The following is a 57,671-nucleotide window of genomic DNA, read 5'->3' as shown; positions in this document are numbered from 1 at the left end:
CGGCTCGAAGCTGATCGCCGAGGAGGTCGGCGTCCCGGTCGCTCCGTGGAGCCGCGGGGGCGTGAACACGCTGGAGGAGGCGCTCTCGAGCGCCGAGGAGATCGGCTACCCGCTCATGCTCAAGGCCACCGCCGGTGGCGGCGGTCGCGGCATCCGGAAGGTCACCTCCGGTGCCGAGCTCGCCGAGGCGTACCAGCGCACCCGGGACGAGGCGGAGCGGGCCTTCGGCAGCGGCGTCGTGTTCCTCGAGAAGCTGGTCACCGACGCCCGCCACGTCGAGGTCCAGGTCATCGCCGACGGTCAGGGCACCGCCTGGGCGATCGGCGTACGCGACTGCTCCGTGCAGCGGCGCAACCAGAAGGTCATCGAGGAGTCGTCCTCCCCGCTGCTGACCGAGGACCAGTCCGCCGAGCTCAAGGCGTCCGCCGAGCGGCTCGCCACGGCGGTGGGCTACGCCGGAGCCGGCACCGTCGAGTTCCTCTACCACCCGGGCGAGAAGACGTTCGCCTTCCTCGAGGTCAACACCCGCCTCCAGGTCGAGCACCCCATCACCGAGGCCGTGACCGGCACCGACCTGGTCGCGCTGCAGATCCAGGTCGCCTCCGGCGTACCGCTCGCCGGCGACCGGCCGCTCGAGCGCGGCCACGCGGTCGAGGCCCGGCTCAACGCCGAGGACCCGGACCGCGACTTCGCGCCCGCTCCGGGGCGGATCAGCCGCCTCGAGTTCCCCGCCGGCCCCGGCATCCGCGTCGACACCGGCGTGGCCGAGGGCGACACCATCCCGGCCGACTTCGACTCGATGATCGCCAAGGTGATCGCCTGGGGCGCCGACCGTGAGCAGGCGCTGGCGCGACTGCGCCGGGCGATGGGGGAGACCACCGTCATCATCGACGGCGGCGCGACCAACAAGAGCTTCATCCTCGATCTCCTCGACCAGCCCGAGGTCACCACCGGCAGCCCGTCCTGGGCCGACACCGGATGGATCGACCGGGTGCGCGGTGAGGGACGGCTCCAAGCGGCCCGGCACGCCGGCGTCGCGCTCGTCGCTGCCGCGATCGAGGGGTACGACGAGGCCGAGCGCGGCGAGATCGCCCGCATGCTCCAGACCGCCCAGGGCGGCCGCCCCCAGATCCAGCACGACCCAGCCCGCACCATCGAGCTGAAGCTGCGCGGGGCGACGTACGCCCTGACCGTTCGGCAGTCCGGACCCGCCCGCTACCAGGTCACCATCACGGCCGGCGGCGAGCGACGCACCCTCACCGCCACCCTCGACCGGATCGACGAGGTGCACGGCCGGCTCACCGTGGACGGCCACCGCTACCGGCTGGTCACCGCCACCCACGGCCCCGTCCATCTGGTCGAGGTCGACGACGTGATGCACCGGGTCAGCCGCGACGAGGGCGGTATGGTCCGCGCCCCCGCGCCGGCGCTGGTCGTGTCCACCCCGCTCGCCGTCGGCGACGAGGTGGCAGCCGGGCACCCCGTGCTGGTGCTCGAGTCGATGAAGATGGAGACCGCGCTGACCGCGCCGTTCACCGGCCGGGTCAAGGAGCTCCTGGTCCGGGTCGGGAGCCAGGTCGAGACCGCGGCGCCGCTGCTGCGCCTGGAGCCGACCGGCGAGGCCGAGGGCGAGGCGACCACCGCCACCCTGGCCGACCTCGATCTGCCCGAGCCCACCACCGAGCCCGGCCGCAGCAACGGTGCCCTGGACGACCTGAGCAGTCTGCTGCTCGGCTACGACGTCGAGGATGATCAGCGTCCGGCGCTGCTCGCCGCCCATCTGGCCTCTCGCTCCACCCGCGCGCCCGCGGAGACCCTGCGCGTCGAGATGGACCTGCTGGCCCTGTTCGCCGACTTCGCCGAGCTCAGCCGCAACCGCCCGGCCGGTGACGAGCCGTCCACCGAGCTGCGTGTGCACAGCTCGCGGGAGTACTTCCACACCTACCTGCGCAGCCTCGACCCCGACCGGGGCGCGCTCCCGGACCACTTCCGCGACAAGCTGCTGCGGGTGCTCGCGCACCACGGCGTCACCGACCTCGAACGTACGCCGGAGCTCGAGCGCGCGGTGTTCCGCATCTTCCTCGCCCAGCAGCATCCCTCCGACGTCGACGTCGCGATCGGGGTGCTGCAGCGCTGGCTCGGCGACCCGCCCCCGGCGACGGAGGACGCCGCCGAGGTCCGCGCGCTGCTCGAGCGGATGGTGCGCGCCACGCAGCTCCGGTTCGCCGTGGTCGGCGACCTGGCCCGCTCCGTACGGTTCGGCTGGTTCGACCAGCCGCTGGTCGATGACGAGCGCCGCGCGGTGCTGGAGGGTGTGCCGGCCGAGGTCGCCGCCCTCACCGACCCGAACGCCCCCGACCGGGCCGCCCGCGTCGACGCACTGGCGGCCGTCCCCGAGCCGCTGGTCGGCTTCCTCCGTGACCGGCTGATCGAGGGACTCCCCGAGAGCGAGCCGCTGTTGGAGGTGCTGATCCGGCGCCACTACCGCGACTACCACCTGCACGACCTGACCGTCACCGGCACCGGCAACGGCGACGGACGCCCGCTCGTGCACGCCGAGTACGCCACGGACGACAAGGGCGCGACCCGCGTGGTGTCCACCATCGGCGACGTGACCGAGCTCGCCAGCCCCGACGGCGAGCTCGGTGCCGCCATCACCTCGGCGCTGAGTTCCGACCACGATGACGTCGTCGAGATCTACCTGCGCTGGACGGATGCGCCGACCGATCCGGACCTCGCCTCGGCCGAGCTCGCCAAGATGCTCGCCGGCCACGAGTTCGCCCGCCGCGCCCGTCGCGTCTCGGTCGCGGTGTGCCATGCCGCGCCGCAGCCGATCGACTACTTCACCTACCGCCACCACGCGGACGGCGCCCCGCAGACCCCGACCGCCGAGCTGGTCGAGGACAGCCTGGTCCGGGGCATGCACCCGATGGTCGGTCGCAGGCTCAACCTGTGGCGGCTCAGCGAGTTCGACGTCACCAGGCTCGCCGCGCCCGACGATGTGCTGCTCTACGAGTGCGTCGCCCGGGCCAACCCGGCCGACCGTCGGCTCGTGGCGGCCGCCCAGGCCCGCCAGCTCGCCGTGGTCCGCGACGACGAGGGCCGCGTGATCGCGCTGCCGCACGTCGAGCGTGCCGTGGAGAACTGCCTCGAGGCGATCCGCCGCGTACGCACCGCCCGAGGCCGCGAGGGCACCAAGCTCGACGTGAACCACGTGTGGGTGACGGTGTGGCCGGTCGTCGAGGCGGATCTCGACCAGATCACCGCGCTCCAGAGCAAGATCACCCCGCTCAGCGAGGGCGCCGGGATCGAGGAGGTGCTCGCGCAGGGCCGGGTGGCCGGTCGGGACGGCGGCGACCCGACCCCGCTGGCCATCCGCTTCCACGCCAAGCCGGGCGCGGGCGTCGTGGCCGACGTCATCGAACCGCCCACCGAGCCGCTCGCCCCGATGGACGAGTACGCCGCCAAGGTGCTGCGCGCCCGACGCCGCGGTCTCGTCTACCCCTACGAGCTCCAGCGCGCCCTGGCCGGGAGCGGCACGGTGGTCGAGCACGACCTCGACGCCGACGGCGTACTCGTACCCGTCGATCGTGCTCCCGGGCTCAACAGCGCCGGCATCATCGTCGCCGTCGTGACCACCCCGAGCCCGCTCTACCCCGAGGGCATCAGCAGAGTCGTGCTCTGCGGTGACCCGCTCAAGTCCCTCGGTGCGCTCTCGGAGCCCGAGTGTGCCCGGGTGATCGCGGCCATCGACCTCGCCGAGCGGATGAAGATCCCGGTCGAGTGGTTCGCGGTGTCGGCTGGTGCGCGGATCTCGATGGAGAGCGGCACCGAGAACATGGACTGGGTCGCGGCCGCGCTGCGCCGGATCGTCCAGTTCACCCAGGACGGCGGCGAGATCAACATCGTCGTCGCCGGGATCAACGTCGGTGCCCAGCCGTACTGGAACGCCGAAGCGACGATGCTGATGCACACCAAGGGCATCTTGGTGATGACCCCGGACAGCGCGATGGTGCTGACCGGCAAGCAGTCGCTCGACTTCTCCGGCGGTGTCTCCGCCGAGGACAACCACGGTATCGGCGGCTACGACCGGGTCATGGGCCCGAACGGGCAGGCGCAGTACTGGGTGCCCGACCTGGCCGGTGCCTTCCGGGTGCTCATGGCGCACTACGAGCACAGCTACGTGGTTCCCGGCGAGACCGGGCCGCGCCGCGCGCCGACCTCCGACCCGGTCGACCGCGACGTGTCGTCGTTCCCCCACGCGGGTGACTTCGCATGCGTCGGCGAGATCTTCTCGGCCGAGCACAACCCCGACCGCAAGCGACCCTTCGACATCCGCACGGTGATGCGGGCGTTGGCCGACGCCGACCACGAGATGCTCGAGCGGTGGGCCGGCATGGCCGATGCCGACACCGCCGTGGTCGTCGACACCCGGATCGGCGGCTACCCGGTCAGCCTGGTCGGCATCGAGTCCAAGCCGGTGCCGCGCGCCGGCTTCCCTCCCACCGACGGTCCGGACACCTACACCGCGGGCACCCTGTTCCCGCGGTCATCGAAGAAGGTCGCGCGTGCGATCAACGCGGCGTCGGGCAACCGGCCGCTGGTGGTGCTCGCCAACCTGTCCGGCTTCGACGGCTCCCCGGAGTCGATGCGCAACCTGCAGCTCGAGTACGGCGCCGAGATCGGCCGCGCGGTCGTCAACTTCCAGGGGCCGATCGTCTTCTGCGTCATCTCCCGCTACCACGGGGGTGCGTTCGTGGTGTTCTCCAAGCACCTGAACCCGTCGATGACCGTGCTTGCCATCGAGGGTTCGTACGCCTCGGTCCTCGGTGGTGCACCTGCGGCGGCCGTCGTGTTCGCTGCGGAGGTCTCCAAGCGGGCGGCGGCCGACCCTCGGGTCGCCGCGCTCGAGGAGCGCATCGACCACGCCGAGGACGGGGAGCGCGGCGAGCTCGTCGTCGAGCTGGCCGAGCTCCGCGCCCAGCTGCGGGCGGACAAGATCGCCGAGGTCGCGGCCGAGTTCGACGACGTGCACGACATCCACCGCGCCGTCGAGGTCGGCTCGGTCGACGAGGTCATCGCGGCCAGCGACCTGCGGCCCAAGGTGATCGACGTCATCGAGCGGGCGTGGGGCAACGGGTGACCGACCGAGGTCACCACCTGCTCTAGGTCGCCGGGCTGGAGCCCAGGGAGGCGGATGCCTCCCTGGGTCGGCCGGCTCCGGCCAGGATCTGGAGAACGACCAGCAGGGCGAGCACCAGAGCCAGGGACCACCAGAGTCGGTCCATCGTGACGTCGTTGCCCCAGAGGAGGACCACGCCACCCAGCGCCACCACGGCGACGCGCAGCCAGGTCACGTTGGCGGCGACCCAGCTGCCGGCTCCACCGACGGGGCCGTCCCCCAGACGAGCGCCGACGCTCTCGAGACCCCCGCCGATGGTCGTACGTGCGGTGGTGCCGTACCTGTTGGAGCCGGCGAACCAGCCGGCGAGCACGATCACCAGACCGAGCCACAGGACCACCTGCTGGCCGCGGTCGAGGTAGGTCAGCAGGGTGTCGAAGAAGACCCTGCTCGCCGGCCCGAAATCGGTGCCGGCGAGCGCGTTGACGAACATCTGCCGCCCGATGGACAGCGCCCATGCCAGCACCAGGGCGTTGGCGGCGATGACCGCTCCGATCCACACCGCCATCCGAGGCCGGCGGCGGGCCAGCACCAAGGCGGCCAGGAACAGGACCCCGACCACGGGAAGGAGCCACTGGGCGACCGGGTTCGAGAACGCGTAGATCGTGCGTACCTGCCGGAGCTGGGGTGCGTCCATCAGCACGATCTGACGGTCGGTCTCGGGGATGGGCACGTTCTCGACGATGGTCAGACCCCGGGCGACGAGTCGTTCCTTGACCCGTTCGATGACCTCGTCGATGTCGAGCACGACCTCGTCGCCCTGGAGCGACACGGCCCCGGTGTCGTCGCCGTTCAGGATGCGCTGGAGGGTCTGCTGGGCTCTGGTGTTGACCAGGACCCAGATGTCGGCGAACTCGTCGGAGGCGATGAACGCGCGTACCTCGCGCTCCACCAGACCGTTGATGGCCGCGGCAAGAGGCGCCACGAGCTGCTCCAGGCGCGGTCTGTCCTCGATCACGCCGGCGAACGCGGTGTTGAGGATCGCCTCGACGTCGACCTGCTGCTGGATCGCCGCGGTGACCCGGGTCGCGATCACGTCCTGCACCTCGGGAGACTCCACGAGGGGGCCGACGGTCTCGACGTACCGCTCGGCGTCGTTCAAGGTGCGCTGCCCCCAGTAGGCCACCGCCGCCGGCGTGGTCAACAACCCGGCCAGCACCAGGCAGATCACCGCCGCGATCGAGCGTCCTCGTGAGGGTCGGTCGGAGGTGGTGGCGACCGGGTCGTCGGTGGGTTCTCGGAGTTCGCGGGTGATGGGCGAGTCGTTCGACATGGTGGTGGTCCTCTCGGCAGGTCCCGTCTTCGAACGAGGCCGGTCCCCAGGCTGTCCGGCGGGTCCGTCCGAGACATCACCCGGAGCGGGCGAACCCAGGTCCCGTCAGCGGGTGATGTCGCGCCCGTGCGCCGTCAGCGCCCAGATGACGAAGATGTCGACAGCGATGATCAGCATCGACCAGAACGGCGAGTAGGGGATGAACGCGAAGTTGGCGCAGGCACTCAGCACGGCCAGGGTGACGCCGATGACGCGACCCCAGACCATGCCGTTGAGCACAGCGAAGCCCGCGAACACCACAAGCAGTCCCAGGATCAGGTGGATCCAGCCCCAGCTGGTGGCGTCGAGCTGGAGCAGGTAGTTGGGAGTCGTGACGTAGAACTCGTTCTCGAAGAGGGCGACGAGGCCGGAGAAGGCCTGGAAGCTGCCGGCCATGATCATCATCACGCCGGCGAACAAGATGAAGCCGGTCGCCCAAGTGCTGGGTGGCGGTTCCTGCGCCTTCCAGGTGGTCTCATCGTTCAATGGGGTCTGTTCGGTCATGACGGGACGCTCCTTGGATTGCCGCCGACCGCGAGGGACTCGATGTCGGGTCGTGAGGTGAACGGACGATCTCAATCTGGTCGTCCGGACCCGTGGGCGAATCACTCTCATTGTGTGAAACGTGAGGGCGTCAGGAATGACACGGTGGCCGTAGAGTGCGCCGGCTCTGCCCACAACTCATCCGTCAGGGATGAGACGTCGTGCTGCCCGGATCTCTAGCGTGCGAAGCGTGGAAGACGCTGGTGAAGCCGCGCGAACGGCCGCTGGGCTCGACGACGTTCTGCTGGACGTCAAGCTCTCGGTCCCCGAGCTGCCGCCCAGACTGGTGAGCAGGGCCCCTCTGATCGAGGCGGCCCGGAACAGCGGCGCGCCGTCGGTCGGGATCACCGCGCCCGCCGGCTACGGCAAGTCCACACTCTTGGCGCAGTGGGCAGAGGCCGAGGACCGCCCGGTCGGTTGGGTGTCGCTCGACCGCCTGGACGACGACTCCAGCGCACTCCTCGTGCTGCTCGCCTCGGCGTACGCGCGGGCCGTGCCGGATCAGCAGGGCGTGGTCGCCGACGTGAGCGGTCTGGGCGTCTCGCCGTTGGGGCGCGCCGCGCCGCACCTGGCCGCCGCCCTCAGCCGAAGCCCGGAACCCTTCGTGCTGATGGTGGATGACCTGCATGAGCTGCACTCCTCGGCCTGCCACGATGTGCTGAGCGTGGTCATCGCCGGTGTCCCGGCCGGCTCCCAGCTGGTGTCGGCGAGCCGCGTCGAGCAGCCCCACCTGGCTCGGCTGCGCGCCTCCGGCGCCGTCCTCGACGTGCTGGGACCCGACCTGGCGCTGGATGTGACGGGTGCCGAGCAGATCTTCACCGCGGCACAGGTGCCGCTCACCCGTGACCAGGCGATGGTGGTGACCGAACGGACGGAGGGTTGGGCGGCCGGCCTGCACCTGGCGGCGATGATCGCTCGGGACACGAGACAGGACGTGTCGAGCATCTCCGGCGACGACCGCTACGTGGCCGACTACCTCTACCGGGAGTCGCTGAGCCATCAGGACGAGGCGACGCAACGGTTCCTGCGGCGTACCGCAGTGCTCGACCGGCTCTGTGGCTCGCTGTGCGATGCGCTGTCGGGGGACACCGACGGTCAGGACCGGCTTCTCGCGCTCGAGGGATCCAACTCGTTCCTGCTCCCGCTCGACCGGCGGCGGGAGTGGTACCGCTATCACCCGCTGTATCGCGAGTTCCTGCTCGGAGAGCTGCGTCGGGTCGAGCCCGAGGTCGTCGCGAAGCTGCACCTGCGGGCCGCCGACTGGTTCGAGGCCAACGAGTCCTCGGCGATGGCCCTCGAGCACCTGCTGAACACGTCGGAGCGGGACCGCTGCGTCCAGATCGCGACGCAGCTGGTGCTGCCGACCTACAGCGCCGGGCAGATGTCGACCGTGAGGCGGTGGCTGTCCGTGCTCGGTGACTCGGCCATCGAGGAGCACCCGCCGTTGGCCGTACTGGCCGCCTGGATGGACGTCCTCGGAGGCGACCCCCTCGGGGCGCAGCGCTGGGCTGCGGTGGCAGAGGCTGCGGAGTACGACTGGGTGCCGATGGACGGCACCGCATCGTTCGAGTCGGCGCGCGCCATGCTGCGGGCCGCCATGTGCCCGGCGGGACCTGCGGCGATGATGCGTGATGCCGACCTCGCCATGGTCCACGAACCGCCGTGGAGCCCGTGGCGCGACACGGCCCTGGCCGACGCCGCCGAGGCGCAGCTGCTCCTGGGGAACGTCGAACGGGCCGCCGCCCTGTTCGCCGAGAGCTCCACCGCCGGAGCCGAGCTCGGCAACACCGACACCATCGTCAACGCTCAGGCCGAGCTCGCGCTGTTGGCGATGGAACGCGGACGATGGGACGAGGCGGCGGAGCGGGTCGCCGCCGCCCTCGCCGTCGTCGAGAAGCACCGGATGTACGACTACGCGATGAGCGTCCTCGCGTTCGCGGCCGCTGCCCGGCTCGGGTTGCACGACGGGAATCTCGGTGAGGTCGACCGGCAGCTGACTCGGGCCATGCGCGCGCGTCCGTCCTGCACGTACGTGCTGCCGCACCTGGCCGTGCGCAGTCGCCTCCAGCTGGCCAGGGTGTTCTGGGCACGCGGCGATCAGACGTCCGCCCGGCACCTGCTGCGCGAGATCGACGACGTGCTGCAGCGCCGACCGGAGCTCGGGGTGCTGGTCGACCAGGTCGCGAGGCTGCGCGCCAGGATCAACTCCTCAGAACGTGTCACCGCTGGCAGGCCGCCCCTGAGTCCGGCCGAGCTGCGCCTTCTGCCCTATCTCCAGACCCACCTCACCATCGCCGAGATCGGCGAGCGACTGTTCGTCTCCCGCAACACCGTCAGCTCGCAGGTCGCCTCGATCTACCGGAAGCTGGGCGTCACATCGCGAAGTGATGCGGTCCGGCAGGTCATCTCGATCGGGCTCCTCGGCTCCTAGCCATCCGCAGGCGGTCCTTGCGCGGCGAACCGGTTCGCCGCGGGTACGGCGCTGAACCCGTGCGCCATCACGCTGAGCAGGACGGTGAGCGAGATGACCGCGACCACGTCCTCACCCGCGACATGGAGATCCTCCAGCGCGATCAACGCGAAGATGACCGAGGCCAGGCCGCGCGGGCCGAACCAGCCGACGAACACCACGCTGTAGCGGTCGAGCCCCGCGCCGAGCAGTGCCAGGACGACCGGCAGCATGCGGACGACGGTGAGGCTGAGCACGGCGTAGCCCAGCATCGTCCAGCTCCACGCGTCCTGGATGACCGGAATCGCCAGTGCACCGAAGATCAGCCAGCTGATCATCGAGGCCATGTCGCTGGACTGGTCGACGAAGTAGACCTCCTTCTCCCCGCTTCGTCCGGCAACGGTGCCGAAGACCAGGCCACCCACGAAGGCGGCGACGAACCCGTTCCCATCCGTGACGAGTGCTACGGCGTACGCCAACAGGGCCAGTGCGAGCACGGCCGGGCCGCCGAGCTCCTCGGACAGCCAGCCGCGCTTGCGTGCGCGCCTGGTGACCACGCCGCCCACGCTGCCGACGACGATGCCCGCGATCAGGCCGACCAGCAGGGAGACGACCGCGCCGCCGGGGCTCTCGACACCGAGCACCCCCTCCTCGACCGCGACCCCGGCGATCGCCACCAGCACGATCGGAGTGGCGATCCCGTCGTTGAGCCCGCTCTCCACGTTCAGAACGCTTCGCACCTTCGCGGGCACATGAGGGTTCGACATGACGGGTGCACCGAGGGCAGCATCCGTCGGCGCGAGCGCGGCGCCGACCAGGAGCGCTGCCCACGGGTCGAAGCCGAGCACGATCATCGCGGCTCCGGTGCCGATGGCGATCGTCAGCGGCAGACCGACACCGAGCAGCCGGACGTAAGTGCTCAGATCGCGTCGGAACTGCGCGAGCCGGACCCGCGACGCATCCGCGAAGAGGACCCAGACGAGGGTGACCTCCGCGATGACCTTGACCAGCTCGGGTTCGGCCTCGAGCTCGAGAAGGCCGAGTACGTCCGCGAACACCCAGCCGCCTGCCACGAACACGATGGGGGCGGTGAGCCCCAGCTGTTGGAGGCGACCTGCGAGGACGCACCACGCGACGATCGTCGCGAGAACCGCGACGAGCGCCGAGGTTTCCATGGGGCGGACCTCCCGGTCGGCTCAGCGTGGGTGTATCACTCCCGTCTATCACGGACCCGAGGGGGATGTGCGCCGTTCGCCAGGAGTGATGAACTCAGGATCCCTTGTCGCGGAACACATCGGCGAGCGGATCCGCCTCGAAGTACGCGGTCTTGATCCGCATCCACTCGCCGTCGAGGACCATGTCCTTCAGGACCTCGTCGATCTGTTCCTTGCGCTGGTCGCCGGAGCGGATCACGAAGCCGATCGGGGCGTCCTTGACCGGGTAGACGATCGGCTCCTCCAGGGCTATGGGCGCGCTCTTGATGATCGACTGAGCGTAAGGAGCCCCATGGAACAACGCGTCCGCCTCGCCTCGCTCGATCAACCCGATGGCAGCGCCCACGTCAGGGGCCCTGACGATCTCGACGTCGTGGTACTTCTCTTCGAGGTAGGACCCTTGGACGGCGCCGTCGACGACCGCGATCTTCTTCCCGTTGACGTCACCGCGCTTCCGGATGGTCGATCCCTCGGGGGTGAGGAAGGCGACGTACGTCGAGAAGTACGGCGCGCTGAAGTCGAACTCCCGCTCGAGGTCCGAGGTGCTCGTGACCTGGGCCCCGATCATGTCGATCTTTCCCGCTCTCAGGGCCGGGAATAGCTCGTTGAAGTCCATCGCCACGAACTCGGGCTCGACGCCCATGCCTTCGGCGACGCTGCGGGCCATCTCGTAGTCGAAGCCCAAGGTCTCGCCGCCGCTCTGGTAGTAGACGGGTTCGGTGCTGTCGACACCGATCCGAAGGGTGTTGCTGCTGGTGACCGCGGCGCTCGCCTGTCCGCTGGCGGACGGCGTGCGGTCCGAGAAGTGTCCGCTGAAGGCGATCGCGCCTAGAAGAGCCACGGCACCGGCGACGACCAACTTGATCTGGTTCATGTGTGTGTGTGGTCCTGTTGCTGGCGATGGCTGGCATGCCAGCCCGAGCGGTAAGGCGTGAGTCAGCCAATCGGACCCGTACGTCAGGTGGAGCCCGGCCAGACCAACACGGCGCGAACGGAGGACGAACCCCGGGTGACGTGGCCGGCATCGGTGATGACGGTCACGACGCCACCTCCGCGACCAGGTGCACGATGACCAGGTCGTCGGCCTCCAACAGAGGCGCGATCACGCCGACCTCGTCGAGCAGCCGGCCGCTCATCACCGCGCCGCCGGCGTACCACGCGGGTCGCGGGCGGTCCACGGGCGACACCGCGAGAGGCACCGGCGTCACCCGGTACGCCTTCTCCGCGGCCAGGCCGGGGAACCGGACGCGGCCGGCCGGCTGGCCTAGGGTGAGGTCGAGCGCCGAGAGACGGAACAGCGCCTCCCGCCCGTCAGGGGCGACCACGCCGTCCAGCTGCAGGCCGTCGGGCACGGCGTCCGCCCGCACGACGCGGCCGGAGTGGAGCAGACCACGGAACCGCTTGTGCAGCGCGATCCAGGCCCGGAGCTCCTCGCGCTCCTCGTCCGTCATGGTGGTGAGGTCCCACTCGATGCCGAGGTGTCCCCACACGGCGGTGCCGGCACGGAAGCGCAGGGTGTGCTGGCGTCCGGTGGTGTGGTCGGTGCTCGATCCCACGTGGGTGCCCATCAGCTCGGGCGGGAGGATCAGCCCGGTCCACCGGACCAGACGGTGCCCTTCGTGTGCGTCGATGCAGTCGGAGACCCAGGCCCGGTCGGTCCGCTCGAGGACCCCCAGATCCAGGCGCCCGCCACCGCCGGAGCAGGCCTCGATCTCGAGCCCGGGGTGCCGCGCACGGAGCGCGTCCATCATGCGGTAGGTCGCAAGGGTCTGCAGGTGGACGCCGGGGCGGCGGTCCCGGCCACGACCCGCGCCGGTCAGGGCACGGTTGTGGTCCCACTTGATGTAGGCGATGCGGTAGCGGTCCACCAGCGCCGAGATCTGACCGAACACGTGCGCCCAGGCGTCCTCATCGGTGAGGTCGAGGACGTGCTGGTCGCGCGAGCTGATGCCGGGACCGGCGTGGGTGCCGAGGATCCACTCGGGATGCGCCCGGGCCACGTCGGAGTCGAGGCTGACCATCTCGGGCTCGAACCACAGCCCGAACTCCATGCCCAGGCTGTGCACGGTCTTCACCAGCTGGGTGAGCCCGTCGGGGAACACGTCCTCGTCCACGACCCAGTCACCCAGGGAGGTCGTGGCGTCGCGCCGCCCCTTGAACCAGCCGTCATCGAGGACGTACCGCTCGACGCCCAGGTCGGCCGCACGCTCGGCGAGCTCGACGAGCTTCGGCATGTCCATGTCGAAGTAGACCGCCTCCCAGGTGTTGAGGAGTACGGGTCTTGCGCGCCGTGGGTGCACGACCCGCGCCCTCAGGTGCTCGTGGAAGCGGCCGGAGAAGGCATCGAGCCCCTCGCCCCAAGAGGCGTAGAGCCAGGGCGAGGTATAGGTCTCGTCGTGGCCCAGCACCATCTCGCCGGGCATGAGCAGCTCGCCTCCGCGCAGCAGCTTCCAGCCCGTGAAGGAGTTCTCGGCACAGAGCACCTGGTTGCCGCTCCAGCCGAGGTGAACACCCCAGACCCGACCGGCACGGAAGCCGAACCCGGACCGGCCGGCACACAGCACGGTGGCCGAGTCGTGGCCGGGACGACCGCCCCAGGCCTCGCGGACGTGCTGTCCCTGGGTGAACGCGTGGCGCTGCGGGGTGCGCTCGTGGGCGTGCCGCCCCGCCATGTCGAGGAGCTCGTCGGCCTCGGCCGGCACCGGCAGAGCCGGCTCGAGCAGCGTCACCTCGTATGGCGTCGCCTCCAGGTTCCGCACGCAGGCACGGAGGCGCAGCAGACCGTTCCCGAACAGCTCGATCTCGGTGGTCACCTCCACCCCGGCCGACCTGTCCAGAGCGACGCTGGTGAGCCGGGTGCAGTCGGTCGACTCGGTGACCGTGTGGTCCACCGAGTCGTAGGTGAGCGCCCAGGCCTGACCGGCGCGGCTGCCCAGCAGACCAGGACGACCCACCCAGCCACTGGTCTGCTGCGGCAGCACCGATGCCCACGAGTGCTGGTAGATCGCCCCGTCGAGGCTCGGCATCTCCAGCGAGCGGAGAAGGTCGGGAAGGTGCTCGACCGCGGTCTCACCGAGTTCCGGTCCCCAGTGGAGCACGCAGGGGAGCTCGGTGGGGTCCAGCCGGACGACCAGGCTGGTGTCGCCACGTCGGAGATGCACGCCGCGGGCGCGCTCGTCGGTCATCGGGCGGTGCGGGTGAACACGGCCACCCCGGAGCCCGCCAGCTCGGCGACGCCGCGATCGGCACCCGAGGAGAACATCGGCTCGCCGAGGCCGCCCAGCTCGTCCAGCTCGCCGAGGTCGACCACGTCGTCGGTCCGGTTGACCAGGAACCAGTACTCCCTCTCGCCGTCTGCGCGGATGGCGAGCTCCACCCTGCCGCGAAGCCCCGCGGGCAGCTCGCTGTCCACCCCCGCGGCCTCGAGCAGTCGTGCCAGCAGCGGCTCGAGACCATCCGCACCCAACCGCGTGGAGACGTACGTCGCCGAGCCGCGACCCAGGGCTCGTCGGGTCACCGCCGGGCGACCCGCCTGCAGGCCGGTCTTGTACGACGCGAGGACCTGTGTGCCGGGAGCCGTCGCGGTGATCCGGTCGGTCCACCGTGTCCCGGTACTGCCGTCGTCGAGAACGACCTCGCTCCCGTCCAGGAGCGGCCCGAACTCCTCGATGCGGATGCCGAGCAGGTCCCGCAGCGCACCCGGGTAGCCGCCCGGCCACACGTGGTTGTTCTCGTCCACGACGCCGGAGAAGTACGTCGTGACCAGGTGGCCGCCGCCGTCGACGAACTTCCTCAGCAGGTCGGCCGTCGCGGCCGGCATCACGTGCAGCCCCGGCGCCACCACCACGTCGTACCCGTCGAGCGGCGCGCCGACGGGCAGGACGTCAGCCCGGACCCCGAGCGCGAGGAACGCGACGTACCAGTCGAGCGCCTCCGCCCGATGGCTCACCGAGGAGCTCGGGTTGGCCTCCAGATCGAGGGTCCACGACGACTCGATGTCGAAGAGGATCGCGGCGCGGGCCTGCCGGCGCCGAGACCCGACGACGGAGGCGAGCCGCTCGAGGTGTCCGCCCAGTCGGACCACCGTCCGATAGACCTCGCTGTCCTCGCCGGCATGGGGCAGCATGGCCGAGTGGTACTTCTCCGCGCCGGCCACGGACTGCCGCCACTGGAAGAAGCAGACGGCGTCCGCACCGTGCGCCACGTGGGTGAGCGAGTCCCGCACCAGCGCGCCGTCCGCCTTGGGCGGGTTGATCGCGCGCCAGTTGACTGCGCTGGTCGAGTGCTCCATCAGGAACCACGGCTCACCGCCGGCGATGCCGCCGGTCAGGTTGGCCGAGAACGACAGCTCGTCGCGGGCGCGGTCGTCGACGAGCACGTAGTGGTCGTTGGAGACGAAGTCGACCTCGGCCGCCCAGTCGGCGTAGTCGATGCCGTTGAAGTGGTCCATCACCATGAAGTTGGTGGTCACCGGCACGCCGGGGGTTAGCCGGTCGAGGACCTCCCGCTCGGCGCGCAGGTAGTCCTTGAGGGCGTCGGAGGAGAATCTCTTGAAGTCGAGCTGGTGCGTCGGGTTGGGGATGGTGGGCGTCAGCCGCGGCGGCAGCACCTGGCTCCAGTCGCTGTAGCGCTGCGACCAGAACGCGGTGCCCCAGGCGCGGTTGAGTCCGTCGAGGTCGCCGTACCTCTGCGACAGCCAGGTGCGGAACGCCGTCGCGGCGTCCTCGGAGTAGTCGTAGAGGTTGTGGCAACCGAGCTCGTTGGAGACGTGCCAGGCGGCGAGCGCCGGGTGCTGGGCGTACCGGCTCGCCATCTTCTCGACGACCGCCAGGGCGTGCTGCCGGAACACCGGTGACGTCGGTCGCCAGTGCTGCCGCGCGCCCGGCCACATGGTCTCGCCGGTGCGCGTGACCGGAAGGATCTCCGGGTGCCCGGTGCTCAACCAGGGCGGCGGCGAGGCGGTCGCGGTGGCGAGGTCGACGGCGATGCCGTGGGCGTGCAGGAGGTCCATCACCTCGTCGAGCCAGGCGAAGTCCCAGGTGTCCGCCGTCGGCTGCAGGCGGGCCCAGGAGAAGATCCCGAGGGAGACGATGTTCACCCCGGCCTGACGCATCAGCCGGACGTCCTCGTCCCACACCTCCCGTTCCCACTGGTCAGGGTTGTAGTCGGCCCCGAAGCCGAGCGGTCCGCGAGCGTTCTCGACCGCGAGCGACTCGGGCCAGCGCACCCACCGGTGGAGGCGCCGGCTCATGCGTTCGTCCTGCGAGGCGCGGCGGTGCTGGCCCGGACCACCAGCCGGGGCCGCACCAGGGCCTCCTGGTGCTCGTGCTCGCCGGACTGGATCTCCCGGATCAGGGCATCGACCGCGCCCCGGCCGACCTCGTCGAACGACTGGTGGACGGTGGTCAGCGGCGGCCAGAAGTACGCCGCCTCCTCCATGTCGTCGAAGCCGACGACGCTGACGTCGTCGGGGACCCGGCGACCGCGCTCGTGCAGGGCTCTCAGGAGTCCCAGGGCCATCTGGTCGTTCGCGGTGAACACCGCGGTCACCTCCTCCTTGTCGGCCAGCCGGAGGCCGGCCTCGTAGCCGGCTCCGGTCGACCAATCGCCCGGCAGCACCGGCGGCACCGTTCGGCCGTGGGCCTCGAGCGTCTCCTGCCACGACGTCCGGCGGCGCCGCGCGGAGTAGGACAGCTCGGGCCCGGCGACGTGCCAGACGGTCTCGTGACCGAGGTCGAGCAGGTGCTCGGTGGCCAACCGTGCTCCGAGGGCCTGGTCGTTGTCGACGATCGGGTAGTCGTACTCCGCGCTGGAGTCGACCACGACCACCGGCAGCCCGTCCGGTACGGCGACGCCGTCGAGCCGGTGCGTCTCGACCAGGATGATGATGCCGTCCACCGCCTGCTCGCCGAGCTGGTCGAACGCGGCTCGAACGGCGTCCTGGGTGGCGTCCAGCACCGGCAGCAGGTTGATGGCGTACCCGGTCTGGGTGGCGGCGGCCGCGATCGCGTCGAGCGTGTGGGTGGTGCCGACGCTGGAGAGCTCGAATGCGATCACGCCGATACTCTGGAACCGTCCGCTGCGCAGCGCCCGGGCCGCCCGGTTGGGCCGGTACCCGACCTCGCGCATCGCGGACAGCACCCGCTCCCGGGTGGCCGCGTCGACATAGCGGGCGCCGTTGGCGACCCGCGAGACCGTCTGTCCCGATACCCCAGCGATCCGGGCAACGTCGGCCTGAGAGGCCCCTCGCCGTGTCACTGGCCCCGAGGCCGTGCTGTCTGTCGCCATGGGCCGAATAATCCTTCCGCCAACCTGTTGACGTCAACATGTGTCGTACGTCACTGTACCTGTTGACGTTAACAGGCCGCCATCGGAAAGGCGGTGAAAGGAGGTGGACCGTGTCCCAGGGCGTGACTCAAGTGGAGAGCATCCGGGAGACCCGCGGTGGTGGGCGACCGCCCGCGCCCGGTCGCCGGTGGTCCCGCAGCGACACGAAGGGCTGGATCTTCGTCGGCCCGTTCCTGGCGGTCTTCGCGCTGACCTTCCTGGCGCCGATCGGCTATGCCGCCTACCTCAGCCTCTTCCGTGCGCAGGCGTTCTTCGGCACCACGCAGTTCGTCGGCCTGGACAACTACGTCGACGTGTTCACCGACGACAAGTTCTGGGACGGCTCGTTGCGGGTCCTGCTGTTCTTCGTCGTACAGGTGCCGATCATGCTCGGCCTCGCCCTGGTGGCCGCGCTGGCAATCGACAGCGCACGGCTCTGCGGCACGAGCTTCTTCCGGCTCTTCATCTTCCTGCCCTATGCCGTCCCCGGCGTCGTGGCCGTCCTGATGTGGGGCTTCATGTACGGCACCAACTTCGGGCTGGCCGCCGACTTCAACGAGCTGTTCGGCACCTCGATCGCGCCGCTCAGCAACAACTGGATGCTCGCCTCGATCGCCAATATTGTGACCTGGGAGTTCGTGGGCTACAACATGCTGATCTTCTACTCCGCCCTGCGCACAGTGCCCGGCGAGATCTACGAGGCCGCCGCGCTCGACGGCGCCGGGGCGCTGCGCACCGTGCTCTCGATCAAGATCCCGGCACTGCGCGGGGCCATCCTGATCGCCACGATCTTCTCGATCATCGGGACCTTCCAGCTCTTCAACGAGCCGAACATCCTGCGGACGCTGGAACCCAACATCATCACGACCTACTACACGCCGAACCTCTACGCCTACAACCTGTCCTTCGGCGGGCAGCAGTACAACTACTCGGCGACGGTCGCGATCGTGATGGGCCTGCTGACCGCGGTGATCGCGTACGCCGTCCAGCTCCGCGGCTCACGAGAGGCGATGAAATGACGGGCCGGGTGAGCACGTCGCCGCTGGCGCCGCGACGGTCGCCGCTGCTGACCGCGCTGATGGCGCTGTTCCTCGTCTACACGCTGGTGCCGCTGGCGTGGCTGATCCTGAGTGCCACCAAGACACAGGCGGATCTGTTCTCGAGCCCGGGGCTGTGGGTCGGCGACGAGTTCGCGTTCTTCAGCAACGTCCGCGAGACGCTGACCTACCGCGACGGCATCTTCCTGCGCTGGCTGGCCAACACCCTGCTCTACGTCGTGGTGGGTGCCGGCGGCGCGACCCTGCTGGCCACCGCGGCCGGCTACGGCCTGGCCAAGTACCGCTTCCCCGGACGGCGGGCGGTCTTCGCCGTCATCATCGGCGCGGTGGCCGTGCCCGGCACCGCGCTGGCCGTACCGACGTTCCTGATGTTCTCGAACATGGGGCTCACCAACACGGTCTGGGCGATCATCATCCCCTCGCTGATCAGCCCGTTCGGCCTGTACCTGATGTGGGTCTATGCCGCGGACGCCGTACCGGATGAGCTGCTCGAGGCGGCGCGCATCGACGGCGCCGGCGAGGTTCGGATCTTCTTCACGGTCGCTCTTCGCCTGCTCGCTCCCGGCATCGTCACGGTGCTGCTGTTCGCCGTCGTCTCGACGTGGAACAACTACTTCCTGCCACTGATCATGCTGAGCGAGCCGAAGCTCTACCCGCTCACCGTGGGCCTCACCCAGTGGAGCGCTCAGGCGACGGGCGCGAACGCGCAGCCCGTCTACAACCTGGTGGTCACCGGCTCCCTGCTGACCATCGCCCCGCTCGTCATCGCCTTCCTCCTTCTCCAGCGGTTCTGGCAGTCCGGCTTGAGCGCGGGAAGCGTCAAACAGTGAAATGAAAGGAACGCCATGTTGATCATCAATGGGCGCAGATCCCGCCGGATCGCCCTCGTCGCGGCAGCCCTCACCGCCGCCTCCGTGCTCGCCGGCTGCGGCTCGGACGACGGGGGCGGCAGCGGAGGCGGCGGCACGGCCGCAGACCTCGACGCCGCCCTCGAGGAAGGGGGCACCATCACCTACTGGACGTGGACCCCGTCCGCCGAGGCCCAGGTCGCGGCGTTCGAGGACCAGTACCCGAACGTCGACGTGAAGCTCGTCAACGCCGGCACCGGCAACGACCACTACACGAAGCTGCAGAACGCGATCAAGGCCGGCTCCGGCGGCCCCGACGTGGCGCAGGTCGAGTACAAGGCGCTGCCGCAGTTCGCGCTGCCCGGCGACCTGGTCGACCTGAACCAGTACGGCTTCGACGAGTTCGAGTCGGACTACACGCCCTCGACCTGGGCCTCGGTGCAGGCCGGCGACGGCCTCTACGGGCTGCCGCAGGACTCCGGCCCGATGGCGCTCTTCTACAACCAGCAGGTCTTCGACGAGCACAAGCTCGAGGTGCCGACCACCTGGGACGAGTACGTCGAGGCAGCCCGGACCATCAAGAAGGCCGACCCGTCACAGTGCATCACCAACGACAGCGGTGACGCCGGCTTCACCACCAGCATGATCTGGCAGGCCGGTGGCACGCCGTTCGAGGCCGACGGCGAGAACGTCACGATCGATCTGCAGGACGAGGGCACGCGGAAGTGGACGGGCGTGTGGAACCAGCTCGTCGAGGACGAGCTGGTCTGCACCATCCCCGGCTGGACCGAGGAGTGGTACAAGGCGCTGGGCGACGGGACCATCGCGTCCATCGGACTCGGTGCCTGGGCACCTGGCGTGTTCGAGCAGTCCGTGCCTGACGGTGCGGGCAAGTGGCGGGTCGCACCGATGCCGACGTACGACGGGCAGCCGGTGACCGCCGAGAACGGCGGCAGCACCCAGTCCGTGCTGGAGCAGAGCAAGAACCCCGCGCTGGCCGCGGCGTTCGTGCGCTGGCTCAACCACGACGAGGGCGTCGAGCCGTTCCTGGAGAGCGGTGGCTTCCCGGCGACGGTCGCCGACCTGCAGGACCCCGCGTTCGTCGACAAGAAGAGCGACTACTTCGGCGGCCAGCAGGTCAACCAGGTGCTCACCGAAGCGGCCACCCAGGTGGCCGAGGGCTGGCAGTACCTGCCCTACCAGCTGTACGCGGACACGATCTACGGCGACACCGTCGGCAAGTCCTACCAGACCCACACCGCCCTCGATGAGGGCTTGGGGGCCTGGCAGGAAGCGCTCGTGAAGTACGGCGACGAGCAGGGCTTCAGCGTCAACTGACCCACGACTGACGGACAGACGGCCGCCGCACCTCGCGGAGCGGCGGCCGTCGGTCCCTCGCGAGAGGTAGGCATGCCCGAGTTCACGATCGGCGAGTCCGACTTCCTCCTCGACGGTGAGCCGTTCCGGATCCTCTCCGGCGCGCTGCACTACTTCCGGGTCCACCCCGATCACTGGGCGGACCGGATCGAGAAGGCCAGGCTGATGGGCCTCAACACCATCGAGACGTACGTGCCGTGGAACGCCCACAGCCCCCGCTCGGGGGTCTTCGACACGGACGGCATCCTCGACCTGCCGCGGTTCCTGCGCCTGGTGGGGGAGGCCGGCCTGTACGCGATCGTGCGTCCGGGGCCGTTCATCTGCGCGGAGTGGGACAACGGCGGGTTGCCACCCTGGCTGTTCCGGGAGCCGGGCGTCGGGATCCGCCGCCACGAGTCGCGCTTCCTCGACGAGGTCGAGAAGTACCTCCACCAGGTCCTGGCGCTCGTGCACCCGCACCAGGTCGACCAGGGCGGGCCCGTGCTGCTGGTCCAGGTGGAGAACGAGTACGGCGCGTACGGCGACGACCGGAGCTACCTGCAGGCACTCGTGGAGATGACCCGTGGCGCCGGCATCACGGTGCCGCTCGTCACGGTGGACCAGCCCGTCGATGCCATGCTCGCCGCCGGCGGAGTCGACGGGGTGCTGCGTACCAGCTCCTTCGGCTCGGACAGCGCGAACCGCTTGCGCACCCTCCGCGACCACCAGCCGACCGGGCCGCTGATGTGCATGGAGTTCTGGGACGGCTGGTTCGACCACTGGGGAGGCCGGCACCACACCACCGCCGTCGATCAGGCCGCCGAGGAGCTCGATGCCCTTCTCGCCGCAGGAGCCTCGGTCAACGTCTACATGTTCCACGGCGGCACGAACTTCGGCCTGACCAGCGGGGCCAATGACAAGGGGATCTACCGGCCGACGGTGACCTCGTACGACTACGACGCTCCCTTGGACGAGGCCGGGAACCCGACCGCGAAGTACTTCGCGTTCCGTGACGTCATCGCCCGCTACGCCCCGGTGCCGACCGAGACCCCCGGCGCCGCCGGTCCCGCCCCCGAGCAGACGGTGGCGTTGGGTGAGCCGGTCTGGCTGCTCGACGACCCGGCGGCGTGGGGCTCCTGGAGCAGGTGGGAGTCGCTGCCGATGCTGGACGAGCTGGAGACGGAGACTCGTCTGGCCGTCTACCGGACCGAGCTGCCGGGCGACCGCCCGGGCGTCCTCACCCTCGGCGAGGTCCGTGACCGGGCCGCCGTCCTCCTCGACGGCGCTCCGGTCGGCATCCTCGAGCGGGAGCACCACGAGCGGGCGATCGCGCTACCGCGCGGTCGCGGCGTACTGGAGCTGGTCGTCGAGGACCAGGGCCGGGTCAACTACGGCGCCCGCATCGGTGAGCAGAAGGGCCTGGTCGGGCCGGCCCTGCTCGACGGGGTGCCGCTCGAAGGTTGGGAGGTCCTGGCCGTCGACCTCGACCGGGTGCCACGCCTGTGGGAGACCGACTCACCAGAAGACCGTGGCTCCGGCGTCGGGCCCACCGCATGGCGCGCACACTTCTCGGCCGAACCCGACGTCGACCTCTTCCTCGACACCGCCGCCTGGGGCAAGGGCATCGCCTGGGTCAACGGCTTCTGCCTGGGCCGCTACTGGCGGCGCGGGCCGCAACACACCCTCTTCGTGCCGGGCCCGGTGCTGCGGCCCGGCCGCAACGAGCTGGTCGTACTGGAGCTGGACGTGCTCACCGAGCCGACGGCCCGGTTCGTCGCCGGGCCGTCCCTGGGGCCACTCGAAGACTGAGGGCAGTCAGTGCTGCGGGATCACCTGCGGCATCTCCTCAGTGCGAACCGCCCACGGTTTGCAGGCGTGCCGCCGCATCGAGCAGTGTCTCGGCGGCGGCGCGGGCATGTTCGGCGGCGTCGGGCGTTCCTGCGATGGCAGCTGTGGTCTGGGCACCCTCGGCCAGGATCGCGAGCTGCGGTGCGAGGCCGGGCGGACCTCCCAGCTCCTCGACCAGGCGGGCGACGTACGCCTGGAACGCGGCCTTCTGCTCGCGTACGGCATCAGCCACGGCCTCCGAGCTGCCGCCCAGCTCTCCGTTGGTGTTGATGAAGGCACAGCCACGGAAGTCGGGCTGCCGGAACCAGGAGTCGAGGAAGTCGAAGATCGCGAGTATCCGCTCGCGCGCCGTCGTGGCGCGCTCGGTGGCTGACGCGAGGCCGGCATCCCAGACCTGGGTGCGATGTCGTAGGACGGCGACGATCAGATCGTCCTTGGAGGCGAACAGTGCGTAGATCCGTTTCAGCGATACGCCTGCCGCAGTCCGGACCGCGTCCATGCCGACCGCCTGCACGCCCCGTGCGTAGAACAGCTCGTCCGCCGCTCGGACGACCTGCTCCCGTGCGCTCGTATCGTCGATCATCTGCCCTCTTCCTCTGTCCGGATCCGCGGCACTTGCGCGGAGAACGATCATTCTCTATGCTAGCAAACAACGCGGAGAACGATCGTTCTCCGAGGGCGAATCCAAAGGAAGAGGATCATGGGCTACATCAACGTGGGCACCGAGAACAGCACCACCACCGAGATCTACTACGAGGATCACGGCACCGGGCAGCCGGTCGTCCTCATCCACGGCTATCCGCTGGACGGCAACAGCTGGGAGCTCCAGTCGCGCGAGCTGATCGCGGCCGGCTACCGCGTCATCACCTACGACCGGCGCGGGTTTGGACAGTCGAGCAAGGTCGGCACCGGCTATGACTACGACACCTTCGCGGCAGATCTGAACGCACTCCTCGAGACCCTGGACCTGCGTGACGTCATCCTGGTCGGCTTCTCCATGGGCACGGGTGAGCTGGCGCGCTACGTGAGCAACCACGGTCACGAGCGTGTCGCGAAGCTGGCGTTCCTCGCTTCCCTGGAGCCGTTCCTCCTGGCGGCCGACGACAACCCGACCGGAGTGCCTCAGTCCGTCTTCGACGACATCGCCAAGGCGGCCCGCGCCGACCGGTACGCCTGGTACACGCAGTTCTTCAGCGACTTCTACAACCTCGACGAGACGCTGGGCTCACGGATCAGCCAGGAGGCGGTCACGGCCAGCTGGAACACCGCCACCCGCAGCGCACCGGTGGCTGCCTACTCGGTGGTGCCGACCTGGATCGAGGACTTCCGTGAGGACGTCGTCGCCGTGCGCGCCTCCGGCAAGCCGGTCCTGATCCTGCACGGGACCAGCGACAACATCCTGCCCATCGACGCCACCGGGCGGCCCTTCCACGAGGCGCTCCCCGAGGCTGAGTACGTCGAGATCGAAGGCGCTCCCCACGGTCTGCTGTGGACCCACGCCGCCGAGGTCAACGAGGCACTTCTGGGTTTCGTGAAGGCATGAGACCTCTCTTTCCGCCTCCGTCCGGATTCCTTCGGGCGGAGGCGGAAAGAGTTTAGGTGCCTGCGGCGGTTCCTTGCGGGACCCGGCTGGTCGGTCTCGAGGCTGTCGCGACCGCGCGCCGCGCTTCGTTCCGGAACTTCGCGGGTGATGCGCCGACCACGCGGCGGAATGCGGTGCTGAAGGCGCTCTCGGACTGGTAGCCCGTGGCCCGTGCGAGCTCGGAGATGGACATCGTGTCGCGGGCGAGGGCGTCGCGCGCGAGGCTCATTCGCCACTGGATGAGGTACTCCAGGGGTGGGACCCCGACGTGGCTCTTGAAAGCCTGGGCGAACGCGGAGCGTGACATGTGGCTGATCTCGGCGAGCTCCTTCAGGGTCCATGAGTGGGCCATGTCCGCGTGCACGGCACGCAGGGCGGCACCGATGCCGTCCTCGTTCAGGGCGCCCAGCCAGCCGATGGGCCGGTCGGTCTGGCCGGCATGCGCACGGAGCATGTGCACGAGCAGGATCTGTGCGAGATGGTTCTGCACCAGCGGACCGCCGGCCGCGGCGATCCCGACCTCGTTCGCCAGCAGATCGATCAGCTGCGCGAGCCGCCTGCCATGTGGGTCCGTCTCGCGGACGATCACGAGCGGCGGCAGTAGATCGGTGAGCAGGGCCGCATTCCTGTCGTCGAAGGCGATGTGGCCGACGCAGAGGTAGAGGTCGTCCTCGGACTCCGGGCCGATCTGAACGATCCCGTCCTCGGCATCCGCCAGCACCAGCCCTGCAGGACGCGGGCTCGCATCGAGCGAGCTGGCCAGCACGTAGGGCGGCGGGTTGCCCAGCATGAAGGTGTCACCCTCCTGCAGGAGCACCGGATCGTGCCCGTCGAGGATCAACCAGCACGTGCCGCGCACGAGGCCGCCGATCCGTACGTGCAGGAACGTGTCGAAGCGCAACGCCCACTCGCCTGTGGCCCGGAGGCTGGGGCCGATCACCGTGCGGGGGCGCAGCAGACTGATCGCGTCTGCCACTGGATCCCGAAAGCCGACCACCTCAGCACCTCCTGGACGATACATAAAGAATTTCGGACTTCGCATTATGGATAGTAACCCCGCGCCGCGCCAGCATGGATGGCGAAGGAGATCCGCTCGGAAGTGATGGAGAGAGACTCACATGGGACAGTTCGACGACAAGACGGCCGTAGTCACCGGGGGCAGCACCGGGATCGGCCTGGCCACCGCGGTGCGGTTGGCCGAGGAGGGCGCGTACGTGTTCGTCACGGGGCGACGCGAGGCCGAGTTGGAGGCTGCCGTCAAGACCATCGGTACGGACCGGGCGACGGGAGTGGCCGGCGACATCTCCGACCTGGCGGACCTGGACCGGCTCTACGACGCGGTCCGCGCCCGGGGCAAGGGGGTGGACGTGCTCGTGGCGAACGCGGCGGTCGGTACGTTCGTGAGCTTGGAGCAGACCACCGAGGAGCACTTCGACCAGATCTTCGGGGTCAATGTCCGAGGGACACTGTTCACCGTGCAGAAGGCTCTCCCACTGCTCAACGACGGCGCCTCGGTCATCCTGACCGGCTCCACGGCCGCCGACCGCGGCGTGGAGGCGTTCGGAGCCTACTCTGCCTCGAAGGCGGCCGTCCGTTCCTTCGCGCGGACCTGGTCCACCGAGCTCAAGGGCCGTGGCATCCGGGTCAACGTCGTCTCGCCGGCATGGATCGAGACCCCCGGAGGCACAGCCGCCTTCGGTGACGAGGACACCGCCCGAGCCGTGAAGGAGAAGGTCGCCGCGACGGTGCCGAAGGGCCGCATGGGGCAGCCCGAGGAGGCTGCAGCGGTCGTGGCGTTCCTCGCCTCCGAGCAGAGCAGCTATGTCGTCGGTGCGAACATCTACGTCGACGGTGGGGAGAACCAGATCTGAGCCTCCGCCATGCTTCGCCCGGTCAGGCACCAGCCCGATGCCTGACAGAAGGTGGGGGCGGGGCACCTCGCTCACCCAGTGAAGTGGAACGGTGGCGCCTCAACGGATGTTGCGCCGCACTGCTTCGGCAATCGGGGTGTCCCCGGAGTTGAGCTCGAGGATCTGTCGGCTGATCCGCGGCTCGTGCACCAGGGTCGCAAGAGTGTCGGCGACATCGGCGCGAGATATCTGGCCGTGGAGCTCGGCAGGACCGAGCGACACCACGCCGGTTCCGGAGTCGTCGGTGAGCAAGGACGGACGCAGGATCATCCAGTCCAAGCCACTGCGGGCCACGGCGGCATCGGCCTGCTTCTTCACCGCGAAGTAGTACTCCTCCTCGTCGCTGAGGTTCCGCTCCCGCCATGATTCGGGGAGCACCGAGACCAGCGCCAGCCGTCGCACCCCGGTGTGGCGGATCGCCTCGATCGTCTTGCAGACCCCCTCGCCGTCGACGGCCCGGGTCACCTCGGCGGCGCCGCCGTTCGATCCCGCCGTGAACACTACGACCTCGATGTCCGCCAGTGCTGAGGCGAGCTCCGTCGAGTCCATCCTCGCGAGATCGCCCACGACCGCGTCGATCCCATCGGCAGCGAGGACATCCCGCTGCTCCTCGCGGCGCACGAGGCCACGTACTGCATCACCGCGGGATCGAAGGTTCCTCGCAAGCAGTCCGCCGATCCTGCCGGTGATCCCGATGATGAGCACCTTCACTACGATCGCGCTTCCCGTCTCCGCGTGGCGCGGGTGACCAGTCCGACCGTCAACGATGCGCCGGTGCTGTCCGTCAAACCTTGCGTCATCTGATGTCCTCTCGTTGGCCGCTGATTCGGGCGCGGGGTCGTTACGAAGATGGTGTGTCTGTGCCGGGTTCGAGCTCAGGCGATGCTGGTGACGGACTGTCGGACGGCTTCGAGGGCTGCGGCTCGCTCTGTGTCGGTCATGTGGGCGGGGCCGTAGGTGATGACGGGCTCGAGCGGCTTGTAGCCGACGAACTCCAACATGCCACGATGGATGTGGAACAGGAAGTCGGAGATCGAGCCGAGCGCGCCGCCGGGGCGGAACGACTCACTGGAGCCGCCGGTCGTCAACAGCAACATGGCCCGCTTGCCGGCGAGGGCCGCCTCGTCGAACATGCCGTGGTCTCCGCCGAAGAGGGCCCCCATGACGAAGACTCGGTCGACCCAGCCCTTGAGGATGGCGGGCAGCGAGAACCACCACATCGGGAAGGACAGCACCAGCAGGTCAGCGGCGAGGAGTCGGTCGAGATGGTTCTTGACGGCCGGGTCGAGCGTGTTCTCGGTGACCGCGCGCTGCTGCAGGGCCTGCGGCTTGAAGTGTCCCTCGACGGGCTCGAACTCGCCGCGGTCGAGGACGGGGGCCCAGTCGTCCGAGTAGAGGTCGATGACATCGACTCGGTAGCCCGCGTCGCGCAAGGCCTGGGACGCGGTTGTCATCTGGGCGGAGCTGAACGAGCGACTCTCCGGGTGCGCGTGGACGATCAGCGCGGTCGGAATGGGATCGGGGATCGACATGAATCGATCATATCGAGATATCGCGATTTGTAAATTAGAGATCCGCGATGGATCCGGCGAGCTGGGCGAGCCGCTCGTGGTCGCGTCGATAGTGGGTCCACTTGCCTACCCGGGTCGACCGGACCAGCCCGGCGCGTTCGAGCGTGCTCATGTAGTTCGAGACGGTCGACTGTGCGAGGCCCGACTTCGCGTGGATGTGGGTGACGCAGACGCCGACGGACTGGCGGTCCGCGATCGGGTCGTACTCGCTGAAGTGTTGTTCGGGATCTTTGAGCCATTCCAGGAACTGCAGTCGCACGGGATTGCTCAGTGCCTTGAAGACCTCGATCAGCTCGTCTGATGTCTGGCTCATCTCGGTTGCCATGTGTGCTCCTCCAACGTTTCGACACACCACGATATCTCGATACTCAGGCGGGGACTCCCGTATCTCTGCGGCCCTGGCGGCGCTTCCAGCAGCGCTCCGGACGTCGACTCATCCCCGTGGTCGACCTCAAAGGTGCCGAGGTGTGCCTGTAATCACGGCGCCCCGCCAGCGGCAACCGCCGCCGCGGATCGTGGCATTCATGGAGGCCCGAGTGCTCGAGCAGACGAGCTAGCCGATGCTGCGGAGCTGGCGGATGGTGATGCCGGTGAAGCTCGCCGGTCCGCCATCGGTGTAGAGCGAGATGCCGGTGTCGCCCTCGGTGAAGTGCACTTGCTGGGAGAGCACGGTATGGCCGGAGTTGACGAACACCTCGACGCTCTGGGTGTCGACGAAGATCCGCAGGTGCACGGAGCGTGCGGCGGCGTCGATGGGTGCGGCGGCACGTGTGTACGGAGCCAGGGAGTACCCGGCAAGGTCGGACGGGGCTCGGTCGACGTAGAGCTCGGCGCCGTACTTGCCGATGTTCGTGTGCCGCGAGCCGTCGGCCGAGCGTCCGACGGAGACGCCGACGTTGGTGGCGGCGTCCCAGGAGATGTCGAGCTCGAGCTCGTACGCCCGTCCGGTCCAGGGGAGGACGAGGCTGCCGTTGACCGTCTGGTCGGGCAGCGTGGTGGTCGCTGCCACGTAGTCAGAGAGCTTGCTGACGGGGCTGCTGAGCAGGGAGTACCAACCGCCGGGCTGGCGCTCGAGGCGTAGCTCTCGCACGATCGAGTTCTGTCCGTTGTAGCCGTCGGAGGCATCCGTCGGTACGTCGCGGGCGGCGTACTTCCAGTTGTTCATCCAGGCGATGGCGAGGCGTTTGGTCTCCGGCGCGTCCGTCGCGGGCCAGGTGACGGCGGCGTACCAGTCCCAGCCCCAGTCGAGCCACTGTGGAGTGAGGTCGTGGGCGATGAACTCCTCGCCGTTCCACGTGCCCATCCAATAGGCGTACGTCATCGGAAGCCCGATGCTGTAGGCGTCCATGCTGGCGCCGAGCACCCAGTGTCGGGTGCCGTCGTTCGCGGTCATCTCGAACAGGTCGGGGCACTCGATGCCGCCGAGCGCGTGGTTGGGGTAGTCGAAGTTGCGCTTGAGGTGCCAGTCGATCAGGTTCGTGGAGGTGTAGAAGGCCGCATACCGCGCTCGACCGATGACGCAGACCCATTCGCCGCGGGCCGCGTCCCAGTGGATCTTCGGGTCCCGGAACCATTCGGCGTTCTCGATCTCGGCGGGCGTTGTCGCGGTGCGGCCGTCGGTGTTGACGATCACCGGATCGGGCCGAGGGGTGAAGGTGTAGCCGCCGTCGGTCGACCAGTAGAGGTACTGCTCTTGGTACTTGCGGATGCCGTCGGTCGGCTGGGTCGCGAGCGCGATGACGGCTCCGGCGCCGTAGCCGGCGGTGTTCGCGGTGTCGACGACTGCTGATCCGGACCACACGGGGAAGTCGGGCCTCAGGGGCATCACGGTGCCGTGGTGGGTGAACGAGACGGCGTCGGTCGTCGTCGCGTGGTCCCAGCCACCGGGGCCGTTGTTCTGGTCGGAGTGCAGGTAGTAGAGCTGGTAGGCGCCGCGGGTGGTGACCGGTCGCTGCGGGTCGCAGAGCCAGCCCGAGGGCGGGGTCATGTGATAGACCGCCCGAAGCGATGTCTGGGCAGCCGGCCCCATGGCCGGGGTGGTGTGGGCAGCCACTGGAGTGGCGTGGACCGCGAAGAACGCGAGCGACCCGACTCCGGCGCCCTGCAGCATGGTCCGTCGTGAGATGGGGTGGGGCATGATGACTCCTTCGACTCAGGGGGTTCGACTCGGGTTCGGCTCAGACCGATGCGCCCGGCGCATCAGCGTGGATCGGCCTCGGGGCGAGGTGCGGCCCCGACTTCTCGTCTTCGACGTCGACGGCGGTGTACGCGATCGGCCCGCCGATCTCGGTGTCGATGGTCACGGTTATGGGTCCGGGACCGAGCGTGACGAGGTGCGAGATCGTTGCCTCGCCATCGTTCGCGAAGACCTCGAGGAGGGGTCCGTCGAGGCTGACGAGCAGCTGGGCCCGCGGCCCGCCCTCGAGATGGGTGATGCTGGTCGAGGGAAAGTCCGGATGCACCGCCTCGGCCGCGGGACCGCCACGGGTGACGCGGATGGTGCCCGCGGAGTGCTCCAGATCTACCCAGGCATCCGCGCCACCGCGCAGTCGCAGACCGACGGATCCTGTGGCGGACGCATCCCAGGTGAGCGCCAGCACGCTGTGGCCGCTGAGCGAGAGCTCGACAGGTTGGGCGGCGACCGACACCGTCGCCGGTGCGGCCCGAGCGAGCTGTTCGAGGAGGAAGGCGGGAGGCTGCTGGATGAGGCGCGGAGTCTTCTCGACGGTGCGCAGGGCGAGCTGTCGTGGCAACGACATGGCGCCCCTCCACGGCGACGAGGGAAATGCTCCCGCATAGCGCCAGTTGCTCATCCAGCCGAGCATGACCGCGGCTCCCTGCGGCGCGCTGTCGAAGGTGACTCCTGCGTAGAAGTCGCGGCCGTCGTCCAGGCGTACGAGCTCGGGAGAGTCTGCCGTGAACGTGGATCCGTCGAAGCGACCGACGACATAGCTCATCGAAGATCCCTCCGGATCCGGGTCGTCGCCGATCGGGTTGGTGCTGAGGATCAGCACCCAGCGAAGGTCATCGGGATCGCCGTCGAGCGGCAGGGGGACGAGATCCGGACACTCCCAGACGACCCCGGCCGGGCCCAGCGGCCCGAAGACGCTCGCGTGCTCCCACGAGCGCAGGTCGTCGGAGGTGTAGAGATGCACCTGCCGGTCCTCCGCCTCGACCGCGAGCAGGACCCACCGAAGCCGGCCCGCCTCGTCGGTGTAGCGAATGACCTTGGGATCTCGGAACGCGCTCGTTCCGCGGTCGAGCACCGGGTTGCCGGCGTCGAGCTCCCAGGTGAAGCCGCCGTCCCTGCTGATGGCTCGCGACTGCGCCTGATGACCGTCGGCGTACGCGCTCGTGTAGTACGCCGTCAGTGAGGTTCCATCCTCGGTGGGGGTGGAGACGATAGACCCGGAGAAGATCTGCTCGCCGTCACGGAACCGCAGCGCGACCGGGTGCTCGGTCCAATGCTGCAGGTCGGAGCTGGTCGCGTGGCCCCAGCTCATGTTTCCCCAGTCGGATCCCTCCGGGTTGAACTGGTAGAAGAGGTGCCAGCGGCCGCGGTCGTGGACCAGACCGTTGGGGTCGTTCATCCAGTTGCGCTGCGGTGCGAAGTGGAAGGTGGGCCTGGGCACGACAACGGGGTTGGACACTGCGCGTTCCTCAGATCGAATGTCGTGGGACGGATGGGCAGGCGACGCGGATCAGCTGCTCGTCGGTGGACGACTCGATGCCGAGAAGCGTTCGTACGCCGGCGGCACCGAGTTCGTAGTGCGGAAGCGCCACCGTCGACAACGGCGGACGCAGGTGCGCGGCGATCACGTCCTGGTTGTCGAACCCCATGACCGCGACGTCGGTCGGGATGCTCAGCCCGAGCTCGCGCAGCCCGTCATAGAGACCCATCGCCACGCGGTCGTTGTGGCAGAACACGGCCGTCGCCTCCGACTCCACGATTCGCGGCGCGGTGGCGTACCCGCCTTCCTGGGCAGGTTCGGCCGGGAACACGAGAGAGTCGTCGAAGCCGACACCTGCTGCCTCCAGGGCCGCCCGGTAGCCGGCCAGGCGACCGCTCTGGGCCGGCGAGGGTGTCGTCGTGTTGATGAACGCGATCCGCCGGTGACCGGCAGCCAGGAGCTCTTCGGTCGCCGTCCTGCCACCCTGCTCCTCGTCCGGCACGACGGCGGGAAGACCGCTGCCCTCGGCGAAGCAGTCCACGAGGACCGTATCGGTCTGATGCAGCATCTCGGGAACGACGATCTCGCGGTGGTACCAGCTCGAGTAGAGGATGCCCCGCACCTGGTGCTCGAGCATCATCGCGATGGCCTCGTTCTCTGCCGCCTCGTTGCCGTCGGTGTTGGCGACGAGAAGGACGTATCCGTGCGCCCAGGCCTCGTCCTGGGCACCGTGGATGATCTGGCCGGCGAACGGGGTGGTCGCGATCGCGTCGGCGACCAGGCCGATGAATCGCGACCCTCCTCGCGACAAGGTCTTGGCCAGGGCGTTCGGCCGGTAGCCCAGTGCCGCGACCGCGTCCTGCACCCTGCGTCTGGCCTCGTCTCCGATGCGCGCCCCGGGCTTGTTGTTGACGACGTGGGACACGGTCGCGACCGAGACGCCCGCGGCCTTGGCGACGTCTCGCATCGTCACGTTCGCCGCGCTTTTGTTGGGCTCAGCCGTGTTGGGTTCGGCCTTGTTGGGCTCCGTGCCGCTCATCCCTTGGTCGCCCCGCTCTCCAGACCCTGGATCATCGCCTTGTTGAGGACGAGGAAGACAAGGAGCAACGGCGTCACGGTGACGCAGACTGCCGCGAACGTCGCCGTCCAGTCGGTGTTGCCCATGGCCCCGATGTAGTTCTGCAGACCGAGCGGGATGGTCTTGAGCCCGTCGGAGAGCACGAAGGTGTTCGCGAAGATGAAGTCGTTCCAGATGAAGATGCTGTTCACGAGTACGACCGTAATGATCGTGTTCGCGGAGAGCGGGAAAGTGATCTGCGCGAAGATCCGGTACGGCCCGGCGCCGTCGAGCGACGCGGCCTCGTACAGCTCGCGGGGGATGTACTCGTAGAACGACGAGAACAGGTAGACGGCCATCGGGAGCGAGAACGCGGCCAACGGGATGATCATCGACAGGTGGGTGTCGAGGAGCCCGACCCGGGAGTAGTCGATGAAGAGGGGGACGAGCGCGATCTGCACCGGAACCACGATGCCGAGCAGGAACAGCGAGCGTACGACGCCGCTGAACCGGAACCCGAGCACCTGCAGCGCGTACGCCGCCATCATCCCCGCGACGACGATCAGCACACTTGCACCCGCCGTGACGATGAAGCTGTTCAGGATGTTCAGCCACAGGTTGCCGGTCGCGAAGGCTCGGGTGTAGTTGTCGAGCGTGTAGTCCGAGGGCAACGCGAACGGGCTGCCCCCGGCGAAGTCAGCGGCGGTGCGGAAGCTCGTCACGAAGAGCCACACCATCGGATAGACCTGCACGATGACGATGAGCACGATCGTGATCGTGAGCAGCGCGCGTTGGGCACGGAGCCGTGGCGGTCGCGCTGCCGCTCGGGGCTTCGGCGAGTGCGGCACGGCGGCCTTCGGTGGTCGGGTGAGCACAGGTGTGGTCACGAGTCGTCCCTTCGACGGAGCAGCAGGAAGATGAGGCCGACGGCGACCAGACACTCGACGACGATGAAGACAGAGATCGCGCTGGCGTAGCCGTAGTCGGTGTGCACGAACGCGGTCTTGTACATGTACGTGGTGAGCAGCTCGGAGGACTGGCCCGGGCCGCCGTTCGTCAGCAGGTAGGGGATGTCGAAACCGCGTAGCGCGAAGGTGGTCGCCATCACCGTGGTCGTGATCCACACGGGCCGGATGTAGGGGAACCGGATCTTCCAGAACGTCTGCCACCAGGATGCGCCGTCGAGTCGAGCCGCCTCCTCGAGCTCGCGAGGCACGGCGATGAGTGCCGCATAGACGATGAGCATGTAGAGACCGGTGAAGCGCCAGCCCTCCGGGACGGACACAGCCGTGAGTACCGTGTTCACGTTCGAGAGCCAGGCGGTCTGGGCGCCGTCGAGACCGACCCACGCCAGCAGCTGGTTGAGCGGGCCGACCGGGTCGAGGGAGTAGATCCGCTGGAAGAGGAACGCGATCGCGACCGTCGAGATGACCGCCGGGAGCAGATACAGCGTCTTCACGAGCTCCCGGGCCCGCGGCAGCGCCGTCAGGAGCGCCGCGACCGCGAGTGCGCCGCCGAGCTGCAGCACCAGGCAGATCACCAGATAGCCGAGCGCGTTGCCGAACGCCCTCCAGAAGACGTCGTCGCGGGCGAACATCTTGACGTAGTTGTCGAGACCGACGAACCTCATCTCCGTGATGCCGTCCCAGCTGAACAGGCTGAGGAACAGCGACTGCACGATCGGAAGCAGCACGGCGACGCCGTACAGCAGAAGGGGTGGCACCAGGAAGACGGCGACCGACAGCCTCGACCGGCGCGGCAGCATCGAGGTTCGTGCGAGGTCAGCCATTGCTGTTCTCCGCGAGGGTCGCGTCCATCGTCTCGATGAACTCGTCCGGCTTGATGTCTCCCTGGACGAGCAGCGTCAGCTCCTGCTGCAGGCGGGTGTTCGTGGCGGGGTCGAGCTGGGTGTCCCAGGGCATCGCGCTCTCCGCCCCGACCCCGTCGGCCTGCTTCACCGCCTTGGCGTAGAGGTCGGTCGCGTTGTCCGGGATCGAGGTCTCCACGTTGGTGGTGGGGGAGAGGGCACCGGTCGAGGCGTACGTCTCCGGGTAGCGCTCGAGCGCGTAGGCGAGGAAGTCGCGGACCAGCGGGTCGTAGGTCTGCGTGTTGACCGCCATGCCGATTCCTGAGGGGGTGACGTACGCGTTGTCGTCGGTGACGGCGTCCTCGACCGTCGGCAGCGTGAAGTAGTCGACAGACTTGCGTACGCCTGGGTCCAGCGCGTCCGTCGCGAGGTTCGCGAGCTCCCAGGTCCCGATGTTGTAGATCGCGGCCTTGCCCGAGGTGAACTGCGCCTGGGCATCGGCATAGCCGGTCGAGGAGAAGTCTTCCTGGAAGCACCCGGCCTGACCGAGCTCGTAGAGCCACTCGGCGGCCGCACGGCCGGCGGGGTCGGCGAACTTCGCCTTGCCGTTCTTGAGGTCCTGGACGTACTCCGGTCCGGCCATCCGGAACGGGTAGTAGGACATGTAGCGCTCCAGCGGCCACTGGTCCTGCCCGTCGAGAGCGATCGGGGTGATGCCCGCGGCGCGCAGGTCCTTGCAGACCTGAGGGAAGTCGTCGAGCGTCTTGGGGATCTCGACCTTGGCGCGTTCGAGGAGCGCGGAATTGTACCAGAAGAACTCGAGCTGGAACTCGAACGGCACCATGTAGAGGGAGCCGTCGTCGAACCGCTGATAGTTCAGTGCTGCCTCGCGATAGTCGTCATCGAGACCGAGGTCCTTCAGCAGCAGCTCGACGTCGAGCATGCGGCCCTGGTCGGCGAGCTTCTGGGCGAACGGCGTCGCATCGGTGTCGAACAGCTCGGGCAGCTTGTTCGCTGCGGCGAGCGTCTCGTACTTCTGGATGTAGGAGGGGCGGTCGGGGGTCGTGATCAGGTTGAGCGAGAACCCCGGGTGGTCCTTGGCGTACTCCTCGGCGATCTGTTCCATCGCGGTGATCACCCCGCCATCGGCCGGGCGCGAGAGGAGCCAGGAGATCTCGCGAGCCTCGACCTTGCCCTCGGGATCGACTTCCGTGGGGTCGGCGCTGCCAGCTGTGCCCGAGCAGCTGGTGAGGGTGAGCGCGGCGGCGGTCAGGGCGGCGAACAGCGCCGTCTTGGGGTTGCGGATGGGCATCGTGGTCTCCGTTGACTAGGTCGGAAGGGGTCGGATGGGTCGGGCGGATGAAGAGGGGATCAGGTGGCGGCCGCGACCAGATCGTGGTCCTGGGAACCGGGCTCGTCGCCCGGCTCGGCGCGAGTGAAGACGGAGAAGGCGTCGATCGTGACCGTGCCCTCGCCGACGAAGACGCCCAGACGGCCCGTCGGGCGGTCGTAGATCCGCGTGCTCAGTACGGTCGCGTTGTCGACGGTCGCCACGCAGATGTCACCGTCGACGATGACCTCGAGCTCGTGCACTCCGGGCTCGAGGTGGCAGGGACGCTCCAGCTCGATCGCGAACGGTACGTCGCCCGAGATCTGCCACTGCTCGGTGCCGGTGCTCCGGCGGGGCCAGCGGTCGAAGACGAGGCGGCCGCGCTTCGGTTCGAGACGAAGAACGTAGGCCTCGTCACCGTCGGCGCTCGCACGCAGCAGTACGCCGCACTCGGTCGTGCCGTCCGAGATGCCGAACCTGACGACCGACCGGAACGCACTCGGTGCATCGGCCGAGGTCAGCACTTCGGCACGGCTGCTCGGTGCGTCCAGGTGCGTTCCTGCGGCGATCCCGGCGCCGTCGGCGATCTCGGTGTCCAACGTGTCGCGCAACCCGTCGGTCGGATGGAACGCGAGGGTGCCGTCCGGCCGCTGGTCGGCCTCGAGCACCGCCATCGTCCCTGCCCACTGCCAGGCGCCGTCGTCGCGGGTGCCCTCTCGCGAGGCGATCCAGCCGAAGAAGAAGCGGCGGCCGTCGCGGCCGGCCGACTTGGCGGCGTAGAACGCGCGTCCGTCGAGCGTGTCGTGCTCCGGCACGATCCATGGGCCGTGCTGGCTGCGTGACATGCGGTAGCGCGTGGTGAAGGCGTCACTGAACTCGGAGTAGACGAGATACCACCACTCGCCCCACTGGAAGACCTCGGGACATTCCATCGCGACGTACCGCTGGGGGTCCCAGAACGGCTCCGCGGGCTCCCAGCGAACCAGATCGCTCGAGACGCACTGCGCGATCACGCCACGCCGCCGGACCGGTCCCTCCGCAAGGCGTGCAGTGATCAGCATCCGCCACAGCTGCGCCTCCTCGTCCCAGAAGACGAAGGGGTCGCGCCAGTCGCCGGTCTCGTAGCCGTCCGTGGCGCCGAACGTGTCTTGGGGATGCCGCTGCCAGGTGCGCATGCCGTCGTTGCTCGTTGCATGCATGACCAGCTGCAGCGGTCGGCCGTCCGTGCCCGTCTTGGCCGGGTTCTGGCCGGTGTAGAAGGCGTGATGAGTGCCATCGGCCTCCAGCACGATGGAGCCGGTGTAGACGTTGAAGTCGTCAGCCGAGATCCCACCCGATCCGATGGCCTGACCGAGCTCCTGGAAACCGGCGAGGTCCTCCGTCACCACCCGGTGCCACGGCATTCCCTCGGCCGGAGTCCGACGAGTCTCGCGCAGGTAGAAGAGGTGGAAGATTCCGTCCTCCTGCCACGGGATGACATCGCCCACCCATGCACCCTGCGGTCGGTAGAAGCCCTGCTGGCTCATGACACCTCATTCGTTGGTTAACCGGTTACGCAGGAACCATAGATGTGACACGGGTCACTGGTCAAGCGGTTAACCAGGTTGTCTCAACTCGAGGTGGTGGGACCGAGCTCGCCGACGCGATTCCTGTCCCGAATTCATGTCCCGACGGTCTCAGTGGCTCGTGTGACCAGGATTGAGGTCTCTCGCGGTCGGAAACGTATGGCGCGGGTCACGGTCTGAGTCGTGAGCGGTGGAGGTCGGCCTGACGCCTTCAGGTCAGTCGCGTGCGCCGCGTTCGGCCTTGGTGCATGCCATGTGGATGAGGTGCACACCGTGGGACGTCCTGAACGTCACCTGGATCTGCGGTTGCGACCTGGCGAGAGCGAATCAACCCAACGCGCGCCAGTCCACCAGTTCGTGCATGCCCGCACCCGCTGTCACGAGTGGCAGGACTGGCACGAAGCAGCGAGACGTCTGGCCCAGCAGGAAGCGAACAGCTGCTGCAACGTCTTCGGCTGGGATCATCCGATCGCGGGTGTGTTCCGGGGCCCAGCTGGTGCCGGGGGTGTCGACGAGTCCGGGTGTCAGCGCGGTGACATGGATGCCGTCGGGGCTGAGCTCCGCGTGGAGGGAGCGGGACAGAGCAACCAGGGCTGCCTTGGTGGCGGAGTAGACCGATGCGTACGGGGGCGTCTCGGTCGCCGTCATCGAGCTGACGTTGATGATCCAGCTCGCGCCGTTGCTCCTGGCGGCGTCGCTCAGTTGAGGTAGAGCTTCCTGGATCAGTCTCACGGCGCTGCGGAGGTTCAGGGTGAGCTCCAGGTCGAGTTCCTTGGAGGTCTTCTGCTGGATCGGGCCGATGAGGCCGGCGCCGGCGTTGTTGACGAGGAGGTCGAGTCGAGCGTGACGGCGTACGTGTTCGGCGACCACATCCCTGGCAAGGTCGTGCGCCAGGTTGGCGGCCACGACGTGGACCCGATCGGAGCCAAGCTTGGCAGCGGCGCTCAGCAGCTTCTCGCGGTCGCGGCCTACCAGGGTCACTGACCAGCCCTGGTCGACGAGCATGGCAGCGATGGCCAACCCGATGCCGGCTGAGCCCCCTGTCACCAGTGCTGCTGGGGTGCTCATGCGAGGGAGCGCCGCTCGTCCTCGACCCGAGCCACGATCTGTGCGTGCAGGCGCTTCTTGTCGATCTTGCCGACCGCGGTCTTCGGCATCTCCTCGATCCACTCAAGCCGCTCAGGCCACTTGAACTTGGCAACCCCGAGGCTGTCGAGGTGATGTCGGACGTCGGACATGGAGAGCGGCTCTCCGCGTCCGACGAGATAGGCACAGGACCGCTCCCCGAGCCTCTCGTCGGGCATGGCTACCACAGCAGCGCCGATGATGTCGGGGTGGCGCAGCAGCAGGACCTCGACCTCTTCAGCATTGATCTTCTCGCCGCCGCGATTGATGACGTCCTTGAGTCGCCCCTCGACCGAGAGAAATCGTTCGGTCCCGTAAGTCTGCACCGCGACCAGGTCTCCGGTCCGATAGAGCCCGGTCGAGGTGAACGCGCCGAGATTGTGCTCGGCGGCATCGAAGTATCCGCGCAGTGTGTAAGGCCCCGAGCAGCAGAGCTCTCCCACCTCTCCATCGGCAACCTCATCCTCGGATCCTGGGGCCAGGACCACGAACGTGTCTGCAGGAGAGAGTCCGGAGCCGACTGTCGTGAGGCGGGCCTCTCGGGGTGCGTCGAGCGGGGTGACCGCGAAGAACCCCTCGCCCATTCCGAACAGCTGACCGCTCCAGATGCCGAGTCCTTCGAGACGCTCGAAGATCGGAAGGGGCACCTTTGCACCTGAGAGCACCACCGTCCGAAGGGTCGGTGCGAGCCTGTCGAACTCGGGGGAGCGGATGGCGTTGTAGTGGCCGTGGCCGAGGAGCACGTCTGTGACCTGGGAAGCCGCGAGGAGTGGTAGAGCCTCGGAGAGGTCGGGGGTGGCGAGGATGAGCGCGCCCCCGACGCTGTGGGGGCCGTGCAGTCCGCAGACGATCCCGGCGTTGTGGATCAGCGGGATCAGGTGACCGTTGCGGGTGCTCTCGTCCCAGTCCCACGCAGCGGCGTAGGCGCGTGCGTTGTACCAGTACTCGGCGTGCAGGCGCGGGATGACCTTCGGGACCCCGGTGGTTCCTCCCGACAGTTGGAACACCGCGACTTCGTCAGGATCGATGCCCGCCTGAATGGAGTCGACGATCTTGCGGGCGGTGGCGGCATCCAGGTGCTGACCTAGATCCTCGATCCGAGTTCCAGCCCCGTCGGCGCCTGCCGCGATCGTGAGGAGATGACGTAGCCGGGCATGTTCGGCCTGCTGCTCCTCGGCGAAGGCGACGAGGTCGAAGCCGCGGGTTCCCGACTCGACCAGGTGCGCGACGGCCCCGGTGCGCTCGGCGATGGTTCCGATCTCGTGCGCGCGGTGCACGGCCAGCGTGCACACTGGGATCAGACCGGCCTTGAGGACCGCGTACCAGGCGACGACTGTCAACAGTCGGTTGGTGACCTGGAACAGGACGCGATCTCCGGGTTCGAGGCCGAGGTCGACGAGTCCGGCGGCCACGCGGTCGGACCGCTCGTCGAGCTCGGCATAGGAGAGCCGACCCTCCGAGGTGATCACCGCGTCGCGCTCGGCGTATCTCTCGGCGACCGCGCGAAACTCGGCCGCGATCGGGAGAGTCCCCCAGAGACCCTCGGCGCGGTACGTCGACACGAGCTCCTGCGGGAACGGGACGACTCGTCCCGCCCAGTCGATGCTGCCCATCCTGTGCCCCTCGGCATCTCGCCGCGACGGCCCGGTGACCGTCGACATCAGTCTGCACCGTAGACCGGAATCGACGGGCGCGTCAAGTTATTGACGTAGCTGTAAAACAAGCATATCGTGGAGACACTTGTCGTCGGCCGAAAGGCATCACCGTGGAACTGCGTTCCGTCGCCGTCCTGGGCGGAGGACCAGGCGGCCTGTACGTCGCTCGCCTCCTCAAGCTGCGCCATCCCCACTGCGCCGTGGACCTGTACGAGCAGAGCCCACCGCACCAGACCTTCGGCTTCGGTGTCGGTCTCGCGACCCGAACCCAGCGCAACCTCGAGGCCGCTGACCCGGAGAGTCTGGCCGCGATCGTCGAGCGGTCGTTTCAGCACGAGATGGCGATGGAGGTCCGCGGACAGCGTGCGCTGCTACCGGTCGACAACCTCATCGCCATCGGTCGCTCCACCCTGCTGGACGTCCTCCGTCAGCATGCCGAGGATGCCGGCGTTCGGTTGCATTACGGCGAGCGGGTCTCGGCAGCGGAGATCGACGCCGAGCTGATCATCGCGGCGGACGGGGTTAGCAGCGCGACCCGGGAAGGGGCCGAAGACGCATTCGGTGTCACCGTCGAGACTCATGATTCCCTCTATCTGTGGTGCGGAACCGACTTCGCTCTCCCGAGCGCCGTGTTCCTGCCCGTCGAGACCGAGCACGGCACCTTCGTGGCTCACGGATACCCCTACGCGCCGGACCGCAGCACCTTCCTCGTCGAGACGGACGAGGAGACCTGGCGCCGAGCCGGCTTCGACCTGACGACGGTTCGTACCCCGTTCGACCAGACCGACGAGGAGTCGCTGGCCTACCTCAGCGCCGCGTTCCAGGACGAGCTGCAGGGTCACCCCCTCATCGGAAACCGGACCCGCTGGCTTCAGTTCCGCACCGTCCAGTGCGCCCGATGGCACCACCACAACGTCGTACTGCTGGGAGATGCGGCACATACGGCGCACTACTCGATCGGCTCCGGGACGAAGCTCGCCATGGAAGACGGCATCGCACTCGACGCCGCCCTGGCGGCCGCGCCGGACCTGCCGTCGGCACTCGTCCGCTACGAGACCGAGCGCCGGCCCGCGGTCGAGCATCTCCAGGAGACCGCTCGGCGCAGCATGCGCTGGTGGGACACGTTCCCCGATCGGCTCGACGTCCCTGTCGACCAGCTGCTCATCGCCTATATGACGCGTGCCGGGAAGGTGAGCGTCGACCGCTTCGCCGCCCTCGCCGGCGATGTCGTACGTCGCGGGCTGAGCCACTACGCCGGGTGTGCGGTCTCCGACGTGCCCGACGACGACCGAACCCCGTGGATCCTGTCGCGGCCCCTGGTTCGAGACGACCGGACATGGTCATCACGGTCGATTTCCCTCGAGGAGCTGGGCAGCCATCACGAGCTCGTTGTCGATGTACGCGACCCTTGGGGTCCGGAAGGGGACGCCCTGGTGAAGCACCTGGCCACCGATATCGACCACTCCGCGCGCAGTGTCCTCCTTCGATCCGGGGACGACCTCGGATCGACGCTCACGATGTTCGATCTGGGCGAACGACTGCGCCGGGAGACCGGCGCGGTGGTTGCGGCGCGGATCGACGAGCGCTGGATCGAGCATGCCGTCGCCGGGCTGGCCAGTGGCCGCATCGACCTGGTGGTCCGCACAACATCGTGATGTGCCGCTCGTCTGCACGGGGCCCGATCTCCTTCGCGGAGATCGGGTCCCGTGTCGTCCGGATTGATCCTCACCGAAGACGGACGGCAGACAGATCGAAACCGCCGGCCCACGGAAAACTCCCGTGGGCCGGCGGCTGCGTTCGGCAATCAGAACCGCTGGCGGAGCCAGTCCTCGATACGCGTCGCCGCCAGCGACGTGCCGGTCGGCGCGCCGGGACGGATCGGCCCACCGAAGTGGGTGCCCTGCACAGCATCAACGGTCAGGTCGCTCGCAGCCAGCGCATTGCTCATTGCCGCGATGTCCGATGGGAAGGAGGCCTGATCGCCGGTGAACTCCAGAAGGAGGGTGGGGACGGTGACCCCCGGAGCACAGCGGACGAAGTCGGCGTGGGTGGTGTTGGCCGACCACGTCGAGAGCCAGGCATCAGCCGTGCTGAGCCGGCCGAAGCCGACGAGGCCGTAGTTGGTCAGGTCCGGGCGTCGCCCGAACAGGGAGCCGTACGGCCGTTCGTTGGGGTCGAGGGTGAGGTCCACGTTTCGCAGGTCTGCGTCTGTCCGGTAGACCGTGATCAAACGAGGGGCAAGCGCACGCCGCCGGTCAGCGGCAACGCCACCGTCCCTGAAAGCACTGTTTGCTGCTACGGAGGCGGCAACGTGGGCACGTGCAATCTCGTCGATCCGTTGCAGCCGCCGCTGCTGCGCCTTCCGGTAGCGCTGGACGAAGTCGGCGGCGTAGTTGGTCGGCTCCGGGGCCGCCCGGTACCCGTTACGGGGGTCGAACGGATCGAGCTCCGGGTCGACCGACAGCGGGTCGGACTCGTCGACGACGGAGGGGTCGATGACGCGCCGGAGCAGGGCCCCCTGGCCCGGATGCGGCGCCAGGAAGACCACGCCGTCCGGTAGCGGCATGTCGGCGCTGCGCAGTGCAACCGGGCGTCCCGATGGGGCCGTGGCGAGTCGCTGCGCCGGATCGAGACGGGCCTGTTGACAGTAGAAGGCAGCGAGTGTGCCTCCGCCCGAGTGGCCCAGAGACACCACGCCGAGGCCCCGCGACCGCAGGAACGAGTGCCCGGCTGCGAAGTCGAGGATCGCCTGCTCGTGGATGAGGGTGAGGTCGTTGTTGGGCGACCGCGAACCCTGGGTCCACACCGCGTATCCCGAGCGGAGGAGGTACGGCACGAGCGAGTGGTGGGTGACGTCCTGCCGCGGGTGCATGATCGTCACGACGGTCTGCGCGCCTGCAGGCACCCGCAGCAGGCCGGTGACCTTGGCGTCATCAGCCGTGACGAGCTCATGGACCGAGGTCGCCGCTCCGTCGGGCGCGTCGATCGTGTCGACGTAGCGGCCGGAGCCGAGCCGCGTGGCCGTGCCTGCGTGATCCGCTCGGGGGCCGGTCATCGACGCTCCATCCGGAGCGCGTCCTTGTCCCACTGGGTGATGCGGCAGCCCTCGAGGCCGGCGACGCAGCTGTACCAGACGGCGTGCCGTGCGCCGGTTGCCCGGCGATCGATCACGACGGGGTCCTCGGACGCGATGACGAAGTACGGACCGAGCTTGTCGACCTCCACCCCGGGCACCTTCTCGGCTACGGCGGCGATCGCGGTGTTCTCGGGAACATCGAGCACGAAGAGGCGGTGGGTCATCGCGCCACCGGCCCTTCCGGTCCGGCGACCTGGTCTGGGCGTACGTCCTCGACGAACGCCTTCTGATGCTCCTGCCATGCCTCGGCGCGCTCGACGATCAGCTCCGCTTTGCGTACGAGCAGGTCGTCCATGCCGGCGCCGGGACGCTGGGCGATGTCGACGAGGGCGTCGATGGTCAGGTTGGCGTCAAGGTCCTCCTGCGGGGTGACCGGGCGCAGTGCACGGGTGATCTCGACCATGTAGCCGTTGGGGTCATGGGTGTAGATCGACTCGATCGTCTCGTGCTGGATCTGCATCTCGACGGGCCACTGGCTCGCATCGAGCCGCTTGCGGTACTCCAGCAGGTGGTCCTCGCTGTCGACGTGGATCGCGAGGTGGCGCGAGCGGACGAACCACTCCGGCGTCCCTTCTCCGAACTGGGCGTACACGTCGCCTTTCGTCACCTCGGGCGCAGGCAGGCCGAAGTAGTAGAAGAAGGCGATTCGGTCATCGTTGCCGATGTCGAAGAAGAAGTGGATGAAGTCCGGGTGGTCATCAGGGCCCCAGCCGGCGGCACAGATCGAGTGCACGACCGGGAAACCCAAGGTGTCCCGGTAGAAGCGCACCGTGCCGACGGGGTCGAAGGTGGGGAAGGCGGCGTGGTCGACGCCACGGACCAGGTGCTGGTCGGAGAGCGAGCTCATCGGATTCCTTTCGCCGTTGGTCGTGGGTTCAGGTGGTGGGCTGCAAGTTGTCGGTGCGCAGCAGGGAACCGGCGCCGGGGATGTCCACCGACAGTCCGGCAGCCCGCAGGATGCTGAAGGCGCCAGCCGTCGCGGCGGACAGCACCGGCACGCCCAGCTCTTGCTCGGCCACCTCGACGAGGGGGAGCGACGGCATCTGGACACAGGCGGAGATGACGAGTGCGTCGACCTCAGTCAGATCGAGGCTCCGGGCCGCCTCCAAGACCCGATCACCGGGGATGCAGCCGACCTCGCGGTTGTCCTCGACCTCGAGCGCACGCCAATCGGACACTTCGAAGCCTTCGGCCTCGAGGTAGGCCACGACCTTCTCCGCCAGCGGCTTCATGTAAGGGGTGACCAGCGCGATGCGCCGCGCCGACAGCGCTTGGAGCCCTTCGACCAAGGCCCCTGCGCTCGAGCGCACGCGCGCATCGGCACCGCCGGTCGCGAGCTGCTCGGCCACGAGACCCTCGACCCGCTGGTGCTCTCCCGGCCCGACAGACATCAGGGCGACCAGGCAGGCATAGAGAATGACGTCGGGAGAAGCGTCACCCAGCTCGAGGATGCAACGCTCGCGCTGCGCGTTCATCGCGGCGAGCTGCTCGGGGGAGACCTTCGCCATCCGCATGCGGCTGGCGTGGAACGAGAAGCTCGCCAGCGGGTGGCGGTTCAGGATGGCCGGCATTTCCGTCTCGACCGTCACGTTGGAGCTCGGGACGACCAAGCCGATTCGTACGTGGTTCATGGGGGTCCTTTCGTCTCCGTCCATCTTTCAACGCATGTGACGAAAAGTCAACGCAAGCGTCAATTCGTCGTGATCTGGGCTCTTGACGCGCGAGTCAAACTATTGACGAAGATGTCGAGTCGATCTACGGTCTGCGTCGACACCAAGGAGTTCGACATGCAGACACCTACGACCGCGACTGGAGCCGGGCTCAACGTTCGGCGAACCCCCAGGGCCGTTCTCGCGCTGAGTTTCGCTGCGCTTGCCCTCGAGGGCTACGACCTGATCATGTACGGCACGGTGGTTCCGAGCCTGCTGAGCTATCAGGCCTGGGATCTCACCCCTGAACGAGCTGGCTTCCTCGGATCTCTCGCCGTCTTCGGCATGCTGGTGGGTGCTCTGGGATCGGGGGCCCTGACGGACAGGATCGGACGCCGCAGGACCATGGTCCTGAGCGTGACCGTGTTCTCTGTCGCGATGGGGTTGTGTGCCGTCGCCGGAAGCCCTGGCCAGTTCGGGTTCTTCCGGTTCGTCGTCGGCCTCGGAGCCGGCGGACTCATGCCAACTGTCGTCGCGCTCATCGTCGAGTACTCGCCGAGACACCGGCGAAGCTTCAATACGGCCGTCGCCTTCGCCGGCGTCGGTATCGGCGGCGTCTTCGCGGGCCTGCTCGCCATCGTCCTCGTCCCCGCCTACGGCTTCCGGGTGATGTTCGCCGTCGGGTTGGTGCCGCTGATCATCGTGCTGCCTCTCCTGCTTCGCCACCTTCCTGAATCGGTTGAGTACCTTCGGGCTCGGGGCCGCGCCGGTGAGGCTCGTGCGGTGATCGAGCGCCATGGCCTCGACGTCGACATCGAGGGCATCGACGCCTCGGCTGCCCCCGTGGCCGCTGGGGATGCGACCGGACGACGGGCGCAGGTGCGCACCATCTTCGGCAAGGAACTGCTGGCGACCACGCTGCTCTTCTGGGTGGCGACGTTCCTGTGTCTCCTGGTGCTGTTCGGCGCGAACGCGTGGCTGCCGGCGCTCATGGTGAAGGCGGGCTACGGCCTGGGTTCGGCGCTGTCCTTTCTCCTCGTGCTCAACCTCGGTGCCGTCTTCGGAACCCTGGCCGCCTCGCCCCTGGCCGATCGACTCGGCTCGAAGCCGGTTGTCGCCGCGGCGTTCCTCGCTGCCGCGGGGTCGCTCTCCCTGCTCGCACTGCATCCGCCGACCGCTGTCGTCTATCTCCTTGTCGCTGTGGCGGGAGTGGGCACCACCGGAACCCAGATCTTGATCAACACCTATGTCGGAAGCTCGTATCCGACCGACAGCCGGGCGACGGCGCTCGGCCTGTCCCTGGGGGCTGGCCGCCTGGGCGGGGTCCTGGGACCCATCTATGGCGGCTATCTGCTGGCGACCGGACTACCCGCCTCCGGCCAGTTCTACGCGTACGCGGCGCCTGCGCTCGTCGGCTGCCTGGTCATTCTCGCCATCCCCGGCGCCAAGCGCACCAGCCCGGCCTCGGGGACTGGTACCCATGCGTGAGGCTGTCATCGTCGGCACCGCGCGGACGCCGATCGGAAAGGCATACCGGGGCGCGCTGAGCGGAGTCTCTGCGCCGGGGATGGCGGCGCACGCCATCGCCGCCGCCCTTGGCCGCACGTCGGTCGAGGGCGGTGAGGTGGAGGACGTCGTCCTGGGTTGCGCCATGCAGGAAGGTACGTCCAGCTACAACGTCGCCCGGCAGGCCGCCCTTCGAGCGGGACTTCCGACCAGCGTTCCAGGGATGAGCCTGGACCGGCAGTGCGCCTCGGGCATGATGGCGATCGCGACCGCTGCGAAGCAGATCGTCGTCGACGGCATGCAGGTGACGGTCGGAGGCGGCGTCGAGTCGATCTCGTTGGTGCAGAACGAACACCGCAACACCTACCGCGCACGGGACGCCTGGCTCGCGGAGCGAGGGCATGCGATCTACGTGAGCATGCTGGAGACGGCCGAGACGGTCGCGGACCGCTACCGCATCACGCGGGAGAGGCAGGACCATTATGCCCTCGAGTCACAGCGGCGTACGGCCGCGGCGCAGGCTGCAGGTCTGTTCGACGACGAGATCGTCCCGTTCCGCATCGAGGCCGATGAGGGCAACCGCCCGTCGACGACGATCGAGGGCCTCCGCGGCCTGCCGACCGTACTCCCTGACCGTCCAGGGCATGCCGCGACGATCACCGCAGGGAATGCGTCGCAACTGTCGGACGGGGCTGCTGCGGTCGTCCTCATGGAGGGTGGCGAGGCCGCTCGGCGCGGCATCGAACCACTGGGGGTCTACCGTGGGATGGCAGTGGCCGGATGCGAGCCGGACGAGATGGGGATCGGTCCGATCTTCGCGATCCCGCGACTGCTGCGCCAACACGGCCTGAGCATCGATGACATCGACCTGTGGGAGCTCAACGAGGCCTTCGCCTCCCAGGCGGTCTACTGCCGGGACCGCCTCGGAATCGACCCTGACAGATACAACGTCAACGGGGGAGCCATCGCCATCGGGCACCCGTACGGCATGAGCGGTGCCCGCATGGTCGGCCATGCGCTCCTGGAGGGGCGACGCCGTGAAGCGCGGTACGTCGTCGTCAGCATGTGTGTCGGCGGCGGCATGGGTGCAGCCGGACTCTTCGAGCTGCGATGACGCGCCACTCTGCTTGACATGACCGTAAAATCGATAACATCCACGTCATGAGCACCAGCAAACCCCGCACGAAGACCAAGGCCGTCAAGGATGCCGATCCGGCACGACCCGGTGTCCGTCGCGGCTTGGTCGAGCAGGAGATCTACGATCACGCCACCCGCTTGTTCGCGGAACGTGGCTTCGCTGGGACCAGCTTCCAGGACATCGCCGACGCCGTCGGGCTGACTCGGCCGGCGCTCTACCATTACGTGAGCAGCAAGGACGAGCTCCTGGCGAAGCTGGTCGCTGAGATCACTCAGGACTCCGCGGCTGGCATCCAGGCGATAGCTGACCGCGACGACATCGATGCCGCCCGCAAGGTGCACGAGATCGTCGCCATGAGTGTGCGCCGCCAGGCGGAGAGCGCATCGCGGTTCCAGCTCCTGATCCGGTCCGAGGCCGACCTCCCTGAGGGCATCGCCACCACGCATACGGCCGGTCGTCGCGCCGTGCTGAAGGCGATGGCCGGGGTCATCGAGGACGGGGTTGCGCAGGGCGTGTTTCGGCCTGTCGACCCGCGGGTGGCCGCGCTCGGCCTGCTGGGTATGAACAACTGGGTCGCCTGGTGGTATCACCCCGACGAGCGCAACGACCTCGACTTGATCTGCGAGCAACTGGCCGACATGGCAGTGGCGTCGCTCGTCAACCCTGACGGCAGCGCCACCACTCGCGCGGAGCCGCGTGACGTCCTGCGACTGATCCGCCGCGATCTCGACCACCTCGAGGACCTGCTCGGCGGCTGAGCAGTCAGGTCTCACCACCTCTCGTCGGGCCCCCGCGACAACGCGGGGCCCGACGCGTTGTCGCGACCGACCAGAACGAGCGGCGACAAGCAGCTTCTGATTTACGCATGCGTCAACCTATTGACGTTACTGTCGAAGCGTTCTAGCGTCTGTGACTACGGACACAACGAAACGAGGATGCTCATGGCTTACGTCATCGGTGTCGACGTCGGCGGAACCTTCACGGACGCCGTGCTCGACGACGACACAGGGAACATCGTCGCGGCGAAGGCGCCGTCGACGCCGCCCGACTACTCCCAAGGCGTCATGGACGTGTTGGGGGTGCTGGCCGAGCAGCTCGGCATGCCGGTGGAGCAGATGCTGGCCGACACGCACCACATCGCCCACGGCACCACGTCGTCGCTGAACGCGCTGGTGACGGGCAACGTGCCTCCAGTCGGCTTCCTGACAACTGCAGGGCACCGCGACTCGATCTTCATCATGAACGTCGAGGGCCGCTACCTCGGCGGATCACCCGACCAGCTCCAGAACGTGTTGGGGCAGAGCAAGGACCACGGCCTTCTGCCCAAGCGGCACGCACTGGAGGTCATCGAGCGCATCGACCGCGACGGAGCGGTCATCGTTCCGTTGGACGAGGAGTCGGTGCGTACCTCCGTCCGCAAGCTCCTGGATGCCGACGTCAAGGCGATCGCCGTCTCCCTTCTGTGGTCCTTCAAGAATCCGGCCCACGAGCAGCGGATCCGCGAGATCGTCCACGAGATCGACCCGGACATGTTCGTCTCCCTCTCCTCTGAGGTGAGCCCCCGGATCCGGGAGTTCGCCCGCAGCTCCACCACAGTGATGAGCGCCCAGATCGGCCCGGGCCTGCGCGACTACCTCGGCTCGCTCGAGGGTCGGCTCCGCGAGCACGGCCTCGTCGGCCCGCTCCTCGTCATGCAGAGCAATGGTGGCGCCATCGCCGCCGCGGAAGCACCCGCGACGGCCATCAGCACGGTGGGCTCGGTGCTCACCGGTGGCGTGGTCGGTGCTGTCTCGCTCGGCGAGCAGCTGGGACACCGCAACATCATCTCCACCGACGTCGGTGGGACCACCTTCCTCGTTGGTCTGGTCGTCGACGGTGAACCGGTGCGGACCAGCAGCACGATCATCAACCACCATCCGATCAACGTGCCGACCCTCGAGGTCCACGCCATCGGGTCCGGTGGAGGCGCCATCGCCTGGCTCGACAAGGGCGGCAACCTGCAGGTCGGTCCGCGCAGCGCGCAGTCGGTGCCTGGACCCGCGTGCTACGACTCCGGTGGCACCGAGCCCACCAACACCGACGCCAACCTCGTGCTGGGGATCCTCCCGGAGGCCGGCCTGCTGGGCGGGCGAAAGGCGCTCAACGTCGAGGCAGCGCGTGAAGCCATCCGCGTGAAGATCGCCGAGCCACTGGGCCTCAGCATCGAGGACGCCGCTGCCGCGATCTATGCGATCCAGAACGCACAGACCGGCGACCTGCTGCGCAAGACAGTGGTCGAGACCGGCCATGATCCGCGCGACTTCGTTCTCTACGCCTTCGGTGGTGCAGGTCCCGCGTACTGCGGCTTCTACGCTGCCGAGGTCGGTGTCAAGGAGTGCATCGTGCCGCTCGGCCCCGTGGCCTCCGCGTTCTCCGCCTACGGCCTCGCCTCCTCCGACATCGTGCTTGCTTCCGAGCTCTCCGACCCGGGGCAGATGCCGCTCGACCCGGCCCGCGCGATGGAGAACTTCACCTCGCTGGAGCACCAGGTCAAGGCCGCACTGGAACGGCAAGGCCTCGACTTCGAGCGGATCGAGCTGGTCCGGTCCCTCGACCTGCGCTACACCGCGCAGCTCGCCGAGGTCGCCGTCGAGGTTCCGGCCGGCGCGCTGGACGCGGCGGCGATGACCCAGGTGATGGCCGACTTCGAGCAGCGCTACGCCGAACTCTTCGGCGAAGGCACCGGCTTCAGCGCTGCCGGCGTCCAAGCGATCACCTTCCGCGTCCGCGGCACCGGCGTCCTGCCGTTCTCACCTGCCCTGCCGAAGGTGGACTCCGCAGCCGAACCCGACCCGTCCGTCGCGCTCCACGCGACCCGCAAGGTCTGCCTCGACCCGCGCGTGGGGTACGTCGACACCCCGGTCTACGACTACCGCGAGCTGCGTGCGGGCCACCGGATCGTCGGGCCGGCGATCATCGAGGTCCCCACGACCACCGTCGTCGTACCGCCGGAGATGACCGGCACGGTCGACCACCTCGGCAACCTGACCATCATCACCAGGAACTAAGAGGAATTGACATGACGATGCAGATTCCCGGCTCGGAGCACTTCTCCAGCCGTCCCACGGACCTCGACGAGATCGCGGCAGGCCTGCCGGACTCCTTGAAGGTCCATTCCGTCAGCCAGGCTCAGATCGATGACCTGGACCCCCTGACGTACGAGGTCGTCCGGCACCGCCTTTGGTCAGTGACCGAGGAGATGGGCGAAGCGCTCAAGCGCATGTCCGGGTCGCCGATCGTCACCGATGCCAACGACTTCGACTTCGCCATCTGCGACGAGCTCGGCCAGGAGGTTCAGGTAGGGCTCTACAACACGATGCTCGCCGGTGCCGTCGACCTGGCGATCTACTGGACGCTGCGCAACCGATCGCACAACCCCGGCATCCGCGAGGGCGACATGTTCCTCTGCAACGACCCCTGGGTCGGCGGCGGACTCCACCAGAACGACGTGATCGTCTTCCAGCCCGTCTTCCACGACGGCAAGCTCTTCGCCTGGACCAGCGCCATCTGCCACGAACCCGACCTCGGTGGTGTCGGGCTCGGCTCCTTCAGCCCTGCGGCGCAGGACGTGTTCTCCGAGGCCCTGCCGACACCACCGATCAAGGTGGTCAAGGACTTCGACCTGCAGGACGACGTCGTCGACGTGTGGATCCGCCGTTCGAGGGTGCCGATGCTGGTCAACCTCGACCTGCGCGCCAAGGTCGGATCGAACACGGTCGGCCGCAAGCGGCTCGAGGAGGTCATCGCCCAGTACGGCGCGGACACCGTCAAGGCCGTCATGAAGCGGATGATGGCAGACGCCGAGGGCCGGATGCGCACCAAGCTCAGCGACCTGCCCGACGGCACCTGGGAGGCCACCGGCTACCAGGACCAGTCCCACGAGGGTGACCGCGGTGTGCACAAGATCACCGTGGCCATGACAAAGCGGGACGACCACCTGACCTTCGACTTCACCGGGACCGACCCGCAGGCAGGCATGATCAACTGCACCTACGCAGGCATGCGTGGCGGAGTGATGCTCGCCCTCCTCCCGATCCTCGCCAACGACATCCCTTGGTCTGCAGGCGGACTGATGCGCTGCTTCGACCTGGTGTCGGAGGAAGGAACGATCAACAACGCCACCTATCCCGCCGCCGTCAGCCGCGGCCCGATCGGACCAGCGTGGTTGACCGGCACCCTGGTTGCCCAGTGCCTGTCTCAGATGCTCGACCGCTCCGCCGACATCGGCAAGAGCGTCCAGGCCGCCTGCTGTGGCACGTGGGACACTGCCGTCGTCGCGGGTCTCGACGAACGCGGTGACGTACCGATGCCGTTCCTCAACGTGATGATGGAACCGATGGCCGGTGGATTCGGTGCCCGCCCCGAGATGGACGGCATGGACACCGGCGGGCTGTTCTGCATCCCGATGGGCCGCATCCCCGACGTCGAGATGACCGAGTTCCTCTACCCACTGCTCACCCTGTGGCGACGCGAGGAACCCGACTCCGGTGGCCCGGGGCGCCAGCGCGGGGGAGTGAGCGCCTCGCTGGCTGTCACCCTCCACGGGTCCTCACAGCCGGCGGGTCTCGTGCTCGCCTCGGCGGGCAAGGCGGTATCGCAGAACAACGGCCTCGCGGGCGGCTATCCGGGCAACACCGGTCTCGATGCCGTCGCCCGCCAGGTCGACATCGGACAGATTCTCGCCGAGGGCCGCATCCCCCAGTCCTTGGATGACTTCGGCGGCGATGTCGAGATCGGGAACTGCTATGCGCAGTCCTACCTCGCGCCGGGCGAGGTGCTCTACATGAACTGGCAGGGCGGCGGTGGATACGGCGATCCTCTGCTGCGCGACCCGCACGCTGTCCTCCACGACGTCGTCGAGGACAAGGTCAGCCCCGCCGCCGCCACCACCGTCTACGGCGTCGTTCTCGCCAATGGCGAGGTCGACCAAGCGGCAACCACGACCCGGCGAGCGGAGCTGCGTGACGAGCGACGGCAGCGATCGAGGACAGAGCCCCGCGACCGCGGGACGCTCGACACGACCCGAGCGCGTCGCATCGACGACAACCTCGTCATCGCCGGCGACACGGTCGGCTGTGCACACTGCGGTCTCGGCCTGGCCGACGTCACCCGCGACGTGTCGCTCGGCCTCGCGATCTACGACGGGCCATCGACCGACGCCGGGCCCCAGGTCACCTCCGACCCAGGGCACTACGTGGACGATCAGATCGTCTTCCGCCAGCTCTGCTGCCCCGGATGCTGGACCGCGATCACCTCGACGATCGTTCCGGCAGACCACATCGACCAGACCGACGATGTCTCCCGCCTTGGAGTCGGTCTCGTCGCAACACAGTAGGTTCACCGGCGTCGCGACCGTGCCCGTGTGCGGTCGCGACGCAGCTCGTGGGAAGACGACACCGACCGATACTTGTCCCATGCGTGCAAGGCTGGGGGTGTGGCCAACCGACTTGCCTCTGCGACCTCGCCGTACCTGCTCCAGCATGCTCAAAACCCGGTCGACTGGTGGGAGTGGGGGGCAGAGGCGTTGGAGGAGGCGCGGCGGCGGGACGTACCTGTCCTGCTCTCGGTTGGGTACGCCGCCTGCCACTGGTGCCACGTGATGGCGCACGAGTCGTTCGAGGACGCGACGACCGCGGCGTACATGAACAAGCACTTCGTCAACATCAAGGTCGACCGGGAGGAGCGGCCGGATGTGGACGCGGTCTACATGGCGGCGACGACGGCGATGACCGGGTCGGGCGGGTGGCCGATGACGGTGGTGCTCGACCACGACGGCAACCCGTTCTTCGCCGGCACCTACTTCCCGGACATGCCGAGGCACGGACAGCCGGCGTTCACGCAGGTGCTGCAGGCGCTCTCGGAGGCGTGGACGCAGCGGCGCTCGGAGATCGGGGCGGTGGCGGAGAACGTACGTCAGCACCTAGCCAACATCTCCGGGGCGGCCGGGTCCGCGGGCAGCTGGCAGGTGGACGTCGATGCCGCGGTCGAGACGCTGGCCGGGGAGTTCGACCCGATGGCGGGAGGGTTCGGGGGCGCTCCGAAGTTCCCGCCGTCGATGGTGCTGGAGTTCCTGCGGCGAGCGGCCGGGGCGCCCGGGGCGGACTCGCGGGTCTCGCACATGCTCTCGCGGACCGTGGCCGCGATGGCCGGCGGCGGGATCTACGACCAGATCGGGGGTGGGTTCGCCCGCTATGCCGTCGACCGCGGCTGGGTCGTTCCGCACTTCGAGAAGATGCTCTACGACAACGCCCAGCTGATCGGCCTCTACGCCCGCCTCGGCACCGAGCTCGGCGACCGGGTCGCGCGGGAGAGCGCCGACTGGATGATCCGCGAGCTCGGCACCGCCGAGGGCGGGTTCGCCTCCGCGCTCGACGCCGACAGCGAGGGGGTCGAGGGAAAGTTCTACGTCTGGAGCCCGGGCGAGCTCGTCGACGTCCTCGGTGCCGACGACGGAGCCTGGGCCGCCGAGGTCTTCGAGGTGACCGAGGCCGGCACCTTCGAGGAAGGAGCCTCGACCCTGCAGCTGCGGCACCGACCCGAGGACGCCGAGCGGCTCGAGTCGGTCAAGGCGCGGCTGCTGGCGGCGCGCGCGGAGCGGGTACGCCCGGCCCGCGACGACAAGGTCGTCGCGGCCTGGAACGGGCTGGCGATCAGCGGTCTGGTCGACGCTGGACTGCTGCTGGGGGAGCGGCGCTACGTCGACGCCGCGGTCTCGGCGGGCGAGTTGCTGTGGCGAACGCACCGTGTTGGTCTCGACACGCCTCCGCCTAGCGGCTCCGGCGGCTCGACCAGCGAAGCGTCGGTCCGCCTGCTCCGCGTCAGCCGCGACGGCGTGGCCGGCGCCCACGCGGGAGTGCTGGAGGACTACGGATGCGTCGCGTCGGGGTTCCTGGCGCTGACCCAGGCGACCGGCGACAGCACCTGGCTCGACCGGGCGACGGCACTGCTCCACACCGCACTGACCCACTTCCGCGCGGAGGACGGCGGCTTCTACGACACCGCCGACGACGCGGAGGCCCTGGTCACCCGGCCCCGGGACCCCTCCGACAACGCCAGCCCCAGCGGCGCCAGCTCGATGGTCCATGCGCTCGTCATCGCCCACGCGCTCACCGGAGAGGGCCGCTACCGCACGGCCGCCGAGGAGGCGCTCGCGGCCACGAGCAACCTGATGGCCAAGGCGCCCCGGTTCGCGGGCTGGTCGCTGGCGGCCGCGGCGACGATGGCTGACGGTCCGCTCGAGATCGCGGTCGTCGGACCGCCGGGTCCCGACCGCGACGCTCTCGAGGCCGCGGCCCGGCGCAAGCCGGGTGCGGTGGTGGTCGTCGCCGACGAGGCGCGCGACGACATCCCGCTGCTGAGCAGCCGCACTCCTGTGGGTGGGAGGGCGGCGGCGTACGTCTGTCGGGGGTTCGTCTGCGAGCGTCCGGTCACCACCGTGGAGGACCTGGCGAAGACCCATACCTGATCCCGGGCAACTATGTGGTGATCCCCTATGTCGGTGCGCGCGTAGAAGTGTAACTTCGGTCACATGACGGTCGATGTGGTCGCGTTCCTGGAGCTGCTGGCCGGGGATGCCGCGGAGGCCGACTTCGAGGGACCGTCGCAGGCCGCGCGAGCAGCGGGGGCGACCGCCGGGGAGCAGGAGCGGATCGACTACGCCAAGAGGCTCGCGCTGCAGGTCAGGGCGACTCTGGAGGCGCGCCGCCGGCGCGAGGGCGAGCTGGGGGCGCTGTTCGAGTCGGCCAACGACCTGGCGATGCTGACCAACCTGGAGGCGGTGCTGCAGGCGATCGTGACCCGGGCGAGGCAGTTGCTCAACAGCGACGTCGCCTATCTGACCCTCAACGACGAGCGTCGTGGTGAGTACATGCGCGTGACCGAGGGCATCCTGACCGCGGCCTTCCGCTCGACCCGGATACCCTACGGCATCGGGCTCGGCGGCCTCGTCGCCCAGACCATGAAGCCCTACTCGACAGCCGACTACATCCCCGACGAGCGGTTCCGGCACGCTCCCGACATCGATGGCGCGGTCAGCGGCGAGGGCATCCGCGCGATCATCGGCGTACCCCTCCTGCTCGGCACCCAGGTCATCGGCGTCCTCTTCGCCGCCAACCGCACCGTACGTCCCTTCGGCGACGAGGCGAGCGCGCTGCTCGTCTCCCTGGCGGCTCACGCCGCGATCGCCGTGGACAAGGCCCGGCTGCTGGAGGAGACCCGTGCCGCGGTCGCCGAGCTCGAGGTCACCACCCGCAAGCTGCAGGCACGCAACGAGGCGGTCGAGCGCGCCGCGGACGCCCATGACCGGCTCACCCGGATCGTCGTCGAGGGCGGCGGCGTGGACGACGTCGTACGCAGCGTCGCCGAGGTCCTCGGCGCCCGGGTGGTGGTGCTGGACCTGAGCGGCGAGACCATCGCCAGCAGCGCCCCGGACCAGCCCGTCTCCGACTACGAGGCCGCCGTGACCCGGCGCAGCCTCGACCTGAGCCGTACCGCCGGCAGCGGCGACATCTACGCCACCCCGGTGCTTGCCGGCGCCGAGCAGCTCGGCTCGATGCTCCTCGGCCCGCGTGAGGTCGACCGCGAGGACGGGGACCTGGACGACGGCGACCAGCGGATCCTGGAGCGGGCGGCGCTGGTCACCGCGCTGTTGCTGCTCTTCCGGCGCAGCGTCGCCGAGGCCGAGGGACGCGTACGCGGCGAGCTCCTCGACGAGCTCCTCTCCGGCACCACCCCGGACCCGGACACGCTGCGCGAGCGGGGCCGGCTGCTGCAAGCGGACCTGTCCCGGGACTATGCCGTCGTGGTGGCGAACGTCCCCGGCGACCGGGCCCGGGTCGGTCAGGCGGCGACGTTCGTCGCCGCCACCCACGACGGGTTCGCGGCGGTGCGGCAGGGGCAGGTCGTGCTGATCTTCCCCGACTGCGACGCCCGCGCCGCCGGCGAGCTGGTGGTCGAGGGACTGCGACTGTCCGCCGGCGCCCCGGTGACGGTCGGCGCTGCCGGCCCGGTGCCGGGGCCGCTGAGCAGTCCCGACGCGGTGGTGAAGGGCTACGACGAGGCTCGCCGCTGTCTGGCGGCCGCGATGACGCTGGGGCGTGAGGGCCAGGTGGTCACCGCCGAGGACCTCGGCTTCGTGGGGCTGCTGCTCGGCTCCGACGGCCACCCGGCGACGTACGTCACCTCGCGGCTGGGTCCGGTGATCGACTACGACGACGCGAAGGGGTCGAAGCTGGTGGAGACCCTGCGGGCCTACTTCGCCGCCGACCGCAACCTCACCCGCACCGCCGGCGCGCTGCATGTGCACGTCAACACGGTCACACAGCGTCTGGAGCGGGTCACCCGGCTGCTGGGCAAGGGCTGGCAGGAGCCGGAGCGCCAACTCGAGGTGCAGCTGGCGCTCCGGCTCCATCAGCTGGTCGCCTAGAGCGAGCTCAGGAACGACGACGGGTCAGCCAGAGGTGGCGGGCGGTGCCCCAGATCCCGCGACGGAAGAGCAGCACCACGGTGACGAACACGGCGCCGGTGACGATCCCGATCCCGTCGAATCCGGACGAGGCCAGGTAGTCGGCGAGCATCACGATCAGCCCGGCGCCGATGACGCCGCCCCACAGGGTGCCGATCCCGCCGAGCACGGTCATCAGCACGACCTCGCCGGAGGTAGCCCAGTGCAGCTCGGGCAGCGCCACGAAGCCGTGCGAGACGGCGAAGACGCCGCCGGCGAGCCCCGAGAGCCCGGCCGAGAGCACGAAGACGATCAGCTTGTAGCGCTCGACGTCGTAGCCGAGTGCCCTGGCCCGAGGTGCGTTGTCACGGATCGCGACCAGCACCCGCCCGAAGGGGGAGTGGACGATCCGCCAGGCGGCCCACATCCCGAGCAGGATGATCGGCAGCGCGGCGTAGTAGAAGAAGAACGAGTCGGTCTCGACGGCCTCGATCCCGAAGAACGATCGCGGCACGCCTTGGAGCCCGTTCTCGCCGCCGGTGAGCGATGAGGCCTGGTTGGCGATGAAGAAGAGCATCTGTGCGAAGGCGAGGGTGACCATCGCGAAGTAGATCCCCGACCGCTTCACCGACAGGTAGCCGATCGGCACCGCCAGCAGCATCGCGAAGAGCGCCCCACCCAGGACCGCCACGGGGAACGGCACGCCGAGGTGGATCGCGATCAGTCCCGTGGCATAGGCGGACCCGCCCCAGAACGCGGCGTGGCCGAACGAGAGCAGCCCGCAGTAGCCCAGCAGGAGGTCGAGGGCGACCGCGAAGAGAGCCCACGCGGCGATGTCCATCGCCACCGGCGGGTAGACGAACCACGGCAGCGCCAGCGCCACCACCAGCCCCACGGCCAGCAGGACCAGTCGCTGCCACGGGCGCGCGCCCGCTATCGCCGCATGCTGCTCGGTGACGCTCGCACCGGCCGTAGCGATGGATGCGGTGTCCTGAGCTTGTCGAAGGGTCATGCGGTTGCCTCCTCTCGGCCGAAGAGCCCGGCCGGCCGGGCCAGGACGACGACGGCCATCAGCACGAAGATGAGCACCTGCGCGAACGTCGGTGCGTACGCCTGCCCGAAGGCCTCCACGAGCCCGACCAGGAACCCGCCGACGACGGCGCCCACGATCGAGCCGAGCCCGCCGATCACCACGACAGCGAACAGGATGATGATGAAGTCGCTGCCCATCTCGGCGGTGATCGCCCGGAACGGTGCCGCCAGCACCCCGGCCAGTCCGGCGAGCGCGACCCCGAAGCCGAACACCGGCGTCACCCAGCGCCCGACGTTGATGCCGAGCGCACCGGCGAGC

At 68.7% G+C, this 57,671-nt stretch carries 43 protein-coding genes (2 of these 43 cut by a window edge); 16 read left to right on the top strand and 27 right to left on the bottom strand.

Annotation, left to right across the window (positions count from 1 at the left end; translation table 11 throughout):
• A protein-coding gene (locus tag ABTX24_RS06825) for an ATP-binding protein (protein WP_350838347.1) crosses the window boundary here: on the top strand, window positions 1-5,143 show its 3' portion. The gene continues 377 nt to the left of window position 1, outside the view; the window shows 5,143 of its 5,520 coding nt (coding positions 378-5,520); the start codon falls outside the window, past its left edge; its stop codon occupies window positions 5,141-5,143.
• A 22-nt stretch (window positions 5,144-5,165) separates the two neighbouring features.
• Here the strand turns inward: ABTX24_RS06825 and ABTX24_RS06820 are convergent, their stop codons facing one another.
• The gene (locus tag ABTX24_RS06820) at window positions 5,166-6,455 is read right to left on the bottom strand and encodes a hypothetical protein (RefSeq protein ID WP_350838345.1); all 1,290 of its coding nucleotides are present in this window, start codon (window positions 6,453-6,455) and stop codon (window positions 5,166-5,168) included.
• Window positions 6,456-6,560: 105 nt separating this feature from the next.
• On the bottom strand, window positions 6,561-6,998 hold the full coding sequence (locus ABTX24_RS06815; protein WP_201451106.1) for a DUF7144 family membrane protein: 438 nt from the start codon (window positions 6,996-6,998) through the stop codon (window positions 6,561-6,563).
• A gap of 229 nt (window positions 6,999-7,227) precedes the next feature.
• Here ABTX24_RS06815 and ABTX24_RS06810 point away from each other — a divergent pair, with 229 nt between their 5' ends.
• Window positions 7,228-9,468 carry a winged helix-turn-helix domain-containing protein gene (locus ABTX24_RS06810; protein ID WP_350838343.1) on the top strand — a complete coding sequence of 747 codons (2,241 nt, stop codon included), beginning with the start codon at window positions 7,228-7,230 and terminating at the stop codon, window positions 9,466-9,468.
• Here the strand turns inward: ABTX24_RS06810 and ABTX24_RS06805 are convergent.
• The 5 genes from ABTX24_RS06805 to ABTX24_RS06785 form a co-directional block, all read right to left on the bottom strand.
• Window positions 9,465-10,661: a cation:proton antiporter domain-containing protein gene (locus tag ABTX24_RS06805; protein WP_350838341.1), complete on the bottom strand. Its 1,197-nt coding sequence runs from the start codon at window positions 10,659-10,661 to the stop codon at window positions 9,465-9,467. The two genes, ABTX24_RS06810 and ABTX24_RS06805, sit on opposite strands and share 4 nt — an antisense overlap.
• A gap of 94 nt (window positions 10,662-10,755) precedes the next feature.
• On the bottom strand, window positions 10,756-11,574 hold the full coding sequence (locus ABTX24_RS06800; RefSeq protein ID WP_350838339.1) for a substrate-binding periplasmic protein: 819 nt from the start codon (window positions 11,572-11,574) through the stop codon (window positions 10,756-10,758).
• 163 nt (window positions 11,575-11,737) lie between these two features.
• Window positions 11,738-13,885, bottom strand: coding sequence for an alpha-galactosidase (locus tag ABTX24_RS06795; protein ID WP_350838337.1), 2,148 nt, complete (start codon window positions 13,883-13,885; stop codon window positions 11,738-11,740).
• Window positions 13,882-15,951, bottom strand: coding sequence for a beta-galactosidase (locus ABTX24_RS06790; RefSeq protein WP_350838335.1), 2,070 nt, complete (start codon window positions 15,949-15,951; stop codon window positions 13,882-13,884). Before ABTX24_RS06790 ends, ABTX24_RS06795 begins: the two co-directional genes overlap by 4 nt.
• Window positions 15,948-16,988, bottom strand: coding sequence for a LacI family DNA-binding transcriptional regulator (locus ABTX24_RS06785; RefSeq protein WP_350838333.1), 1,041 nt, complete (start codon window positions 16,986-16,988; stop codon window positions 15,948-15,950). The genes ABTX24_RS06790 and ABTX24_RS06785 overlap by 4 nt, the downstream gene beginning before the upstream one ends.
• 110 nt (window positions 16,989-17,098) lie before the next feature.
• On the opposite strand from ABTX24_RS06785, the gene ABTX24_RS06780 reads away from it, so the two are divergent.
• The 4 genes from ABTX24_RS06780 (at window position 17,099) to ABTX24_RS06765 (ending at window position 22,098) form a co-directional block, all read left to right on the top strand.
• Window positions 17,099-18,046 carry a carbohydrate ABC transporter permease gene (locus ABTX24_RS06780; RefSeq protein ID WP_350838331.1) on the top strand — a complete coding sequence of 316 codons (948 nt, stop codon included), beginning with the start codon at window positions 17,099-17,101 and terminating at the stop codon, window positions 18,044-18,046.
• An 8-nt stretch (window positions 18,047-18,054) separates the two neighbouring features.
• Window positions 18,055-18,915 carry a carbohydrate ABC transporter permease gene (locus tag ABTX24_RS06775; protein WP_350838329.1) on the top strand — a complete coding sequence of 287 codons (861 nt, stop codon included), beginning with the start codon at window positions 18,055-18,057 and terminating at the stop codon, window positions 18,913-18,915.
• A 15-nt stretch (window positions 18,916-18,930) separates the two neighbouring features.
• Window positions 18,931-20,271, top strand: coding sequence for an ABC transporter substrate-binding protein (locus ABTX24_RS06770; protein WP_350838327.1), 1,341 nt, complete (start codon window positions 18,931-18,933; stop codon window positions 20,269-20,271).
• A 72-nt stretch (window positions 20,272-20,343) separates the two neighbouring features.
• Window positions 20,344-22,098, top strand: a complete 1,755-nt coding sequence (locus tag ABTX24_RS06765; protein ID WP_350838325.1) for a glycoside hydrolase family 35 protein — start codon at window positions 20,344-20,346, stop codon at window positions 22,096-22,098.
• A 37-nt stretch (window positions 22,099-22,135) separates the two neighbouring features.
• Here ABTX24_RS06765 and ABTX24_RS06760 read toward each other — a convergent pair whose 3' ends face one another.
• Window positions 22,136-22,720, bottom strand: a complete 585-nt coding sequence (locus ABTX24_RS06760; RefSeq protein ID WP_350838323.1) for a TetR/AcrR family transcriptional regulator — start codon at window positions 22,718-22,720, stop codon at window positions 22,136-22,138.
• A gap of 117 nt (window positions 22,721-22,837) precedes the next feature.
• Between ABTX24_RS06760 and ABTX24_RS06755 the strand changes: the two genes are divergently transcribed.
• Window positions 22,838-23,680, top strand: a complete 843-nt coding sequence (locus ABTX24_RS06755; protein WP_160024936.1) for an alpha/beta fold hydrolase — start codon at window positions 22,838-22,840, stop codon at window positions 23,678-23,680.
• Between the two features lie 52 nt (window positions 23,681-23,732).
• On the opposite strand, the gene ABTX24_RS06750 is transcribed toward ABTX24_RS06755, so the two are convergent.
• On the bottom strand, window positions 23,733-24,716 hold the full coding sequence (locus ABTX24_RS06750) for an AraC family transcriptional regulator (RefSeq protein WP_350838321.1): 984 nt from the start codon (window positions 24,714-24,716) through the stop codon (window positions 23,733-23,735).
• Between the two features lie 121 nt (window positions 24,717-24,837).
• Between ABTX24_RS06750 and ABTX24_RS06745 the strand changes: the two genes are divergently transcribed.
• Complete coding sequence (locus ABTX24_RS06745) at window positions 24,838-25,590, top strand: SDR family NAD(P)-dependent oxidoreductase (protein WP_350714441.1); 753 nt, start codon at window positions 24,838-24,840, stop codon at window positions 25,588-25,590.
• Between the two features lie 99 nt (window positions 25,591-25,689).
• Here the strand turns inward: ABTX24_RS06745 and ABTX24_RS06740 are convergent, their stop codons facing one another.
• From ABTX24_RS06740 to ABTX24_RS06685, 12 genes are all read right to left on the bottom strand, one after another.
• Complete coding sequence (locus tag ABTX24_RS06740; protein WP_350838319.1) at window positions 25,690-26,334, bottom strand: NAD(P)H-binding protein; 645 nt, start codon at window positions 26,332-26,334, stop codon at window positions 25,690-25,692.
• A gap of 170 nt (window positions 26,335-26,504) precedes the next feature.
• Window positions 26,505-27,161, bottom strand: coding sequence for an NAD(P)H-dependent oxidoreductase (locus ABTX24_RS06735; RefSeq protein ID WP_160024932.1), 657 nt, complete (start codon window positions 27,159-27,161; stop codon window positions 26,505-26,507).
• 34 nt (window positions 27,162-27,195) lie between these two features.
• A complete protein-coding gene (locus ABTX24_RS06730) occupies window positions 27,196-27,525 on the bottom strand; it encodes an ArsR/SmtB family transcription factor (RefSeq protein ID WP_350838317.1) in 330 nt (109 codons plus the stop codon).
• A gap of 228 nt (window positions 27,526-27,753) precedes the next feature.
• The gene (locus tag ABTX24_RS06725) at window positions 27,754-29,337 is read right to left on the bottom strand and encodes a glycoside hydrolase family 32 protein (protein ID WP_350838315.1); all 1,584 of its coding nucleotides are present in this window, start codon (window positions 29,335-29,337) and stop codon (window positions 27,754-27,756) included.
• A gap of 40 nt (window positions 29,338-29,377) precedes the next feature.
• Window positions 29,378-30,850 carry a glycoside hydrolase family 32 protein gene (locus tag ABTX24_RS06720; RefSeq protein ID WP_350838313.1) on the bottom strand — a complete coding sequence of 491 codons (1,473 nt, stop codon included), beginning with the start codon at window positions 30,848-30,850 and terminating at the stop codon, window positions 29,378-29,380.
• A 10-nt stretch (window positions 30,851-30,860) separates the two neighbouring features.
• Window positions 30,861-31,838 carry a LacI family DNA-binding transcriptional regulator gene (locus ABTX24_RS06715; protein ID WP_350838390.1) on the bottom strand — a complete coding sequence of 326 codons (978 nt, stop codon included), beginning with the start codon at window positions 31,836-31,838 and terminating at the stop codon, window positions 30,861-30,863.
• A gap of 68 nt (window positions 31,839-31,906) precedes the next feature.
• Entirely contained in the window at window positions 31,907-32,815 is a 909-nt protein-coding gene (locus tag ABTX24_RS06710; RefSeq protein ID WP_201451103.1) for a carbohydrate ABC transporter permease, read from the bottom strand.
• Window positions 32,812-33,717: a carbohydrate ABC transporter permease gene (locus ABTX24_RS06705; protein ID WP_350714448.1), complete on the bottom strand. Its 906-nt coding sequence runs from the start codon at window positions 33,715-33,717 to the stop codon at window positions 32,812-32,814. Before ABTX24_RS06705 ends, ABTX24_RS06710 begins: the two co-directional genes overlap by 4 nt.
• On the bottom strand, window positions 33,710-35,047 hold the full coding sequence (locus ABTX24_RS06700) for an ABC transporter substrate-binding protein (protein ID WP_350838311.1): 1,338 nt from the start codon (window positions 35,045-35,047) through the stop codon (window positions 33,710-33,712). The genes ABTX24_RS06705 and ABTX24_RS06700 overlap by 8 nt, the downstream gene beginning before the upstream one ends.
• A 59-nt stretch (window positions 35,048-35,106) precedes the next feature.
• Window positions 35,107-36,591, bottom strand: a complete 1,485-nt coding sequence (locus ABTX24_RS06695) for a glycoside hydrolase family protein (RefSeq protein WP_350838309.1) — start codon at window positions 36,589-36,591, stop codon at window positions 35,107-35,109.
• Between the two features lie 366 nt (window positions 36,592-36,957).
• The gene (locus ABTX24_RS06690; RefSeq protein ID WP_350838307.1) at window positions 36,958-37,698 is read right to left on the bottom strand and encodes an SDR family NAD(P)-dependent oxidoreductase; all 741 of its coding nucleotides are present in this window, start codon (window positions 37,696-37,698) and stop codon (window positions 36,958-36,960) included.
• Window positions 37,695-39,368, bottom strand: coding sequence for a (2,3-dihydroxybenzoyl)adenylate synthase (locus ABTX24_RS06685; RefSeq protein WP_350838305.1), 1,674 nt, complete (start codon window positions 39,366-39,368; stop codon window positions 37,695-37,697). Before ABTX24_RS06685 ends, ABTX24_RS06690 begins: the two co-directional genes overlap by 4 nt.
• Before the next feature lie 152 nt (window positions 39,369-39,520).
• Here ABTX24_RS06685 and ABTX24_RS06680 point away from each other — a divergent pair, with 152 nt between their 5' ends.
• A complete protein-coding gene (locus tag ABTX24_RS06680; protein WP_350838303.1) occupies window positions 39,521-41,065 on the top strand; it encodes an FAD-dependent monooxygenase in 1,545 nt (514 codons plus the stop codon).
• A 149-nt stretch (window positions 41,066-41,214) separates the two neighbouring features.
• On the opposite strand, the gene ABTX24_RS06675 is transcribed toward ABTX24_RS06680, so the two are convergent.
• The 4 genes from ABTX24_RS06675 to ABTX24_RS06660 are packed head-to-tail and all read right to left on the bottom strand — an operon-like array spanning window position 41,215 to window position 44,177.
• Window positions 41,215-42,465, bottom strand: a complete 1,251-nt coding sequence (locus ABTX24_RS06675) for an alpha/beta hydrolase (RefSeq protein WP_350838301.1) — start codon at window positions 42,463-42,465, stop codon at window positions 41,215-41,217.
• Window positions 42,462-42,710: a hypothetical protein gene (locus ABTX24_RS06670; RefSeq protein WP_160024922.1), complete on the bottom strand. Its 249-nt coding sequence runs from the start codon at window positions 42,708-42,710 to the stop codon at window positions 42,462-42,464. The genes ABTX24_RS06675 and ABTX24_RS06670 overlap by 4 nt, the downstream gene beginning before the upstream one ends.
• Entirely contained in the window at window positions 42,707-43,393 is a 687-nt protein-coding gene (locus ABTX24_RS06665; RefSeq protein ID WP_160024921.1) for a VOC family protein, read from the bottom strand. Before ABTX24_RS06665 ends, ABTX24_RS06670 begins: the two co-directional genes overlap by 4 nt.
• Window positions 43,394-43,421: 28 nt before the next feature.
• Window positions 43,422-44,177, bottom strand: coding sequence for a maleate cis-trans isomerase family protein (locus tag ABTX24_RS06660; RefSeq protein WP_160029092.1), 756 nt, complete (start codon window positions 44,175-44,177; stop codon window positions 43,422-43,424).
• 156 nt (window positions 44,178-44,333) lie between these two features.
• On the opposite strand from ABTX24_RS06660, the gene ABTX24_RS06655 reads away from it, so the two are divergent.
• From ABTX24_RS06655 to ABTX24_RS06625, 7 genes are all read left to right on the top strand, one after another.
• A complete protein-coding gene (locus ABTX24_RS06655) occupies window positions 44,334-45,683 on the top strand; it encodes an MFS transporter (RefSeq protein WP_160024920.1) in 1,350 nt (449 codons plus the stop codon).
• Window positions 45,676-46,815, top strand: coding sequence for an acetyl-CoA C-acyltransferase (locus tag ABTX24_RS06650; RefSeq protein ID WP_350838298.1), 1,140 nt, complete (start codon window positions 45,676-45,678; stop codon window positions 46,813-46,815). The genes ABTX24_RS06655 and ABTX24_RS06650 overlap by 8 nt, the downstream gene beginning before the upstream one ends.
• Window positions 46,816-46,862: 47 nt before the next feature.
• Window positions 46,863-47,597 (top strand): TetR/AcrR family transcriptional regulator, encoded by a 735-nt coding sequence (locus ABTX24_RS06645; protein ID WP_350838296.1) that lies wholly within the window; start codon window positions 46,863-46,865, stop codon window positions 47,595-47,597.
• A gap of 183 nt (window positions 47,598-47,780) precedes the next feature.
• Entirely contained in the window at window positions 47,781-49,886 is a 2,106-nt protein-coding gene (locus ABTX24_RS06640; RefSeq protein ID WP_350838294.1) for a hydantoinase/oxoprolinase family protein, read from the top strand.
• An 11-nt stretch (window positions 49,887-49,897) separates the two neighbouring features.
• A complete protein-coding gene (locus ABTX24_RS06635) occupies window positions 49,898-52,213 on the top strand; it encodes a hydantoinase B/oxoprolinase family protein (RefSeq protein ID WP_350838292.1) in 2,316 nt (771 codons plus the stop codon).
• A 99-nt stretch (window positions 52,214-52,312) separates the two neighbouring features.
• Window positions 52,313-54,343: a thioredoxin domain-containing protein gene (locus tag ABTX24_RS06630; protein WP_350838290.1), complete on the top strand. Its 2,031-nt coding sequence runs from the start codon at window positions 52,313-52,315 to the stop codon at window positions 54,341-54,343.
• 63 nt (window positions 54,344-54,406) lie between these two features.
• A complete protein-coding gene (locus tag ABTX24_RS06625; protein ID WP_350838288.1) occupies window positions 54,407-56,302 on the top strand; it encodes a helix-turn-helix domain-containing protein in 1,896 nt (631 codons plus the stop codon).
• 7 nt (window positions 56,303-56,309) lie between these two features.
• Here the strand turns inward: ABTX24_RS06625 and ABTX24_RS06620 are convergent, their stop codons facing one another.
• On the bottom strand, window positions 56,310-57,332 hold the full coding sequence (locus ABTX24_RS06620) for a branched-chain amino acid ABC transporter permease (protein ID WP_350838286.1): 1,023 nt from the start codon (window positions 57,330-57,332) through the stop codon (window positions 56,310-56,312).
• On the bottom strand, window positions 57,329-57,671 hold the 3' portion of the coding sequence (locus ABTX24_RS06615) for a branched-chain amino acid ABC transporter permease (RefSeq protein ID WP_160024912.1). 530 nt of this gene lie beyond the right edge of the window; 343 of the gene's 873 nt are visible here — the last part of the coding sequence; its start codon lies beyond the right edge, outside the window; the stop codon is at window positions 57,329-57,331. Before ABTX24_RS06615 ends, ABTX24_RS06620 begins: the two co-directional genes overlap by 4 nt.

The organism is Nocardioides sp. NPDC127514 (assembly GCF_040302125.1).
Lineage (GTDB): Bacteria > Actinomycetota > Actinomycetes > Propionibacteriales > Nocardioidaceae > Nocardioides.
This window is presented reverse-complemented; position numbering and strand designations above follow the sequence as displayed.

Coding starts and splice junctions, on each gene's coding strand:
- ABTX24_RS06685 (WP_350838305.1), bottom strand. CDS start 39,368: ATGGGCAGCATCGACTGGGCGGGACGAGTCGTCCCGTTCCCGCAGGAG.
- ABTX24_RS06795 (WP_350838337.1), bottom strand. CDS start 13,885: ATGACCGACGAGCGCGCCCGCGGCGTGCATCTCCGACGTGGCGACACC.
- ABTX24_RS06785 (WP_350838333.1), bottom strand. CDS start 16,988: ATGGCGACAGACAGCACGGCCTCGGGGCCAGTGACACGGCGAGGGGCC.
- ABTX24_RS06620 (WP_350838286.1), bottom strand. CDS start 57,332: ATGACCCTTCGACAAGCTCAGGACACCGCATCCATCGCTACGGCCGGT.
- ABTX24_RS06655 (WP_160024920.1), top strand. CDS start 44,334: ATGCAGACACCTACGACCGCGACTGGAGCCGGGCTCAACGTTCGGCGA.
- ABTX24_RS06715 (WP_350838390.1), bottom strand. CDS start 31,838: ATGCGAGACGTCGCCAAGGCCGCGGGCGTCTCGGTCGCGACCGTGTCC.
- ABTX24_RS06735 (WP_160024932.1), bottom strand. CDS start 27,161: ATGTCGATCCCCGATCCCATTCCGACCGCGCTGATCGTCCACGCGCAC.
- ABTX24_RS06665 (WP_160024921.1), bottom strand. CDS start 43,393: ATGAGCTCGCTCTCCGACCAGCACCTGGTCCGTGGCGTCGACCACGCC.
- ABTX24_RS06705 (WP_350714448.1), bottom strand. CDS start 33,717: ATGGCTGACCTCGCACGAACCTCGATGCTGCCGCGCCGGTCGAGGCTG.
- ABTX24_RS06660 (WP_160029092.1), bottom strand. CDS start 44,177: ATGAACCACGTACGAATCGGCTTGGTCGTCCCGAGCTCCAACGTGACG.
- ABTX24_RS06820 (WP_350838345.1), bottom strand. CDS start 6,455: ATGTCGAACGACTCGCCCATCACCCGCGAACTCCGAGAACCCACCGAC.
- ABTX24_RS06730 (WP_350838317.1), bottom strand. CDS start 27,525: ATGGCAACCGAGATGAGCCAGACATCAGACGAGCTGATCGAGGTCTTC.
- ABTX24_RS06645 (WP_350838296.1), top strand. CDS start 46,863: ATGAGCACCAGCAAACCCCGCACGAAGACCAAGGCCGTCAAGGATGCC.
- ABTX24_RS06635 (WP_350838292.1), top strand. CDS start 49,898: ATGACGATGCAGATTCCCGGCTCGGAGCACTTCTCCAGCCGTCCCACG.
- ABTX24_RS06640 (WP_350838294.1), top strand. CDS start 47,781: ATGGCTTACGTCATCGGTGTCGACGTCGGCGGAACCTTCACGGACGCC.
- ABTX24_RS06675 (WP_350838301.1), bottom strand. CDS start 42,465: ATGACCGGCCCCCGAGCGGATCACGCAGGCACGGCCACGCGGCTCGGC.
- ABTX24_RS06625 (WP_350838288.1), top strand. CDS start 54,407: ATGACGGTCGATGTGGTCGCGTTCCTGGAGCTGCTGGCCGGGGATGCC.
- ABTX24_RS06670 (WP_160024922.1), bottom strand. CDS start 42,710: ATGACCCACCGCCTCTTCGTGCTCGATGTTCCCGAGAACACCGCGATC.
- ABTX24_RS06765 (WP_350838325.1), top strand. CDS start 20,344: ATGCCCGAGTTCACGATCGGCGAGTCCGACTTCCTCCTCGACGGTGAG.
- ABTX24_RS06690 (WP_350838307.1), bottom strand. CDS start 37,698: ATGAGCACCCCAGCAGCACTGGTGACAGGGGGCTCAGCCGGCATCGGG.
- ABTX24_RS06745 (WP_350714441.1), top strand. CDS start 24,838: ATGGGACAGTTCGACGACAAGACGGCCGTAGTCACCGGGGGCAGCACC.
- ABTX24_RS06800 (WP_350838339.1), bottom strand. CDS start 11,574: ATGAACCAGATCAAGTTGGTCGTCGCCGGTGCCGTGGCTCTTCTAGGC.
- ABTX24_RS06770 (WP_350838327.1), top strand. CDS start 18,931: ATGTTGATCATCAATGGGCGCAGATCCCGCCGGATCGCCCTCGTCGCG.
- ABTX24_RS06755 (WP_160024936.1), top strand. CDS start 22,838: ATGGGCTACATCAACGTGGGCACCGAGAACAGCACCACCACCGAGATC.
- ABTX24_RS06815 (WP_201451106.1), bottom strand. CDS start 6,998: ATGACCGAACAGACCCCATTGAACGATGAGACCACCTGGAAGGCGCAG.
- ABTX24_RS06650 (WP_350838298.1), top strand. CDS start 45,676: ATGCGTGAGGCTGTCATCGTCGGCACCGCGCGGACGCCGATCGGAAAG.
- ABTX24_RS06760 (WP_350838323.1), bottom strand. CDS start 22,720: ATGATCGACGATACGAGCGCACGGGAGCAGGTCGTCCGAGCGGCGGAC.
- ABTX24_RS06695 (WP_350838309.1), bottom strand. CDS start 36,591: ATGAGCCAGCAGGGCTTCTACCGACCGCAGGGTGCATGGGTGGGCGAT.
- ABTX24_RS06725 (WP_350838315.1), bottom strand. CDS start 29,337: ATGCCCCACCCCATCTCACGACGGACCATGCTGCAGGGCGCCGGAGTC.
- ABTX24_RS06700 (WP_350838311.1), bottom strand. CDS start 35,047: ATGCCCATCCGCAACCCCAAGACGGCGCTGTTCGCCGCCCTGACCGCC.
- ABTX24_RS06790 (WP_350838335.1), bottom strand. CDS start 15,951: ATGAGCCGGCGCCTCCACCGGTGGGTGCGCTGGCCCGAGTCGCTCGCG.
- ABTX24_RS06805 (WP_350838341.1), bottom strand. CDS start 10,661: ATGGAAACCTCGGCGCTCGTCGCGGTTCTCGCGACGATCGTCGCGTGG.